Below are 57,671 nucleotides of genomic sequence, written 5' to 3' on the forward strand. Positions count from 1 at the left end.
TTTGCAAGCCTTATTTCCGCATACTGGCCCAAGATTCTCTCCATGACCATGTGGCCGGTTTATTCAAGCATAAATTCTCACAATTACCGGTTAATCTCATGAACTGCATAAGTCATGATATTCAATATTCAAGTATAAAATTATTCCTCTTTAGAGATATATCTACATAATTAGTTCTTAATGATGTGAGTGGCATGTTCCCGGTTCTCAATATGAGACACATTATTCCAAGAAGGATTTCCACCTATTAACCTTCATACCCTTGGCTTTATCGCAAAGAAAGTGTCCATAAGTTCCATTGAAAAACGTCGCCATCCCCAGGGAGAGTGGAATTCCCTCAGGATGGTGGCGTTGTTGTTGATGTTGCTAACTCAATTACTTATTTGCTATTAAGCAAATTCAAGATCGCTTGCGCTGCCTCAGCGCGTAGTGTATCGGACTTCGGATCAAATACGCGACCCGATTTCCCTTTCATTAAGCCCAATTGTATCGCTTTACCCACTCCATCTTTCGCCCAAGGAGACACACTCGAGCTGTCAGTAAAGTCTTGTACATTGCCGCTCGCGTTAACACTGCGTCCATGCATATGTTCGTAAGCTCTTAAGAGCAGTGTAGCCATCTGCTCGCGGGAGATTTCTTGGTCAGGCCCAAATTCATTTTGGTTAACGCCTTGAACCAAACCTGCCGCATACGCTGCCGCAATGTCCTTTGCAAACCAATCTTCAGAACTAACATCATTAAATAAGGTCGTTTGATCGCTTGTTTTCAAGCCTAACACTCTTACAAGAAGCGCAGTAAATTCTGCTCTAGTTGTTTTGCCCGATGGTGAGAACTCGTTATCTGACACCCCATTGATCAGATGTCTCGCGGAAAGCAGCTTAATCGTGCGATAAGCCCAATGTTCAGCCGGAACATCCGTAAATGACTTATTGAACTCCATTACTGCATAGCTTCCTGGTTGTGTCAGATTAAGGATTACCTGATCTGGCTTGTCATTAAACGTACCGCCTACGTATTCCCATTTGTTCGTCTTTTTGTTCAAGTGATATACACCTAGTAAATCCTTATCGGCATTCCCGACGTCTACTGGCAGAGTAACGCTAACCCCGCTAGCAGCTATGTCTCCGATATTTGTCTCAGTGCCATCCGCTGACTTGAGTTTTACGCTGATGTCATAAACTTGGCCTATAACGTTCTGCTGTACATTTTCTGATGTAACTTGAACAACAATTGTTGCTCCCTTGATATCACCTATCTTCGCAGCTAATATCGCTTGAACCTGCTTATCGATAGTAACCGTCACTGGGCCCGCTTGAACTTGGAGTTGGTTGTCCCCTATCCTCTCCACTGGAATAGCAACACCCGTCTGATCGTCCCTCATCTGAACACTTGCCGTTCCTTGATCGATAACAACCTCGACTTCGTTATCATTAGGGTTAGGGTTCGGACCAACACCAGTACCTGAACCATTACCACTTCCATTACCCGTATCCGGATTCTTTGTAATGACAGACGCATTAAACACTTGCAGTGCATTATTCAAATTGGATATCGCTTGATTAACTTGATCTTGTGTCGCCGCAACATCATTCGCTACCCATTGAGCTGCGTCAATGGCAACTTGCAGAACTGCTTTGGCACCAACCGGATATTGTCCAACAGCTGTTCCTTCGACAGCCAAGCCATACACCGACTGTGCTACAGAGATAGCAGAGAATAAATCCGTTTTCTCCGATAGAATAAAATTGATGTGTTGTGTTGCCGTAAGAGGTACACCGTTCAACGTTCCGGTCACAAGCGCCATTCCCGCAACAGAAGAAGCGGTCAACACGGCTTCGTACGTACCATCCCCCTTATCCGTTACCGGGCTAAGATTACCCAAAGTACTGTTTAAGGTAACGGTACCTCCGCTTGCATTCAGCGGATTTCCGCCTCCATCTGTAAGCTGCACAGTAATCTTAGCAGTATCGGAATCGGTAGCGGACAATGAGGATTTGTCCGAAGTCATCGAAGATGAATTCACCACTGGACCACTATTGTAATATTCAATGGCATCAACAGCGACAATGTTACCACTCGAAGCTACGTTCTGTTCGCCTCTAGCAACGATTTTAATTGTATGATTACCAGCAGATAGTCCTGCTCTCGAGTACAATACAGCTTGTGCCTTTCTTGTACTGGAGTAAAGATCAACTGTTGCATCCAGAACACCATCGAGATAGACGTCCGCTAGGCCATGATTGGCATCTTTAACACCGATCCAATTCACCGAATTACCTGCGAAAGTTAGCGACAATGCACTATCAGCAGTCGTTGTTCTAATCCCTGCCCCATTGTAATGATCAGCAGTTGTGTAATAATCCCATGCACCAACCGATGACAAGCTGGGATTAAACGTATTGATCGAGATAATTTCAACGTAAGTATCGCTTGCAGCCGAATTACGATCGCTTCTGACGACGATTTTGATCGTATGTGGGCCGTCCGACAATCCCGAATCAGAGTAGAGAATGACATTGGATTCTCTCTTCGCCGAGTACATATCCACTGTGGCATCCAAGACACCATCGATATAGACATCTGCCTTGCCATGATCAGATCCTGTAATACCGGTCCAAGAGACGGTCGATCCGTTAAAAGAATACTCCATACTAGCACCGGAGGTTCTTGCATAATGTGCCCCATTATAATTTGACCAATTACCTGTATAGGTTAGCTGCGTATGACTCGTTGACATCGATTCATCGGCTTTGGTCGCTCCATGTCGAATGGCATTTTTAATCGCCTTTAATTGATCCATCACAGCTTCTGGAATAAGCTCATCCTGATAGGGAGCTGCATTGTAGGTGAAAACCCCGCCTAGTGTATTTACTGCTCTGATGTGATCTATTACTGCGCTATCCGAATAGTTTGGCTTCTGCGAGTGACTGTCTTTATTACCAGCATGGTAGAGCCAGTCATTTCCCGTCATATTCGTAAACTCCTGCCACTGGACGCCATTTTGCCCCGAAAATCTTGAGGACGGCAATCGGTTAATATTCATGCTTTCACCCGGCGCGTAATCGTTCGCATTCACCGTATCCGCATCATATTGATTGTTCGTCCATGATTGTCCCAGCGTACTTAGCGCAACAATGCGATCAGGATTACCCGTTCTCAGATGCGCCGAGAAATCCGTGAAAGGCCTCAACCTTGGCCCAGCATCATACATCCCATCTATCCACCAGCCAGCAAGCTTCGAACCGTACCGGTTCCCGATTTCATCTACGAGGTCGTAGATGTTCTGGGTAACAACAGCAGGCGTATTGAAATTAACTGCGTTACGCCATGCGCCATCCGTTGGGTTATCCCAGTTATAGTAGAACATCATCTTGATCCCTTTGGGACCAATTAAGTCATACAGCTCAGCTGGCAAATCTCTGGTGCAAGTTCTTCCCGGGAGGATATTATCCGCAACTGTACTTGGGAAGGGCAACCAATTGTCTACATGGTTAATCGTAAACAAGATATAACCTGCACCTGCATCGTCGAGCTGTTGGGCGAATTTATTAACATCAAAATTATTAACCGCTTCGCAATAATTCGCCGCTTGAGTTTTATCTTTCTTAATTGTTTTGGAGGTCCAATGAACGCCTACACCGTACTTGGCATCGTGGAACCAATCCGTCGCATTGCCTGGCTGTTGGAACACTTGGAACTGCCCTAGAGCAATCACAGATTGATAAGTCACTTCGATTGACACGCTTTGGTGAAGAGCTGCAGGTTGAATTTGTACAAAATGTAGGGTTGCCGTTTTCGCAACAGGATCATAAACAAGATCAGCTAACGGAAGTGGTTGTTTGCTCCCGCCGTTGATTTGGATCGTCGCAGCGAATTGTTCAACTGCGGGGCTCACCAATGGTAGCTTATCAAAACTCGCCACGATCGTCCCATTCATCACTGTCATGTTGAACCCTTTATCTACGCTAGCATAATTAGCAGCCAGTGCTGCATCATCCAATGCGACATCATAGAACTTCAGTTCATCAATTTTCCCGTCGAAACTAGCCGCTGAGAATCCAGATATGCCACCTAATCTTAAATCATTGTTGTTTCCGGATTGATCCATCGAAGTAAGGGTTACCGACTTAACTACCACCCCATTTACATATAACTTAAATGTAGTCCCGCTTCTCGTGAGCGCAATGTGTGTCCACTTATTCGCTGGAACTGCTCCTCCGAAAAAATCATTATAATTGCCTCCATTTTTGTCGGCAATCTGCAATCGTAATTGTCCATTATTAATGAAGAGCCAAAATGTATTTGCCTGAACACCGCTAACACCATGGGAGAGGATTGATCTCGACGACGTAACCGCCGAATTTGGATTTACCCACGCTTCAATCGTGTATTGGTTAGATTGATCAATTCGATTCGTGTTTCCGAAGTTCACGTAAGAATCCGTACCGTTAAAATTCAAAGCATTACCAACTAAGCCAGGAACAAATGATGGTAAGTTAATCAACGTGCCAGTTGGCCCGACTCCCTTAGTATCAACTACCGATGAGCCGCTACTTTCATTCAATTCATAGTGTAAGATTGGTTCCGTTGTGGCTGCGCGAACGGAATCTGGAAGTGGTAATATCCCCACAATCATTATGCAGGTCATCCACATGACCAGCACTTTTCTCCAACTCTTACGACTTGTAAGATATCCTCTTGTCTGTTGCATCCCAAAACCCCCATGAAAATATTTGGATTTTTTCGTAACCGCTTGCATAAAGAAGCAGTCTTACTCCTCCCCTATGACAAACTTATCCTTAACTCTATTATCCATAGCCTAAAACTTATCGAAACTTGAAAAATTACGAATGCACTTGAATAATTAGCACTCCTGCTTAGGAATCCTAACGCCGAGCAATCCCGGAAACACATCAAAATCCCTCCTCCATGAAGACGAGAGCTTTAGCTTCTATTCCTTTTTCCGATACTCGGTAGGAGAGCAGCCCGTATACTTCTTAAATTGCCTGTAGAAGTAATTCGGATCGACAAAACCGACTTGCAGAGAAATTTCATTAGCCGGATCTCTTGTCGTCTTCAGCAGTTGCTGTGATTTATCAATTCGTATCCGGTTCAAGTAATCGTTAAACGACTCTTTCACTAGCATTCGAAATCTCTTGCCCAAGTAGGACGGCGTAATATCGAACCTTTGAGCTAAAAATTGCAAAGTGAGATTATCCCGATAGTTCGCGTCGATATAATCTTTAATTTCTTCCATGATGTTATCGGAGCGATTCATTTTGATGTTCTCCGTCAATTCGATGAACGATTTTACGATTCCCGCGAGGGCCTGCCATAGAATGTCCAAGGAGCCTGCCGTTAACAACCTTTGGAGCCATTCCGTATACTGACCGTGAATATCTGCAACGTTAATTTCCATCTTCTGAAGCTGTTCCTGACATACCCGAATGAAGTCGATGCATACCGATCTCCACAAATCGATCTGAGAAGCATTCAAGCTTAAGGTGGACTTATGCACCTCTAGTAGTAAGGTTTCCAGCAAATAGAACTGATTCCTCTCAATCGCTTCGTACAACGGTGCCAGCCCCATCTGATCGGCCATTACCTCTCTCTGCGATTGGATCTCGTCTTGAGTATTTTCCAGAATGACGGTCTTGTCTAGGAAAAAGCGATAATTTAACCGTTCCTTGGCAGACTCGTAGGATTGATGAATCGTTCTCCATGATAGGCTAGGCTTGCCAATTAATATTAATAAGTCGATGTGAAGACTTTCTTTGACCCCCATAATGATCTTATTAATCATTTCTCGGATGTGAAACGGTGTCCATCGGTTCGAGGTTTCACTCAGAAGAAGAACGACTTCTCCTGAAGAGCTACCAAATGATAAGAGATGCCTGTCCTCCCGCGTCAATTCCTCCACAATGTTCAAGATCGCGAACTGGCACAATTGCCTTTCCTCGAAAAGGGACCGCGGGGCTTGCCTTGTTACCGTGTCGATTACAATCGTTTGAAACGGAGGTTTATTATTCGGAATATTCAGCAATAAGCATTTGTCAGTAATGTCTCGAATCGAGTAATTGTTCATAATCAGTTGATTAAGAACATGGGTACGGATCATGTCCTCACCTTCGATTAGCGTTAGTCTTGGCGTTGTCTCTTGCTCGAAACTTTGCATAATTTGTTCAAGTGTTGATTCCAGTTCATCCTTCTTCAAGGGCTTGAGCAAATAATTGTCTATGCCAAGCTTCATCGCTTCACGTAAATATTGAAAATCATCATAAGCGCTCAGTACAATAATACGTGATTTTCGGTTTGTTGAACGCAGCCATCCCATCAATTCTAAGCCGTTCATGTTCGGCATTTGAATGTCCGTAATTAATATATCTATATCGCTCATAGCCTCAATTGCACTTTGAGCTTCTACACCATCATTCACAATACCCGCAATCTCCAGCCCGAACTGTCTCCAGTCCGTCACCCCAACGATCATCTCACCTATCATCTGCTCATCATCGACAATTAGAACTTTGCGGGTCATCACTCACCCTCCCTGCTTAGCTTCGGAATCGAGATAAAAACATTCGTTCCCTTGTCCAAATCGCTCGATAATTCCATGCGGTAATTATCTTTAAATAGCAATTTCAGCCTGCGGTTAACATTCGTGAGGCCAATTGACGTATTTGCCCCTGGCGAGTGATGACCCGCAAGTAGAAGTCGCACTTCATCCAGCCGTTCCTTACTGATTTGTTTGCCATTATTCTTGATGGTGATTCCAATTTCTTCCCCCATATCCTTCACCGCAATCCGAATAACAGCCTTAGGAATGGAGGGTAGACTTGCATGCTTGAAAATATTTTCCACAATGGGCTGAATACATAACTTGGTGATCATGTAATCAGTGACGGACTCGTCTACATCAATTACATAACTAAGGTTCCGCAGCTTCGATGCTTGCAAACGGATATAAAGCTCCACGTAATGGAACTCCTCGAATATCGGAATGAGTGTATCCCGATTTTTAATGCTCCACCGCAGAAACTCACTGAAATCGAATAGCATCTCCGACAGTTGAATATTGTTCTGCTTCATAGCCTGTAAGCGGAAAATCTCTAACGTATTGGACAAGAAATGCGGGTTGATCTGTGCTTGAAGCGCTTGAATTTCCACGTTCTTGGCTTCAATCTCGAATAAGTATTCCCGATCAATATATTCGGTTAGCTTATCAGTCATTTTGTTGAGCGTTCTCTCTATCTCCGTAAATTCATCTAGTTTCTTAATTGCAATCGGCTGGTTAAATACCCCATTCTGGATACGCTTCAATGCTTTACGAATGGTCTGTAATCTACCGTTTATTTGACCTGTTGCGTATCCGATTAAACAAAGGGTGAACAGGAACAACAGGGTCAGTAGCCCCCACATAATGTAGCGAATCTGCTCGCTATCATGGAACAGCCGAGCTTCGGATGCCCAGCTTGAAAAGCGTAAATCATCCGCAGACTTATCCAATTTGATCTGAAAATAGCTCCCGGATTCCAATTGACTCTCAAAGCTTGGTGGATACACAGCTTTACCATAACGATTATCAATTTGGAACGCATACACGGCATCCTCATTCTCGGGATGAACCATAATACCTGAATTCAGATTTACGACGAGCGTACCGACATGCTTGGATTGCTTCAGATCGTGAATATCATCCAGTCTCAGGAACACGCTAACAATGCCATCTTCGTTACTTTTATTTGGTGCTTGCGAATTATGACTATAGGGTACAACCTTCACATACTGATCTCTACCAAACGTGTTATACCGGGAGACGAAATCCAGGTAAGCGGGGTTAACCCTCCCTGAATTTCTCTCGTAACGGAAATTGGCTTGATCCGATTCCCGAATGAACCATAGGGAAGCAACATCGTTCTTGGAATAAGCTAGCGTTTCAAGAAAATGATCTATAGCCTTACTAATTACTATATTTTCCGAATCATAAGTTTCCTTATATTGTTCAATTCGATCCAACATCGATAAGCCTGAATAATCTTCTGCATAAAAGGTTCGCGTCCATTTTCTCAGTTCTGCTAGCTTCAACTGAAAGTCGCTCTGCCATTTGGTCAGGATCTGATTCTGATAGCGGTATTCGTTGCTCAAGATTTTACTTTCCACTTTTGAAATAATAACTTGTCCTAGGATGAGTACCAATACGGTGAATAAAAGTAAAAACAGAAATAACACACGTACCAGAAGTGTTTGTCTGATGACGGTTACAAAGCGTTGCAGTTTGTCAGATATCTTACTCATCTATGCCCTCCTATCTCTCGTTGTAGGTTTATACAATTCGACATAGTTCGACATATTCCTCTATCCTTTTACGGAACCTGCGGTTAAGCCGTCGATAAATTGCTTCTGCAACATAAGGTAGAGCAAGAGCAATGGAAGCGACGCTAACATCATGAGCGCGAACATCTCACCCCAGTTCGTAGAAAATTGTCCCATCGCCTGGTAAATCCCCGTCGTTATCGTTGTTCCGTTTAACGGACCCATAATAATGAGTGGATTGAGAAAATCGTTCCATATAAATACACTTAGGAAAATGAGCGCACTGGCCGTACACGGTCCAAGTAAGGGAAACACGACCTTCCAGAAAAGATACATCGGCTTCGCGCCATCCATTTCTGCGGATTCATCCAGCTCCCGTGGAACAGTCTTGATAAACCCGGTATACAAAAATGTGGCAAAAGGAATGTAATAGGCAATGAAGAATGCGATCAACCCCGTCATACTATGCATGATTCCAAAAAATTGCAACACTTTGACGATCGGAATCAGGATGATTTGCGGAGGAATCATCAACCCGAGAAGCATGAACACAAGTAATCCTTTCGTTAACTTCGTATCTTCCCTAGCGATATAATACGATAGCATGGATGCGCTCAGCACGGTCACTGTAACGGAAACAACCGTAATAACCAAGCTGTTCCACAAGCTGTCGTACAACATATTCCCCGGCTTCGTGAGTACATTAGTCAGGTTTTCCAGCGTAAATGGAGCAGGAAGACTAAGCGGGTTGGCAGTGATTTGACCTAACGACTTAAATATATTGACCAATGTGAGATAAAACGGCATGAAGAATAGGACTGATACAGTTATCGTAAGTGAAACCCGTAAGATTCTCGAAGCCATTAGTGCTGAACCTCCCTATTGCGCAATATCGTCGTTGTTATGACCGATAACAGACCGATGATCAGGAACAGAACAACGGACATGCTGGAGCCGTACCCCATTTCATTTTTCGTGAAACCTGTATGCACGATCTTGAATGCAAGCGTCTCAGTAGCATTGCCGGGACCGCCTGCTGTAAGCACCGCAATTTGGTCATAAATTTTGAACATCGTAATCATGAGCATCGTAATATTGATCGTCATTCCGGGAGCAAGCAGCGGGAATGTAATGTTGATGAATCTCTGGAATTTGTTGCAGCCGTCCAAATCCGCCGCTTCATAGAGCTCTTTGGAAATGCTCTGTAAAGTTGCCAAGTAGATAACGACACAGAAACCAAGCATCTGCCAAATAACAACCGCGCTGATTGAATATAGTGCAAGCTGGGGATCAGCCAGCCAGCTTTCCTTCAGCCCATCAAGGTGTAAAATATCGAGTACTTTATTCAGAATCCCGTTGTCTGTGAGAATAATCGACCAGATAAAACCGACCACGACAGCACTCATGACTTGCGGTGCGAAGAACATCGAGCGCAGGAAGTAGTAAAACCTTCCTTTGTGGTTCAACATCATCGCAATGGCAATACCCAGTACATTGCTCACGATTGTTACGATAAATGCGAAGAATACCGTGTTTTTCACTGAGTTCCAGAAGTCACTATCACGCGTCAACGAGACATAATTATCGAATCCGATGAATTTCCAATTTGGATAGAGCGGGTTCATATTCGTAAAGCTGTATACCACACAAAGCAATATCGGAATAATGACGAACAATACATACATTAACACTCCATGCGAAGCAAAAATCATGAATTTCCCCGTACGTTTGCCGAACATACTCTCACCCCATAAGATGAATAAAGAGGTCTATCCTAAGGTAGCCCTCTTTATCCTTGTTTTTATCTCTTTAACTATAGTTACAGTTTATTTCTGTCTTGCTGCTGTCTCATCCCATAGCTTATCGAGCTTAGCCAGCTCCGCATCCAGGTCAGCACCCAGAATTAGATTTTGCGCCATTTTATCGAATGCATCTTTAATGCCTGGAAGTAATGCATCATCTCCGGCTTCTACACCGAATGAGTTAACGCCCTTCACTTCCCCTAGCATTTTTAGCATGTCGTTGAACAGTGGCGTGCCTTCGAAAGGAACTTCGACGTTAAGTGCAGGAATTGAGCCATCTGTCTTCATGAATTCCGCCATAATTTCCGGATTAGAAGCGAACTCCGTTGCGAAAATTTGTGCTTCCTTCGGATGCTTCGTTTTGGCACTTACTGAAGTTCCTCCACCAGTGAACATTGGCATGAACTTATCGCCTTCAGCTGATGGTAATGGGAACAATCCAACTTCCCAATCTTTCTGCTTCGCTGCATCTGCGGACAAATACCAGCTTCCCATCGGGTACATAGCTGCTTGTCCTTTGAACCATTCTTCTTCTAGCTGACCGTAATTCAAGCTCAAGCCGTTTTCGTTGTAATACTTCTTGTCGATCAAGTCTTTCCACTTCGCAACAGCACCCTTAAAGTCGCCATCAGCGAATTTCACTTCGCCCTTTTTGCGCTTGGATACCCAATCAGGGGTTTTTCCATAGACGTCTAGACCGACGATATTCACAAGCAACAGCGTCGTAGCCCATGGATCTTTTCCTCCGCCTAATAGGAATGGCGTGTAGCCCGCTTTTTTGATTTTGTCGGAAATATCCAGAAACTCAGCCCAAGTTGTAGGTGGCTGTACGCCCACTTCGGCAAAAATTTTCTTGTTGTAATACATGTTCGGATACGTTTGCGTATTCCACGGAAGCTGATATTGCTTGCCGTCAATTGCATTTGCCATTGGATATTTGAACGCCTTGAGATATTCATCCTCGAAAGGAAGCATCGCGCCAGAGCTAGCAAATTCAGCTGGATTAACAGCAATCATGACATCCGGGAGTTCTCCGGTAGCGAGCAGTTGCTTCGCGTATTTCACGCGATCAATGTCAGGAGATACAATTTTCTTGATTTTAATATTCGGATGTTTGTCCGTAACTTTCTTGATTGCATTGTCCCAGAATGCTGCCGTAAGGTTTGGTGTCTCGAACACCATAAACGTCAATTCAACGGGTTCTGCAGGTGTTTCTGAAGCTGCCTGACTTGGCGTTGCCGAAGCGGAAGGTGAGCTTGATGCTTGCGGCGAATTGTTGCTACCGCATCCTGCGACGGTTATTGCGATCACCAAGGATAATAAAATTGCTGAAATACGTTTCATTGTAATCCTCCCTTATTCTCTGTTTACTTGTACAATGCTGATTGTAAATGTCTGATCAATAAGCAGAAACTAGATTTTTTTCAATTGGACTGGATTTTTTCGCAATTCCGCATTATTTTTATACTCAAGAATGAATTCCTCCAACTTGATGGTACGACCCTCAAGCCGTGACCTTTCAGCCGCAAACGCCATCATATGACTTTGCACCGACTTGGCTGCGGATGTTAGACTTTCCAGCCGTTCGTTTCTGGACCTGTTTAATGAAATCCTTGACGATACCGTGGTCCCCACCTCCGTGCCCTTTCTCCGGCTGGTTCAAACTTATAACTTCCTTCTCCTTGGAACCGAAGAGGATAATCTCCAACTCACTTTTCTCCATATGGCCCCGAATCTCGCCCTTCGTTCCCATCAGCTTAAGTGTCCGTCTTGATTCGTTCGTAAAGGCACTCATCGTGAAGCTTGCGGTTATTCCGCCCTCGAATTCCAGATTAAATAATCTGATGATCGACAACGTCGTTATCACAATGATAAACACATCGACCATAAGGACCTTCACGAAGCGCCGAGTAAACCTCTTCATCATCGGCTTCTGGATTTCGCGTCACAACCGTTCGTAGCACATTTCCTTGCCAGCTGTCTTTCCAATCGATATATATTTTGGGAGCAAAATAAGGACACTCCACTGCCAACGGACAGCCATCCAAACAACGGTGCAACGCTCCGGCTGGCGCACTCTCAGGCTTAAAATGGAGGAGTGAACCGAAAGAAGAGACGCTTACACAATTTGCATCTGCATCCGCAAGCCATAACAGGATGTCGAGGTCATGACAGCTTTTTGCGAGAATCATCGGACTAGATTCGCACGAGTTACGCCAGTTACCTCTGACATAGCTATGTGCTTGGTGCCAGTAGCCTACGTTCTCGTTATGCTGAATGGAAACTAGACTACCAATCACTCCCTCCCGGAGTACGCGTTTGAGTTCCTGAAAGAAGGGTGTATATCTGAGTACATGACAGATTGAAAAAACTTTATTGCGCTTCTCGGCTTCTTCCCCAAGCACAACACATTCCGCAGGCCGATTCGACATCGGCTTCTCCAGTAGAACATGATACCCAGCTTCTAATGCCTTCATCGCCGGCTCAAAATGTTGGTCGTCTTGCGTGCAGATCAATACCGCGTCTGCCGCTAGAGGAAGGATCAACAGCTTATCCCAATTATCAAACGCCATATCCGCATTGATTCCGTGAATTTCACAGAACTCCGCCCTTCGCTGTCCATCCGGTTCACATACTCCGACAAATCTAATTTCATCAGGATGCTCCAAAGCATATGTTGCGTAAGTATTCATCCCTCGCTGGCCTGCACCAATCAATATCGCTGTTACAACTTCCATGGAATAACCCCCCCGTCGCTGCTACTCTATAACTCATTGATATAACGTTTTCGTTGTCATTATAATTTTCCCCACCCTTCCCCCTCAACTTGAAAAATAGCAAAAAGTCTTTATTTTTTTCTTACACATTTGTGATCAAATACTTGAATATTCGAAAACAAAAACCGCATTTACGCCTCGGTTTATTAGACCTTGCGTAAATGCGGCTTTATGATTCCCTGCCTGTTTTCTTAAAGTGAACATTTGAAAAATTCTCAATTTCAGTTATCTACTGCTCATTACGCTTCAATTTGATCTTTATAAAATCGCTTATTTCCTCTTTTGCATCATCCTTAAGTTTACGAAAGTCACTTATGAGATCTTGCTCTATTTGTGATAAGTACAAAGGTAAACAATTAGTTTTTCTTCAACGATCAACGAATTTAAATCGGTCAAATCCTTTATCTTTAATTACAATAATTTTTGACTCTCTAAAGATACCTCTCATCGAAGACGCTCTTAGCAGTGGAATTGAATTGCGTGCTCAGTCCGCTGCTCTCCCTGTGCGCGGAACGAATCCAACTTGTCCTCCCTCGGACTGAGGCGGCTCCCCTATTTGCTCCCCAATCGAATCCCGACTTTTTCATGTCGGGTTCTTGTGTCGCAATTCTATATTTCGGCTCAGGGGTATCCCATTCTTGATTTAAGTTGCTTACGAAGATGATTCGCGGATGATGGTCTTAGCGGTTGAATGAGATGCCGTGCTCGTACGCTGCGCTCCCTGCTCGCGGAACGAACCCCATTGCCTTCCTTAGGACTGAGGCGACTCCCCTCTTCTCCACGCAAAAAAGCCAGCCTCTTGCGGCTGGCTTTGATGATGGTGGAGGCGAGGGGATTTGAACCCCTGTCCGAAGACCACGCCACGCGGCTTTCTACGGGTGTAGCTGCAGTTTTGATGTCACCTACGGAGTCCCCCTGCAACACGGTACTCTATAGGTCAGCCTGATTGTCTTCTTCAGCACACCCCAGGCGGAGATGTGACAGCGTATCCCACTAAAGTTGGGCCCTCATCCCGGTACATGGGCGATACAGAGCGAGAGCACGCGAGCAGGTTATTAAGCTGCTACAGCGTAAGTTGGTTGTTGTTTGCCATTTAATTGGCTTTAGCGTTGATGAAGCAGACGACTCCCTGCTACCCGCTGGCACGCGCTCGTCCAATCCCCGTCGAATCCATAAACGCCCCCGATTCGGCATAAACGTCACCATGTCGACTGCCTGCAACTTGCAAGCTTACGAACATCCAACGATTAGCGCATCCTCAGGAACTCCAGGATTAACGATGAGCGACTACGCGAGTCAATTCATCTGGTCTAACGTTCCTTGCGTTGTTGCTTCCTTGGTACAAACTTAGTATAACACGGCGTCTGGCAAAATGCTCGGGATTGTTGCTGGCAGCAATGGACTAACCACCCATGGAAGGAGTGGATTAACGAGCCACCTTCTGCTTCTCCCGAAGCGCCCGCTGGATATCGCGCTGCGCGTCGCGTTTGGCCGCGGTATCGCGTTTGTCGTACTGTTTCTTACCTTTGCCGAGTCCAATTAGGAGTTTGGCGTATCCGTTGCGCACGTAAATCTTCAGCGGCACGATGGCGTAGCCTTCACGCTTCGATAAGCCCAGCAGCTTGCTGATCTGTTCCTTGTGAAGCAGCAGCTTTCGTGTCCGGGTCGGATCGGTCGGATTGTGGATGTTGCCCTGCTCGAACGGACTGATATGCATGTTGTGAATGAACATCTCACCGTTCCGGATCGTCGCGAACGCGTCGCCGATGTTTGCCCTGCCGCTTCGCAGTGACTTGATCTCGGTGCCCATCAGCACCATGCCCGCTTCGAACGTTTCCTCAATGAAATAGTCATGGGAAGCTTTCTTATTCTGGGCTAATTGCTTGCCGTCGTTTTTCTTAGCGCCCATGCCATTCACCTCGTCTCCGTTAGCGCTTAAGTCCAGCTTGCTTGCCGGTGTTTCTCATTGTAACAACTTTGTATAGGGAAATCAAGGATGCGCGGCCGTACCGTTTCGCTTTAATCATCCTCTACCATAATACGCTCCGAACGAGAAAAACCGCCCTCAACCAAAGGTCAAGGACGGTTTCTTCGGAATTAAGCTATTACAGCTTAACTACGTTTTCAGCTTGAGGACCGCGGTTGCCTTCAACTACGTTGAACTCAACGCGTTGGCCTTCTTCAAGAGTTTTGAAGCCTTCGCCAACGATTGCGGAGAAGTGTACGAATACGTCGTTGCCGCCTTCAACTTCGATGAAGCCGAAACCTTTCTCAGCGTTGAACCATTTAACTGTACCTTGTTGCATGTGGAATTACCTCCAAAAATTGTATTAATATGCGCCTGTTTCGTTTTTAAACAAAAAATTCACACATTGGAAAGGGTTTCATGACTCTAATGACACCCTTTTCAATATGTGAATTCAGGTTCATATCATCGATTCGATTGCCTTTAGTGTATAATACCCGCCGCCAAAAAGCAAGCGACAAGCCTAAATATATTTTCCCATATCGTCCAGTTGACGGAATCCTCCGGCTGGACGGGCGTTTTGCCCTCCAATAGCCGTATTCCATGCCCAAGCCGGAGCATTACCGTCTAAGTATAACCTTGATTCCTTTTATTTATACAGCTTTATTTGCGATTTTTGCGAACGAAGGCCGCCGCGGCGCTGCCGCCGCTTTTTTTCTTCCGTTTTTTCTTGCCTTCGCCCCCGGCTGCGGTTGTGATGTCGACGACATTCTCCTTGGGCTTGCCCCCGTTAAAAATGCCGCTCGTCGTCGTATTCTTCCGCCGACCGCCACCACCGCCTTGGCCTCCGCCGCCGCTAGGGCCGCGTCCACCTCCGCCGCCAGGACCACGGCCGTTGCCGCCTTTGCCCCGACCGCCGCCAGGCTTGCCGCGTCCGCCGCCGCCGCGACGATCTCCGTGCCTGTTGCTATAATAGAAGCCGTCGTCGTCGCTGCCATGCCCGCCTTCGCCGCCGTCGTCTTTGCCGCTTCGCTTCGTAGGCGCGCCGCCCGCAGGAACTGGCAAGCCCCACATATCCGTGCGATGCTTCTGCCTGCCGCCCTGATCGCCGAAGCTGATGCCTTCGCTCTCACCTCTGCCTTCGCGACCGTCTTCCGTTTCGCGACCCATACCTCCGGGAACTTCGTCGCCGAATGCGGCGCCGTGATCTCCCTCTCGGTACTCGACCCACCGGTTCTCCGCATCGAACGTACCTCCACGGGCCACCCAAGGGTTGCCGCCTTCACCGCCAGAACCAGCTCCAGCTCCTCCGGCACCCTCTGCGCCGCCGCGTCCGCGCTTCCGACGTCCCGCTGGCGCGTTCTGCCACTCGCCGCCACCGGCACCGGCGCCCGCATCGCGGCCTCTGCCGCCCTGCGCCGCTCCGCCGCGACCGCCGCCGCCTTGACCAGCGCCCGCTGCAGGCCCGCGCCCGCCACGGCCCGCGTCGCCTCTTCCGCCACGGCCGCCAGCGGCACCGCCGCGACCTCCTTCGCCTCGGCTGCCGGCGCTACGCCCGCCGCCGCGGCCATCATCACCGCGCTTGCCGAAGCCGCCGCGTTTGCCGCGGCTTCCGCCTACACCGAAGCCGGCGTCCGCGACGCCTTTGTAGCTGCCGCGCGGCTTCATGTCGACCATCTCGAAGTCGATGTTGTACTCCTCCATGTCGACGCGCGACACGCGGATCTTCACTTCGTCGCCGATCCGGTATACCTTGGAAGTACGTTCGCCGATGAGCACCATATGAAGCTCGTGGAAGTGGTAATAATCGTCCGACAGGTCACTCAGACGGATAAGACCCTCTACTGTGTTCTCGAGCTCGATGAACATGCCGAAGCTCGTCACGCTGCTGATGATGCCGTCGAACTCTTCGCCGACTTTATCCAGCATGAATTCGCATTTCTTCAGCTTATCCGTGTCCCGCTCTGCGTCGACGGCAAGGCGCTCCCGCTCGGAGGAATGCTGTGCGATGTCCGGCATGCGCGCCGTGAGCGCCTCGTGCCGCGCCTCGGTCAACGCGCCTCCTCCCTCGAGCACCTCGCGGATGACGCGATGGATGACGAGATCGGGATAACGTCGGATCGGCGACGTGAAGTGCGAATAAAACTCCGCGGCCAGACCGAAGTGCCCGAGGCTCTCCGCGTCGTACTTGGCCTGCTTCATGGAACGAAGCATCATCGTCGAGATGACCGTCGCTTCCTTCGTACCCTGAATCTCCTCCAGCAGCGTCTGCAGCGCGCGCGGATGCACGGAATTGCCTTTTCCTTTCACGACGTAACCGAAGTTCGCCGCGAACTGCATGAACGTCATCAGCTTATCTTGATCCGGATCCTCATGAATCCGGTACAGGAACGGCACCCGCAGCCAATGGAAATGCTCCGACACCGTCTCGTTCGCGACGAGCATGAACTCCTCGATGATCTGTTCCGCCACGGAACGTTCGCGCTTCACGATGTCGACCGCCTTGCCATTCTCGTCGACGATAACCTTCGACTCCACGAAGTCGAAGTCGATCGCTCCGCGTTTCATCCGTTTGGACCGCAGCCGCATCGCCAGCTTCTCCATCAGCCCGAACATCTCCAGCAAGCCTGCGTAACGTTCCTTCAGTTCCGTCTCCGGCTCCTCTTCGGTTGCCGTGAGCAAGCGGCGCACGTTCGTGTACGTCATCCGCTCCGTCGTACGGATCACGCTCGTGAATACCTCATGGCTCACCCGCTTCAACGTTTTCGAGTCGAATTCCATATGGCACGACAATGTCAGGCGGTCCACTTGCGGGTTGAGCGAGCAGATGCCGTTCGACAGCCGATGCGGCAGCATTGGAATAACGCGGTCCACCAAGTAGACGCTCGTACCTCTGCGGAACGCTTCCTGATCGAGGGCGGAATTCTCCCGCACGTAATAACCAACATCCGCGATATGCACGCCGAGCAGGTAATTGCCATTCTCCAAAATCTTCACGTGCACCGCATCGTCAAGATCCTTTGCGTCTTCGCCGTCAATCGTGACGATCACTTCGTCGCGCAAGTCTCTGCGGCCTTGCTCGCGAATTTCTTCGTCCGTGATCGTGTCCGGCGCCGCTTCAGCCTCCGCCATCACGTCATCCGGGAAGCCCTCCGGGAGCTGGTGTTTGCGGATGATGGACAGGATGTCGACGCCGGGGTCATTTTTGTGCCCCAGAATTTCCACGATCTCGCCTTCAGCCGCCGACCGCCCTTCCGGATACGAAACGATGCGCACTACAACCTTCTGACCCGTCACCGCCCCTTTGAATTCGCCCTTCGCGATAAAAATATCCCGATTAATCCGTTTGTCGTCCGGAATGACGAAGGCGTACATCTCGTGGTTCTCGAATGTGCCCACGACCTGCGTCACCGCGCGCTGCACGATGCGCACAACCTCGCCTTCCATCCGGCCGCCGCCTTCGCTCTTCGCCGTAATGCGGACAAGGACGATATCGCCGTTCATGGCGCTCTTCAAATCATTGGCATGGATATAGACGTCGGGATGATCCTTTTCGTCCGGCAGCAGGAAGGCAAAACCCTTCGCATGCGCCTGGAGCTTGCCGCGCAGCAGATTCATCCGCTCCGGCACGCCATATCGCTCGTTCCGCGTACGGATGACCTTGCCCTCGTCCTCCAGCTTGTTCAGCAGCTTCAGGAATTCTTTGAACTCCGCCGCTCCTTCGATGCCGAAGTGTCCCTCCAGCTCTTGATACGTCATCGGCTTGTAAGCCGTCTCTCTCATAAAATCAAGCAATTCCTGCTCGCGTTCCACCATGAATGGCCCTTCTCCTCGTAGAACCGCCGCCGTCCCAACCGGACAACTAATGCAAGCGGTTGATAGATTATCATATACCATGTAGTATACACGAAATGGAAGCCGCGCATCCGCGATTATGCAAAAAACAAAAAAGACGAGGACTCGTCCCCGTCTTCATCTTACAATTAAGCTTATTGATTTACGAAATAAGAAACGACCAGCGCCAAAATGAAAAACCCGGCTGCAAACGCAACAGTCAGACGTTGCAAGAACAAGTCCAAACCGCGTGCCTTCTGCTTGCCGAACAGGTGCTCCGCACCGCCCGTAATCGCTCCGGACAACCCGGCGCTCTTACCCTTCTGCAGCAATACGACGGCTATCAAGCCGATCGAGAAAATAACGAGCAGGATCTTCAATGCGATATCCATTCCATCCACCTCCAGCGTACCACTCCGTGAAAACACATAAACCGATTGTACCATAGCTGTACGATATTTACAATAGGACTTGCCTTCTGCCTTTCCCTCAATCGTACCCCATTTTTGCAAATAAAGCCTATTCCCCCGTGCGCTCTCCAGCGAGCTGGAGAGAAAATGCTCCTAATCCACGAACATGTACGCTTCAATCGCCTCAAGCAGCTTTTCGCAGTTCACGATAGCGGCCGGCGGATTCAAGAAGACAATATACGCTTTATACGGGCAACGTTATCCGGCAGCAGAGGCTCCATGAAGCTGCCGCCTTGTCTAACGCCGGAACCGATATGCACTTCGTGCACGCCACTCTCTTGAACGAAAGGTCCGATATTATCCGCATGGAGGCCGTAGCCGCCCAAGATACGGATGCCGCCGAGCCTATCGGCTTCTTCCCTCAGCTGCCGAAGATGCGGCGCCGACTGCGGCGCAGGCCGTGTCCCGCCGGCCGTCAGCACGCGGCTGATCTGCTGATATTGCGCAAGCACCCGCAGCGCGGCGAACTGGTCCGCCGCCTCGTCGAACGCGCGGTGGAAGGTAACATCGAGTCCTTCCGCTGCGCGCAGCACTCTCTCTAGCGCCGAACGGTCGATCTCGCCCGTTTCTGTAAGCATGCCAACAACGATGCCTGCAGCTCCCGCTTCACGAATCGCCCCTACATCCCACAGCATGATCGCAAGATCCGCTTCGCTGTAGCGGAAGGATTGGCTATGCGGACGCACCATTGCGTTCACGGGCAGAGCCGAAGCCTTCACCGCCGATTCTACCAGGCCGACGCTTGGTGTTAGTCCGCCTTCCGCAATGCCTGTGACAAGTTCGATCCGGTCCGCGCCTCCGGCAGCGGCCGCTTCTACATCCTCCGCTCGAATCGCTATCACTTCAATTAACATTTCTCTGTTCCTCCGCTCTCGCAGTTATATAATCGGCCAGCAGTCTCGCTCCGTAACCGGAAGCCCCTGCCGGATAATAACCTGCCGTCCCTTTCGCCTGCACCGTATTGGCCATGTCGATATGGTTCCACTTTACGCTCCGCTCCACGAACCGTGCCAGGAACAGCGCCGCCTGTATCGCTCCCCCGTAAGGGCTGGAGCCGATATTGTTCAGATCGGCATAGTCGCTGCGTAACAGCTCCTCGTCCTCCGTGATGAGCGGCATCGGCCAGTTGCGGTCGCCATTGCGTTCACCAAGCTCATGCAGCAGCTCAGCTCCCGCCTTGTCTCCCCATACACCTGCCATGCGCAAGCCGAGCGCCTGCCCGACGCTGCCTGTCAAGGTCGCCATGTCGACGATTTCGGCCGCACCCAGTCGCTGCGCATGAAGCAGCGCGTCGGCCAGCACTAGCCTGCCTTCCGCATCCGTATTGCCGACCTGCACGGTCAGCCCATTCGGATATTCGATGATCGTCGACGGGAGGAACGCTTTGGCATCCGGCACATTGTCCGAAGTCGGTATAAGCGCAACGATATTCGCCTTAGCTCCCAGCTCGCTCAATATATGCATCGCACCGATGACGCCGCACGCTCCGCCCATATCGAATCTGGCTTCGCTAAGATCCCGGCCGGTCTTCACATTCATACCGCCCATATCGAACGTGATACCTTTGCCGATCAAAGCGGTAAGCGGCTGTGACCCGTCCGACACGTATCGCATCTGGATCATAGCCGGTCCATATTGGCTTCCTTGACCGACCGTAAGCAGGCCATTCATGCCATGCTCGGCCAATGCATCGCCGCTATAAACCGTCACCTCTACTTGACTGCCGCGAAAATGCTCTTCCACGCGTGAGGCAAGTATCTCCGGATTCATTCGATTGACGGGCTCATTGCACCATTCCCGAGCCAGAGCCGTCCCCTGCGCACGTATGGATGCAATCCGAAGCGCCGCCTTCAAACCGGCAGCCTTCTCGTCTTCTACAACGAAATGCAGGCTCTCAACTGGAGAATCGGCTTTGGTCCGTTTATATTTATCAAAAGTATATTGCCCCAGCAGCCAGCCTTCCGCCCATGCAACAACAGCTTCTTCCAGCGTGCATCCGCATGCTTCAACAATAGCTTCTGTGCCTCGCAGGTCTAGAGACGCTTCCCGGTATTCCCGGTCCCGCAGTGCTCTGGCGGCTTCGCCAGCGGCTGCGCGCAGCCGATCCAGCCGCAGCTCGCCGAGGCTGCCGAGTCCAACAGTCCCTTCAGCTTTGAAGACGTTGACCGCTCCATGCTTCCTCATATGCGCCCGGATCAGCCGCTCGTCATCAATCGAACCCGCCGCATCCCCCTCGCCGGAGGTTACCCAACAAAGCTTAATCCCGCCTTCCGGGGCATCCATACCCGCCGTCAGCTTCATAACGTCTCTCCTTCAGCTCGTCGATCACGACATGCTCTGACTGTATTCCCATGCATAAATGTATGAGTATCCGCCATCAACCCAGCTTCTCCAGCGTGAATACGGCGCGGTTCTCCCCGATGACGAGGCCGTTGTCGTTGCGAATCTCCTTCGGCCCGATCTTGCGCATCCGTTCGATCGTCTCCCGATTGCGGTACCCAATCTGCTCCAGAATGGAAGCGACGATGATCGGCCATTCATCTTCGGAGCCATCCTTCACCTTCAAAGCAAACGCCAGCCGCTCTTCTCGTAGACCGAAGCAATAGACGCCTTTGGCTCCGCCCTTCGCCACGATATTGCTGTCCATCAAGAGGTTAGGACAAATCAAGTAGTCTGCGGATATCATTGCCGGATAACGGTTCATAAGTCCCGTCACCTTCACCGACGCCTCGCGGATCGCTTCGTCCTCGATCAAGTCTGTGCAAGCGAGCTTGAGGAACGCTTTCGCCATACCCTGAAGCGAAATGCCGAATACGGGGAATCCGCAGCCGTCCGTGCCGATGCGGATATCCTGAGCAGGAACTTCCGATAGCCGAGAAACAACCGACAGCACGTCGCGCTGTGCGGGATGATCCGCTTCGAAGTACCCTTCCACCGGATATCCCATGCCAATGCAGTACGACAGCAAGCCCAGATGTTTGCCCGAGCAGTTATGGTACACCCGCCGCTGCGGAGATCGCTTCGCCACCAAGGCGTCCCGTGCATCCATGTCGAGCGGATACGTCGGCTTGCACACCAACGTGTCCTCTGGCAGCCCAAGCTTCTTCAGCATGCCCTCAAGCGCTTCCACATGATAAGGCAGCGCGCGGTGGGAGGCCATCATGATTGCTTTCTCTTCATCCGTGAACCCAAATTTATCGTCAAAGCCGCCCATGAAAGCGGGGATCGCCTGCATCGGCTTCGCCGCCGAACGCATGAACGTCACCCATTGCGAGTCGCCTGATACATATCGCACCTCGCCCGTTTCATCAACACCGCAAATATGGCCTTCATGCACATTTTCCAAATACCCGCCCCGGTACTCCTCAACCAATCGATTGCTCATCTTGTAACCTGCCTCCTTGAGTCAATATGATGCGAATGAGACTATCCCAAAATAACTTGAAACTATCCCAAAAAATATAAATGTGCAAGTCCTTTTTTTGCGCACAAAGCTAGAATGGGAATAAGGTGTCCCCATAGACGTTTATTGTCGCCTACGGAGACACCTGCATCTTGCCTTATGCCTTTATTGCTGCGCGTCGTACGCCGCTTGATAGATTTCGAGCAGACGCTTCAGGTTCATGCTTTCGAGCGTCTTCACGTACGTCTCCCATTCCTTCTCTACGTCAACGTCGCCGATGATGAAGCGCGCCATCATTTCATCTACGTAGTCGTTCACAGTCTTGGACAGATCAGCCGCTTCCGTCGCTTGCTCGTTCGTCATGAATAAAGGCGGCACCGTTTTGTAATCCTTTGCTTTATATGGCTCGTAGTTGTTTTTCGTCTCGTTGTAGAGGATAACCTCCAGGTCGCCGTCGCCTTTGCTTGCGGCGCTTAGACGGAATTCGTTGGAGCGGAGGGAAGGACCGGTCTGCGCCCAGTTCACGTTCTGCACTTCACCGAACGACTTCAGCTCGGACCACTTGGCAGGTTCACCGTTAATGCCGACCTCGCCCGCTTCCGCATCGCGCCATTCTTCGCCTGGACGGCCGTAGTTGCTGCGAAGCGTATGCTCGTATTCGTATAGACCGTCAGCCCAGCGCAGCGCGACTTCCGGATTTTTGGCTTTGTTCGTGATGATGAATGCCCCCATCGTGAGGCTTGTTGCGTCATTCGCCGCGTATTGCGCGCCGGCAGGTCCTTTCAGCACAGGCACCGACTTGTATTCAGCCCATCTGCCGCTCTCGCCGAGCAGCTGCGTGAACACGCCTTGGTGACCGCCAGTGGATGCGCCAAGCAGTACCGTATCCGGATTTTCGCCGATTTGGATCAGCTGGTTGTCGTCTTGTGTGAACGATTCCGGAGCGACCAGACCTTCCGCATACAGCTTTTTCATAAATTTGATGCCTTCCAGCCATTCGGCTTTGTCGAATGCCACATCCAGATTGCCGTCCTTGACGAACATATGCTTCGTGCTTGTGCCGTAGACAGGGTTATAAATAAATGAGTTCATCAGAAAAGCGTCGATGGACGATCTCCACGATTTCGGCGAGATGGACAATGGAATTTCGTCCGCTTTGCCGTTGCCGTTCGGATCTTGCTCTTTGAACGCCTTCAGAACCGTATACAATTCGTCGGTCGTTGTCGGCATTTTCAGGCCGAGCTTCGCGAGCCATGGCTCGTAAATCCACATCTTCTGGCTCATGGAGCAGTGGTAGCAATCATTGATTTCAGGCAGCGCGTAGATGTTGCCGTCCGGTGCGGTGATCGCCTTCTGAACATCCGGCATATCCTGGAACAGCTTTTTCGTCTGTACGCCTTGATTCTCGATCAGTTCGTTCAGCGGAAGGAATGCGCCTTCGCTGCCGTAGATCATCTGTTGAGCAGGCGTAACGTTCAGGCCCAGGATGACGTCCGGATAGTCGCCGCCCGCAAGCACGAGGTTCAGCTTCTCTTGCATGCTTTGCTCGGGAACAACTTCCCATTCGATATGGACGTTTGTTTTCTCTTCGTACCATTTCGTAAATTCGTTTGTGTTGAAGTCTTCTACCAGCGGATTGCCGCGGACCATGACCTTCAGCGTAACCTTCTCGTTTACGATCGGGTACGTGCCCGGCTCCGTCAGCAGGCCGGCTTCCGTGCCGCCTTCATTTGTCACGTTGGAACCGTTCCCCGTTGTGCCTTTATTCTCATTATTCGAACCGGAACAGCCGGCCAAAATTAACGTGCTGATCATGACAACCGAAAGCATGGATGTAAAGAGTTTCTTCATACTATAGACCCTCCTGAAAAGTTTTTGGGAAACAAAAACTTACTTCGAACGCATTAGCCTTTCAAAGATCCAATCATAACGCCTTTCACAAAAAACTTCTGAACGAAAGGATACACGATCAGCAGCGGCACCGACGAGACGACGATGAGTGAATACTTGAGCAGCTCTCGCAGCCCTTGGCGGGCGGCGGCCGTCTTGGCGTCTCCCAGCATATCGATGTTCACTTCGTTCTGGATCAGAATATCGCGCAGGATAAGCTGCAGCGGATAGAGATCCGGATTTTTCAAGAAAATCATTGCGTTAAAATATTGATTCCAATGCCCCACCGCGTAGAACAGTGCGATGACCGCCAGAATCGGTCCGGAGAGAGGCAGCACGATGCGCCAAAGGAAGCGGAAGTCGTTGCAGCCGTCGATCTGGGATGCTTCCAGCAGTTCATGCGGAATCGTCGTCTGGAAGTACGTCCGCATAATGATGACATTCCATACGGACAATGCGGTAGGCACGATCATCGACCAGAACGAGTCGATCATGCCGAACTCTTTTACAATAAGATAGTTCGGAATAAGGCCGCCGCTAAACATCATCGTGAACACCAGCAGAAGCATGAAGCCGCTGCGGAAGCGGAAATCCCGTCTTGACAGCGGATACGCCGCGAGCACCGTCATGAAGACGTTCACTAGCGTACCGAAGCCCGTATACAGGAAGGTGTTCGTGAAGCCGGATAAGACGTTTTTGTTTTTGAATACCGCCTTGTAACCATCAAGAGAAGGCTCCACCGGCCAAAGCCATACCTTTCCCGACATCACGGCGTAAGTCGAACTGAATGAAGCGCTTACAACGTAGATGAGCGGATATAGAATGACAAGAAGAACAATGAATAGAACAATGTAATTGATAATCGTAAATGCCCGGTCCGAACCGGACTCCTTAATAACGGTTGGTTCCATTCGCAGCGCTCCTCCTTACCATAGGCTTTCCTGCTTCAGTTTCTTGGCCGCTCCGTTCACCACGATCAGCAATATGAATCCGATGACCGCTTTGAACAGACCGATGGCGGTGGCGTAAGAGAAGTTCATCGCCTGCGAGATCAAGCCGACCTTATACACGTACGTGTCAATCACTTCGGATGACCGCATAGTGAGGGCGTTTTGCATAAGCAAGATTTTCTCGAAGCCGGTCTCCATCATTTGGCCCGTGTTCAGAATAAGCAGGATAACCGCAATCGGCAGGATGCCCGGAATATCGATATGCCGAATCCGCTGCATCTTGGTAGCGCCGTCGATAACGGCCGCTTCGTGCAGGGAAGGATCGATGCCCGACAGCGTCGCCAAATAGATAATGCAGGCGAAGCCGACGTTCTGCCATACATGGGACCATACATAGATCGATTGGAACATGGACGCTTCGCCCATGAAATTGATTGGCCCTGCTCCGAACCAGCCCAGCACCAGATTGATAGCGCCGGTGCGCGGGTCAAGGAATTGGAACAGCAAACCTACGAGCACCACAATCGATATAAAATACGGAGCGTAGGTCACCATTTGGACCGTCTTCTTGAAACGTTGATTGCGTACGTAATTTAATCCGACTGCCAGCATAATGGGGAATGGAAAGCTGGCGATCAGCGTGTAGAAGCTGATGCTTAGCGTATTGCCCAGAAGCCGCCAAAATTCATACGATTCAAAAAACCGAATGAAATGCTTCAGCCCCACCCATTCGCTGGCGAGAATGCCCTTCGAAATGGAGAAGTCTTTGAACGCGATGACGGCTCCAAACATCGGAACGTACTTGAACAAAAGGATGTAAATAAGAGGTGGTAAGAATAGTACGTACAATTGCCAACTTCTAAGGATTCTCTGCTTTGCTATCAATGGTCGCCCCCCTTTTCGCCAGTTTGGTGTATCCGGCCGGTGATTCGAAGTATAGAGGGGAGAGCCGCGATTCGTAAATACGACAGATTTGGGCGTTATTCCGTATTCAAGAATGCCGTAATGACGGGCATTATTCCTTATTCACGGATTGTGCAATAGTTATGAAAGCGCTTTATCCGCTTGTCCATAGAGGCTGTAATAGCTTGTGTTACGCTTGCTTCCGATATTCCGTCGCGCTCATGCCGTTAGCCCGTTTAAATGCCCGGCTGAACGAGTTGAGCGAATAGTAGCCAACCTTAATCGCAATCTCGTTGACGGACGCTCCGCTTTCGACAAGCAGCTTTTTGGCATGATTCATGCGCAGGTTCTCCAAATAATCGGAGAAATTGATGCCCGTCTGTTCTTTGAAGAAGTATGAAATATACGTTTCAGAAGTTTGGAATAATTCCGCAAGCACGGTTAAACTGAGATCCGTACGGCTGTAACGGGACTCCATATAGGCGATCAGGTCTTCCTTCAGCTTCTCGTTATGGCTCTTTTTGCGCTCATGATGTTTCCTGCAGAGGCTAAGGAACGCATCGCCAAGCAGGCCAAGCCCTTCCTCCAGCGACCGCTTCGGCTCCGATGCCTTGAGTGCAAGCTCCGTCTCTTCCGTCAGCGCGTCCATGCTGATGCTGGATTGCTCGCAGCACTTCAGCACGGTGCCGGACAGCTCGCTTATAAGAATGCGACCTACCGATTGCGGCAGACGTTTGCCGCTTAGATTCTTTTCTTTGATCTGAGCAAGGAGCGATCCCGTCTCTTGGAGATTGCCCGACTTCACAAGGCTGATTAGCCGCTGTTCGATATCCGAAGGATAATAATAGGCTCTAGCCGTAACGGCGATATCGCCATGGCAAGCGACTGCTTCCTCAGCAGACCATTCCTTATGCTGCTGCAGCACACCAGCCTCCTCGAAAGACCGGCTGACGCTGGACCACTGCTTATAGCAGCCGCCCGCTGCGATATAGGTCGGCACTTGCAGCTTGCTTGCCGCGTTTTCCCTGAGTTCCTCCAGCATTTTTCGCGTTTCCTGCATGAACGAGCTCGGCGAAGCGGCGTCGCCATGAATGAACAGGACGATCTGATATTCGTCCCAGTCATGCGCGGTAATGGATTTCCCGTATTCCTTCGCGATCATCTCGCGGATACCGAGCCGCTGAATATCGAGCTCGCCCAGCATCTCTTCGTTGAATGCGCCTTCGTAGCTGGCAAGCTGCAAGATTGCAACTACAACGTACGGCCCTTCCCAAGCGACGCGGGAATGCTCCATCGCCAGAATAATATCTTTGCCCGACGCGAACTGCCCTCTCAGCAGCCGGTTATAGAAGGCGCTTCGAATAAGCGGGAGCTGTTCATCCAGCTTCTCGCTAAGCGATTCATGACTGAATATAAGACTGGTCACCGAATGTCCGATATAATCCATCGTGTTGCGGACGGAAGCCGTATCCGCTACGTTGCGCGGCGCCGGCAAGATGCGCAGAATCGTCCACAGCCATCGGCTGTTCCGGTAGGAGAAGTACATCGCCGCAAGCAAACCGCCGATTAAGGCGATAGCCAGAATGGTGAAAAACGTCTTTTTGATATATTCCACTCGTTCCATGACGATTTTCTCCGGCTGCACGGAGACGTAAGTCCAGCCGTTGTAGCTGGAGGTCGTCCGGGTTACGAACATATTCTGGCCGTCCACCATCTGGTGCGAATAGCCGTCTTTGACATCAGCCGGGAGAATGCCGAAGTCTGGATCCCCAACCCCGCTAATGACCTTCCCTTCCTCATCCGCGATAAAAGCGAAGCCGCCGCTGGCGGCAAGGTTCTGCAGCATGCCCTGGATCTGGGCGTTGTCGATCAGCATCATAACGAGGCCGTTATGGTTGCCGCTGCCGAACGGCTGCATATACGTAACGACAGAGGCCGCCTTTCCTTCATAGAGCGAAGGCCGTCCCGGAACGTATGCCTTCGCGCGCGTCTGCTCCGATAGCTCGTTCTTCCAGCTGGCGTAATCGGTATTTTGATACCTGAACTTCAGGTCGTACAACTGCTTGAGCGTATACATGTTATGCGGAGAAATCGCCATTTCGCTGCCGATATACACCAAATAATAGTCCATTAGAAAATGGTTCACGAGCGTATAATCGAACAATTCCTTGTTCAATTCCCGCATTCGAACCGGATTCGTTCCTTCGAACGGCTCCTTCACATATAGGAACGATAGGGCCTTCGTGCCGCTGGCCGCCTGCATCGCGATCGTCTCGATCTCGACGAATCGGCGGTCGAGCGTTTCCTTCGTGCCTTCCAGAACGGCCTGAGCCGACTCCTTCGCGTCCTCCTCTACCAGCCAAGAGGTCCGTTCGTAAACGAACCACCCGGCTCCCCCGAACAAGGACAGCAGCAGCGCATAGGGAATAAAAAAATGCAGCAACACTTTGAAGCTTCTCCGACTCGGCTTATTGTTCAACTTGTCAACACCCCTTGTTGTGCGACTCCCGGCCGGCTGTCGGCCTGATTTCCTGCAAACGGCTGCGGACATAGCAGCACAGCCTGTGTTATCGATAACATTCGTTTACTTACTATAGCAAAAATGGCGCTCTCGCCGCACATTAATTTACGTCATCACTCAGCTTTGCCATACAGTACTTGGCAACGCTTACATATCCATTCCGGGCAACCCGTTCATCCTACAGCAAGTATACATGAGCGCGCCCTATGAGCCAATATCATTCGACAATGTTCCCCTAACCAATAATATGTAAGGGGAGTTTCATAATTTCCCAAACAACAAAAAAGAGAGGACATATGCGTCCCCTCTTCCTTCAACCTTCTTCCTTCTTCCTTGTTTCCGCATATTCAGCTTTATGCTTTGCTAACCGAAGGAGCTGCTGCAGCTTTCGAGACATTCAAAGCTTTTGACGGCTTCAATACGGAAAGCAGCAGTACAACGAAGCTGACCGCCCCGATCCCGACAAGCGTCGCCGTCGGTCCGTTCCATTCGAAGCCGTTCCCGTAGAAGAACAGCTCCCTCAGCCCGTCGACCATGAACCGCATCGGCAGCCAAGAGTGGATCCAATCCCGATAGAAGCTGTTCATGAACTCCGACGGCAGCGCCAGCAGAGGCGCTCCGAAGAACAAGAGAAGAACGAACAGTATGATGCCCCGGATTCCCGTCCACGAAAGGACCGCGGAGATCATCAGGAAAAACGCGAGAATCGATAACGAGATAAATAAGCCCATATCGCCTATGCTCGGCACATCCAGTTCGAGGAAGCTGTCGGCTAGCCAGGTAACGAAGAAACCCGCTAATAGCGCAAGAACGACACCGACCGCAACTTGCATCAGCCTAGCTCCGAGCTTTCCGGATTTGCTAGCAACCGCGGCAGCCGCCTTGCCCACTACGATCGTACTAATCGCGGCGCCCGCGATGCTGGCCATCCAGATCGGTTGGAACAATGAGACCGGCGCGTTGCCCCTTGCCGTGTTCGGCCCCGTCTCGTTGACGTTCGTGATCTGAGCTTTGATCGGGGATGCGAGGATCGCCGCTTGGGACGGCTTCAACGTTACTCCGCCTGCTTCAAGCTCCTGCAGCATCTGAGCGCTAATGGCGGAGTTCATTCCGCTAATCATGCCGTTCACCATTTGGGTCACCATATTGGAGGCTGTTGCGTTCATGCCTTGGTTGATCAACACCTCAAGCTCGGGCTGCTGCGGCGCGGGCGATCGAAGCGATGCCTGCTTCGCGCTGAAGTCAGCCGGAATAATTAATGCCGCATAATATTCGCGGTTATCCAGGCCTTCCCCGGCCAACTCGGCCGACTCCAGCGAGACCCACTTCACGGGCGAAGCGTCAGCTCCTTCTGCCGTGCCGGAAGCTTCCTTGATTTGCTCGACGAGTTGGTCGCCCATCTTAACGGCCGAGCCGTCCGGCAGGGTCGCCCCTTCATCCGCGTTAACGATCGCAATCGGCAGCCCGGCGGGTTTTATCGTGGCGGACGGATATAACATGAGTACGAAAATAAACAAAACCGTCATCGCGATCAGCGGCGAAGCGAGCAACAGTTTATTTTTGAAAATCGGCATGGTTTACACGCTCCTTCGTTATTTTACATGGTTAACTATAACTCAACATAGTGTTGAATAATGATCACAATGTACATTATAATGATTTTACAGGGTAACTCAATAATCAATAATTACGCTAATGTCGCATACTAAACAGATCGGCGAATGGTGTTGAGGAGGGGTTGGCAATGGTCGAAGATACGGCACCCGATCGGCGCGTGCTGCGCACGAAACGGGTCATCCGGGATGCGTTTACGGAACTGATGGAGGAGAAAGGTTTCGACGGCATTACGGTGAAGGATTTGACGGAGAAGGCCGACATTAACCGGGGCACGTTCTATATTCATTACCGGGACAAATATGACCTGCTCGAGCAGAGTCAGTCGGAGATTATCATGGAGATCGAATCGCTTGCTGCCGCGGGATTCTTGAGCGCAACGCAAGGCGACTGGGAAAGGTTCAAGAAAGGCGAGGCGTTTCCGCTGCCGTTCGTTCAGAAGTTATTCCAGTACCTGCAGGAAAATGCCTCATTCATGCGCGTCGTGCTAGGGCCTAAAGGTGACCCCTCCTTCCAAAAACGTCTAAAAGAAGTCATTCGGAATCGAGCGGAACCAATCTTGACCACTTTCGGAGGGGACATGCTCGTTCCGGTTCATTATCTCACCGCTTACGTCAGCTCCGCCCATCTGGGCGTCATTCAGAGTTGGCTGGATAACGGTATGGATCTGCCGCCCGAGGAGATGGCCGATATATTGGCGAAGCTTACATTGCTAGGCCCCGGCCATGTGGCTGGAATTACGCGCAAGCGAGAAACGCAAGCGTAATCGCCTATCGCCGCACCCAACCAGTCTTCAAAACTAATGTTTTTGCAGTGGAACGTAAGGATTTTCCATACGTACTAACGGATCGTAGACCATTTTTCGAGGAGGAATACAAATGATCATTACAACAACATCAACCATTGAAGGTTATCCGGTCAGACAATATTTGGGCGTCATTACGGGCGAGGTTATTATGGGGGCAAACGTGGTCCGCGACTTCCTCGCATCGATCACCGACATCGTAGGCGGCCGCTCGGGCGTGTACGAAACCAAGCTCCAAGAGGCGCGCGACGCCGCGTTTGCCGAGATGACGCAAAAGGCTTCCCGCATGGGCGCGACCGCCATCATCGGCGTGGACATCGATTACGAGGTCATCCGCGAAGGCATGCTGATGGTCGCCGTCAGCGGCACGGCCGTGGTGGTATAAGGCGTAAGCCTAGTCTAAAAAACGGACTCATTGAAGACGGGATCATCGATCCACAAAAAAACGCCTGCCGGCCTCCTCTTACCAAAGGAGCCGACAGGCGTTTTTGTTTGAACGCGTTCACGTCCGTCTATTCAAAGGACGAAGCGGCGCGGAGCCGCGCTCGTCTTATTTGAAGTTTTTGAGGTTGTAGAACGCCGCTTTGCCGCCGTATTGAGCCGTGGAGCCCAGTTGGTCCTCGATGCGAAGCAATTGGTTGTACTTCGCTACGCGGTCCGTACGGGAAGGAGCGCCTGTTTTGATTTGGCCTGCGTTTGTCGCAACCGCGATGTCCGCGATCGTGCTGTCTTCGCTCTCGCCGGAACGGTGCGAGATAACTGCCGTGTAACCAGCGCGTTTCGCCATCTCGATCGCGTCGAACGTCTCCGTCAAAGTACCGATTTGGTTCACTTTAACCAGGATGGAGTTGCCCACGCCTTGCTCGATGCCGGAGGACAGACGCTCGGTGTTCGTTACGAACAGATCGTCGCCAACGAGCTGAACTTTGCCGCCAAGCTTCTCGGTAAGAAGCTTCCAGCCATCCCAGTCGTCTTCCGAGCAGCCGTCTTCGATCGATACGATCGGGTATTTCTCGACCCACGAAGCAAGCAGGTCAACGAACTCTGCAGGCGTGAAGGATTTGCCTTCGCCAGCCAGTACGTATTTGCCGTCTTTGAAGAACTCGGTGGAAGCAACGTCCATGCCCAGGAATACGTCCACGCCAGGCTTGTAGCCAGCGCGCTCGATCGCGGAGATGATCGTCGTGATCGCTTCTTCGTTGGAGCCCAGGTTCGGAGCGAAGCCGCCTTCGTCGCCAACAGCCGTGTTCAGGCCTTTGTCATGCAATACGGCTTTCAGGTTGTGGAAGATCTCGGCACCGATGCGAAGAGCTTCTTTGAAGTCGGAAGCGCCAACCGGCAGAACCATGAACTCTTGCACGTCGATATTGTTGTCAGCATGCTCGCCGCCGTTGATGATGTTCATCATCGGTACAGGCAATGTTTTGGCGTTGAATCCGCCCAGGTATGTGTACAAAGGAACGTCCAGAGCGTCGGCAGCCGCGCGAGCGACAGCCATGGATACAGCCAGAATTGCGTTAGCGCCCAGCTTCGCTTTGTTCGGCGTTCCGTCGAGTTGGATCATTTTGCGGTCGATCGCGACTTGGTCAAGCGCGTCCAAACCGATGATTTCCGGTGCGATGATCGTGTTTACGTTGTCAACGGCTTTCGTTACGCCTTTGCCGAGGTAACGGGATTTGTCGCCGTCACGAAGCTCAACCGCTTCATAAGCGCCAGTGGATGCGCCGGATGGCACGATCGCGCGGCCTTTGCCGCCGGATTCCAGGGCTACTTCTACTTCTACTGTCGGATTCCCGCGGGAATCCAGCACTTCGCGTGCGTATACGTCAACGATAATAGACATATTCAATACACTCCTTCTCGATTCGAAAATAATTTCCTTGCGCATTCCCTTATTCTACTATTACTTGTTCAGCAAAGTCGAGCCGGTCATCTCCGCAGGTTTGTTAAGACTCAGCAAATCCAGCATCGTCGGCGCGATGTCGGCCAGAATGCCACCTTCGCGCAAAGTTGCTCCTTCGCTCGTCACGATCAGCGGAACCGGGTTCGTCGTATGCGCCGTATGCGGACGGCCGTTCTCGTCGAACACCATGTCCGCGTTGCCGTGATCCGCCGTGATGATGCAGACGCCGCCTTTGGCCAGCACCGCTTCCACCACTTGGCCCAGACATTCGTCCGTCGCTTCGACCGCCTTGATCGTCGGCTCCAGCATGCCGGAGTGGCCGACCATATCGGGGTTCGCGAAGTTGAGGATGATCGCGTCGTGTTTGTCCGCTTCGATCTCGCGTACCGTCGAAGCCGCAAGCTCGTAAGCGCTCATCTCCGGCTGAAGATCGTACGTCGCTACCTTCGGCGAATTGATCAGCACGCGCGTCTCGCCCGGCAACTCCTTGTCGCGGCCGCCGCTGAAGAAGAACGTGACATGCGGGTACTTCTCCGTCTCCGCCGTGCGAAGCTGCGCCTTGCCGTTCTGCGCCAGAACTTCGCCGAGCGTGTTGTCGAGATTCTTCGGCGAGTATGCGACGTATCCGCCGACCGTCTCGCTGAACAACGTCAAGCAGACGAAGTGCAGGCCGACCGGATGGTTCGCACCGCGGTCGAAGCCGCGGAAGTCTTCGTTGGTGAACACTTGGGACAGCTGGATCGCGCGGTCCGGACGGAAGTTGAAGAACACGATCGCGTCTTCGGATTCCACCAGGCCTACCGGCTTTTCGTCTCCGCCTACGATGACCGTCGGCATAACGAATTCATCATAAACCGATTTTTCGTACGATTCAACTACCGCTTTGATCGGATCCGTGTACTGCGGCCCTTCGCCGTAAACCATGGCGCGGTAGGATTTCTCCGTACGCTCCCAGCGTTTGTCGCGGTCCATCGCGTAGTAACGGCCTTGCACCGTCGCGATGCGTCCGACGCCGATCTCGTCGATCTTGGCTACTAATTGTTCCACGTACCCCTTCGCGCTGTCAGGCGCGACGTCGCGGCCGTCGAGGAAGGCGTGGATGTACACATCCTCCAGCCCTTCCTTCTTCGCCAGCTCCAGCAGCGCGAACAAATGCGCGATGTGGCTGTGGACGCCGCCGTCGGACAGCAGGCCGTACAGGTGAAGCTTCTTACCGCGGGACTTGGCATGGCGAACGGCGCCAAGCAATGTCTCGTTGTCGAAAAACTCGCCTTCGCGAATCGACTTGCTAATCCGGGTTAAGTCCTGATACACGATCCGGCCGGCGCCGATGTTCAGATGGCCGACTTCGGAGTTGCCCATCTGACCTTCCGGCAGACCTACCGCTTCGCCGCTGGCGGTAAGCGTCGTATGCGGATATTGAGACCAGTAACGGTCGTAGTTCGGTTTGTTCGCTTGCGCGACCGCGTTGCCCGTTACGTCGTCGCGGAGGCCGAAGCCGTCCAGGATGATTAATGCTACAGGTTTGCGGGAGGCCATCTTACTTGGCCCCCTCGATCAATGCGATGTAGGAAGCAGGCTCGAGGCTTGCTCCGCCTACCAGCGCGCCGTCGATATCCGCTTGGCCCAAGTATTCCGATACGTTGTTCGGCTTCACGCTGCCGCCGTATTGGATGCGAACCTTCGCCGCAACCGCTTCGTCGTACAGACCCGCGATAACGCTGCGGATGTAGCCGATAACGTCCTGCGCGTCTTCGGAAGTGGAGGATTTGCCCGTGCCGATCGCCCAGATCGGTTCGTAAGCGACGACGACTTCCGCCGCTTGCTCCGCGGACAGGCCTTGGAACGCGCCTTCCGTTTGTACTTTGCATACTTCCTTCGTCACGCCGGATTCGCGCTCTTCCAGCTTCTCGCCTACACAGACGATCGGAGTGAGGCCGTGTTTGAACGCGGCAACCGTCTTCTTGTTGACGATTTCGTCCGTCTCGCCGAAGTAAGCGCGGCGCTCGGAGTGGCCGATAATAACGTATTTCACGCCGAGATCCTTCAGCATAAGACCGCTGATCTCGCCCGTGAAGGCGCCGTTGTCCTCGAAGTGGACGTTCTGCGCGCCGATCGCGATGCTTGTGCCTTTGGCAGCTTCGATTAGCGCCGGAAGCGCCGTGAACGGAGCGCAGATCACGCTCTCCACGCCAGCTACTTCCGCTTTGCCCTTCACTTCGGCGAAGAAAGCCGTCGCTTCGGACACGGTTTTGAACATTTTCCAGTTGCCTGCAATAATCGGTGTTCTGCTCATCTCAAGACCTCCTGCAATGGTTGGTTGGTGTTAATGCTGTTTATCTTTAATGCTATTTATCGTTAAGAGCCACTACGCCTGGAAGCACTTTGCCTTCCATGAATTCCAGGGAAGCGCCGCCGCCCGTGGAGATGAAGTCCATGCGGTCAGCCAGACCGAACTTCTCAGCTGCCGCAGCGGAGTCGCCGCCGCCGATAACCGTGTAAGCGGATGTCTCTGCCGTTGCTTGCGCTACCGCGCGAGTGCCGTGGGAGAACGGTTCGATTTCAAATACGCCCATCGGTCCGTTCCAGACGACCAGCTTGGAGTTTTTGATGACGTCCGCGTACAGCTCGCGCGTCTTCGGTCCGATGTCGATGCCTTCCCACTCCGCCGGAATACCATCCACGTCAACGATTTGCGTGTTCGCGTTCGCGCTGAAGTCGTCGGTTACGACGATGTCGACGGGGATCAGGAAGTTTTTGCCCAGCTTCTTCGCTTTCTCCATGAACTCGAGAGCCAGATCCAGCTTGCTGTTGTCCACGAGGGACTTGCCGATCTCATGGCCTTGCGCCTTGAAGAACGTGTAGGACAAGCCGCCGCCAATGATGATGTTGTCGGCGATTTCGAGCATTTTGTCGATGACCGCGATTTTGTCTTTAACCTTGGAGCCGCCTACGATCGCCGTGAACGGACGCTCTGGGTTGTTCAGCGCTTTGCCGAGCACTTCAAGCTCGCGCTCCATGAGCAGGCCGGATACGGCCGGAAGGATATGAGCGATGCCCTCAGTGGACGCATGTGCGCGGTGAGCGGCGCCGAACGCGTCGTTGACGAACAGATCGGCCAGCTTGGCAAAAGCTTGCGCCAGCTCCGGATCGTTTTTCTCCTCGCCAGGGTAGAAACGAACGTTCTCAAGCAGCAATACGTCGCCGTCGTTCAGGGCAGCGACTTGCGCTTCTACCGCTTCGCCGATCGCTTCGTTCGCTTTCGTTACAGGTTTGCCGAGCAGCTCGGACAGACGAACAGCCGATGCCGTGTGGCGCAGCTCTTCGACCACTTGTCCGTTCGGACGGCCAAGGTGGCTCGCCAGAATGACTTTCGCGCCCTTCTCGATCAAGTAGTTGATCGTCGGAAGCGTCTCGCGGATCCGCTTGTCGTCGGTGATTTTGCCGTCTTCGATCGGCACGTTGAAGTCCACGCGCACGAATACGCGTTTCCCTGCCAGTTCTGCTACGTCACGTACACTCTTCTTGTTCATGGTTTATACCCTCCCGGAATGGTTTAGAGGAAGTTCAATAAGTCCGCTTTGATCACGAAGTACCTTGGTGCTGAAAACTTATTGAACACTCTTTAAAAGGTGGTTCATAAAAGCAAAAAAGAAGGACGTCCCCTCTTTATAGTAGGAAGGAACGCCCTTCTGGCAAGGCCCGCCCGAGGGACCGGTGGGGCGCATGCCAAGGGCCGAAGCTCTCTTTGGAGGAAGCCGCGGCCCTTAGCTTTCTTTCCTTACAGACCTTTGCTAGCGATGTAAGCAGCAAGATCAACTACGCGGTTGGAGTAGCCCCACTCGTTGTCGTACCAGGAAACGACTTTAACCATGTTGCCTTCAACAACCATCGTCGACAGAGCGTCGATCGTGGAGGAAGCAGGGTCGCCGTTGTAGTCGCTGGATACCAGCGGCAATTCATTGTAGTTCAAGATGCCTTTCAGGGAAGTCTCGGAAGCTTCTTTGAACGCTGCGTTCACTTCTTCAACCGTTACATTCACTTTCAGCTCGGCAACCAGGTCCGTTACGGATACGTTAGGCGTAGGAACGCGCATAGCCATACCATTCAGCTTGCCTTTCAGCTCAGGCAGTACCAGCGAAACGGCTTTCGCAGCGCCTGTGGAGGAAGGAATGATGTTCTCAGCAGCTGCGCGAGCGCGGCGCAGGTCTTTGTGAGGAACGTCAAGCACGGATTGGTCGTTCGTGTACGAGTGAACAGTCGTCATCATGCCTTTAACGATGCCGAATTTATCGTTCAATACTTTCGCGAAAGGAGCAAGGCAGTTGGTTGTGCAAGAAGCGTTGGAGATGATCGTGTGAGCAGACGGATCGTATTTGTCTTCGTTAACGCCGATAACGACCGTGATGTCTTCGTTTGTAGCCGGAGCGGAGATGATAACTTTTTTAGCGCCGCCTTGCAGGTGAAGCTCGGCTTTCTCCTTCGTCGTGAAGATACCTGTCGATTCAACAACGATCTCAGCGCCTACGGAGCCCCAAGGCAGGTCTGCAGGGTTGCGCTCGGCGAATACTTTGATTTCTTTGCCGTTTACAACCAAAGCGCCTTCTTTTGCTTCAACGGTAGCGTCAAGAACGCCATGAGTCGTGTCGTATTTCAGAAGGTGAGCCAGCGTGTTTACATCCGTCAGATCGTTTACCGCTACGATTTCAACCTCGGAGTTGCTCAGTGCCGCGCGGAATACGTTACGGCCGATACGTCCAAAACCATTAATACCAACTTTAACCATTGTTAGTTCCTCCTAAGCGTTTTTGAAAAATGTCTAAAAATATATTTCAAGACGTTTCCCGGCCCGCCGCCGCTTCCGCGCAAGCGTTCCGTTCTCCGTCATGATGCCTATTCTTCTATGCCGCCTCCATGAGGCTGCCCGTCGCCGCGGCGATTATGCCGCGTCATTGCTGGGCATTGCTGCCGTTCTGCTCGATTAAAGCAACGATCTCGAGCGCGGCCGCTTCGTCCGTGACGAGCACGTCGTCGTACCCGGACCGCATGACCGCCGCGATGGCTTCTCCCTTGCTCTTGCCGCCCGCAACGCCGATAACAACTTCAGTTTTCACAATATCGTCGAGCCGTAACCCTATCGTCTGCATTTTGTGCACCACAGCCCCGCTCCGGTCAAAATAAAACCCGAACGCCTCCGCCAGCGCGCCCTCGGCCGCAATCTCGTCGACCGTCGTCTGCTCCAGCTTCCTTCGCCTCGCCATGACCATCGCGTCGCCGATGCCGTGAACGACGATTCTCGCGCTCCGAATCACTTCGACGAGCTCTTGGATGTTCGGCTCTTGCATTAAGGAAGCGAAAGCTTCCTCGCCCAGATGGTCCGGCACATGCAGCAGCCGATAATGACCGCCGGTACGCTTCGCCATCGTCGACGCGAGCGTGTTCGCCTGGTAGTCGTGGCTTTCGCCAAGCCCGCCCCTTGCGGGCACGAACCGGATCGACTTCAGCGCCGTCGAGATGGTCAGCTGGTTCGCCACTTGCGCGATCGTCGTTCCGCCGGTTACGGCGATAACGTCGTCAGGCTTCATGCTTGCGCGAAGCACTTGGCCCGCCGCCTTGCCGAGCTCCCTCTTCGCTTGCATCGAGCTTTCGGAATCGCCTGGGACCACGATCACTTGGGTGAGACCGAAGTAAGTCTTGATCTTCTCTTCGAGCTCCGATAGGCCGAACAACGAATTGTACATCGGCTCAAGCCGCTCCAGCAGCGTTCTGCCTTCGTCGCTGATGAGCATGCCCGCCGTCTGGATCTCCAGCAGTCCTTGCTCCTTCAGGAAGTCCGTCTCCGCTCTAAGCACCCGCTCCGTCATCCCCAGCTCGCTGGCAAGCGTCCGCCTGCCGATCGTGCCCGCGAGCATGACTTGATTCAGGATCAAGTAACGCTTCCTCATCGTATCCAGAAGTTCCGGTACAAGCTGCTGCTGCAGTTCAATGAGCTGACGCATCTCTACACCTTCACTCCATCTGACTCGATTCTAACCGGCGACTTGCCATTCGTATTGGGTTCTTGAATCCTCTGATTATCACTGGACTCATTATGTCCCACGTACTCATTTTAAGTCCCACCTTTATTTTAACCAAAATGCCATTCCGCCGCAAGTATGCAAATGCAATTGAAAGCGATTACTGTCACCATTCTCACAAATTTAATTTTCGAAATCCTCTTGCTTTCGATGCACCGATATCATATAATCATTTTTGCTACTGTTTTTTATGTACGCGCCCGTGGTCCAATGGATATGACGTAGGCCTCCGGAGCCTGAGATCTAGGTTCGATTCCTAGCGGGCGCGCCATTACAACATAAACGACAAGCCGTTCAGCTCATGCTGAACGGCTTTTTTGCGTTTATGCTCTCCCACTTCAAATCTATGCTCAGCGAGGGTATCGCAGCTCGTACCGGGCGCCGTCGATCCATTCCGCTTTGCCAAAGTCTCGTCCCTTGACGACGACGCGATCCTTGTACACATCCACGAAGAATCCTTGGCTGCCGTCCTTATGCTCGTCTGCATCATTCCAAAGGTAGGCAACGGACGCGCCGCCGAACATCGCGGGCAACTCCCCTCCCCCGTCGAAGAACGCGTCCCTAGACTCCAGCTCCCAATGGGTATGCCCTGTGAACAGGATGACCTCCGGATGACGGGCCAGTACCGCCCGAAGCTCATCATCCTCGACGACGCCATGCCAGCCCTGCGCTTCCGATGATCCCGCTACCGTATTCTTAAGCGGCTGATGCAGGAAGACGAAAACCGGGCGATCCGGCGCCCCTTCCTTCAGCTTCTCGTCCAGCCAACGCAGCTGCTCCTCCGACAACGAGCAATAGAGCACCAAGCTCCGCTCCGTTCCGAGGAATATAAAATGGTAGCCCCCGATCCATAGATCGTGATAGGGAGCCGATGTCCCCGTCTCGGACAAGAATCGTCCAATAGGGTCCAGGCCGGCGTTTCCTTCTTCCGACGCCATCTCCAGCTCCGGCAGAACGCTTCGGTGCTCCTCCCACAGGCGACGGAGATCATCGTAATCCAGCGCAGCCGCATCATACGTCTCCGACAATCCGGTCACTTCCAGGAACCGTTTGATCTCATCCTCCCAATCGCCTTGTCTGACATCATGGTTGCCCGTCGTCATGGTTATCTCCGGCAGTCCGGTTCCGTGCTCACTCCATATGCGGCGGAACTCCGCGTATTCGCCCGGCAAGCCATGATCGGTCACGTCTCCCGCATGCATAATGCCCGAAGTTGTCCCCGCCAGCTCCCTAATCTGACGCAGCGCTTCGCCGAAATTGCGGTTGTAGACATGTTCCGCATCCTCCGTCACATGCGTGTCCGTCAGAACCTGGAAAGAAAACTGCGGCTGTTCGGCTGCCTGTTGTGCCATCCTTCCGCCCGCACGCCCGTCAACCAGCGGTTCGTTAAGGTTATCCATCATGATCCCTCCTGCGCTAATGTAGTCCGTTTACCCGCCATGCGCTTTGCTGCTTATGTTGAGCCCGATCACTCCCGCGACGATGACGCCGATCCAGAGCGCCGAGGATAAAGTCAATTTCTCCTGGAAGACGAAATAGCCGAATATGGCGATCAACACGATGCCCACGCCCGACCACACGGCGTAGACGACGCTTACTTGCAGGTAATCAAGCGCAAAGTTCAAGAACGTGAAGCTTGCTCCATAGAAAACGAACATCAAGATCGAAGGCAGCAGCCTCGTGAAGCTTTCCGAATATTTCATGCTGATCGTGCCCGATACCTCAAGCACGATCGCGCATGCAAGTAATAACCAGCCCATGCGCGCATCCTTTCCCACCTCTGTCATGACTCCACCGCGAGCTCCGCGAAGCTCCAAACGGTAGCGTCCGCGGAAGGCAGCTGGGCAGAAATCTCGCGGCCCGACGGCACAATGCCGATCGCCGTTGCCGCGCCTGCCGCCCTCGCCATAAGCATGTCGCCATTCGTGTCGCCGATGACCGCGGTTCGCGAAGGCATCACGCCCAACAAGCCGCAAGCGAACTGCGCCATGTCGGGGAACGGCTTGCCGTTCTCCACGGCATCCGTGCCCACGCATGCATCGAAGAAGGAGGCAATGCCCAGCCACTCCAAATGCCGCTTGGCCGCCGCCGTTTCGTCCGCCGTCACGACGGCCAGCTTCAGGCCGGCTTCACGGCAACTCTCCAGGAACGGCCATACATGAGGCAGCAGCCTTGCGGCCTTCTCCGCTTCAATCGCAGCGTCGGCCTCCGCCTTCGCGTTCCAGGCAATCGTCTTCGCGTCTGCCCATGTCCCGCCGCCGCGATAGCCTTCCAGCGCCACAATCGCAAGCAGATCGTCTACGGTGCCCATCGCGAGCGGACCGTTCCGGTCGTAATCCTCGATATGCCCATCCACTTTGCTGCGACGCAATCCAATCAGCTTTTCCATCTCATCCACTCTCTCCTGCGTCCATCCGAGCGCCGAGGAACAGGAAGCGAGCAGCCGCTCGCTCCATATCCCCCACGTATAGATGAAATCCAGCAACGTCCCGTCTTTGTCGAACAGAATCGCGTCTACCTCGCAGGAACTGCCTTCATTTCCAACCTTGATACGCGGCATCATCCGCTCCTCCTACCCGTTGCTTCTGTCGAGCTCGCGCTGTGCCGTCTCCTTTGCTTCTTTCAGCGCTTCTGCGGCCGGCACGTTGCCGATCTGAACCTTGTCCGCGGCGATCTTCAGCGCATCGTAGATTTTGCCGCCTGTCGGATCTTGGAACGGCATGGATGCATGAGCCGCTTGTTTAAGCGGAACTGTGATTTGCGGATTTTCTTTGCTGAATTCGATAAATGCCGGATCCTCCAGAGCAGATTGGCGCACGGCGATGTAACCCGTGTTCATGGACCAGAATGCCGTGTTCTCCGGGCTCATGAAGAAGCTGTACCACTTGAACGCCGCTTGCTGCTGCTCAGGGCTCGCCTTGGCAGGAATGCCTGCCATGATCGCGCTCGCCACCGGCTTGCCTGGGCCCATGCCCTCCCAGCCCGGCTGCTCCATCGCGGCCACGATACCGAAGTCGAGGTCGCCTTGGTCGCCGCTGGAGCCCGTGTAACCCGCGGCGTTGCCCTTCATGACGTCGTCGATCGTCTTGTACCAATACTCCCAGCCTTGGCCGCCGGAATGGATGCGCATGATGCCATCCTCGTGAATCCACTTGCGGAACAGATCCCAGGTCTCGACCCACTCCGGCGAATCCACGAGCACTTGCTTGCCGTCCTCGCTAACGACGCGGCCGCCCTTGCCATAGACGGCATCCATCATATTGTCCGCGCCCCACATCGGCTCCCAGCCGTAGAACGTCGTCTTGCCGCCTTCCTTCACCGTCATCTGGGCCGCCGCGTCCGCCAACGCTTCCCACGTCGTCAAATTCTCCGCCTGGATGCCGTGCTTCTCCAGCGTATCCTTGCGGTAATACATCACTTGCGTCGTGCCGTACATCGGCAGGAAGTACATCTTCCCGTCCACTTCGCCCTGCTGCAGGAATGTCGGAACAATATCCTCCTTATTGAAGTCCGCTTGCCCCGCGATCAGCTCGTCGATGGATGCGTAATAGCCCTTGCGCGCCCAATCGACATTGGAGGACAGCACCGCCGCCGGAACCGTGCCGGAGGCGATGGCCGCCTGCAGCTTCTTCTCCGTCTCGGAGTAGTCCGCTTGCACGACCGGCTTTACGATCACTTCATCCTGCGACGAGTTGAACTTGTCGATGAGAATCTGCATATTCTCGCCAAGCTTGCCGCCGAGACCGTACCAGAATTCAATCGTGACGGGCTCGGACACCGCCGGAGCGTTAGTGGATTCTCCATTCGACGGAGAGGCCAATTGCCCGGCTCCCGTATTGGAGCTTGCATCTCCATTCGTGCCGCAAGCGGACACGACAAGCAAGGACAACAGCGTCATACCGGACATCCATTTTTTATGATTCAACATCTTCATTCATTCTCCCTTCGATTATGAGAAAAACTTTTATCGGAGTAATTCGAGGTGTGCGACCGCGTTTTAGTGGAAGTTTTTATCGCCAATCAGAAAGATCTCCTTTACGCTTTATTACTTTAAAGGAATAATGATTTCTGATGTGGAAAAAAAATGATGGCTTTATCTCGATTGCGTTTCTATCCAATTACCCCTTGCTGGATCCTGCGGTCAGATTGACGCTCTGGATGATGAGCTTCTGCGTTAGCGCGAATAACACGAGCAGCGGCGCGATGGTGAATGCGCTGGCGGCCATGATTAGCGGCCACTTCAGCCCGTAGGCACCTCCTTCCACGAAGAAGCTGCGAAGTCCCGCGGACACCAGTTGCAGATGCGGGCTTTGGGTGATCAGCATCGGCCAGAAGTAATTGTTGTACTGGTCGATGAACGTAATGAGCGCGAGAACGGCGAAGGAAGAGCGCGTGAGCGGAACAAGAATCGTCCACAGAATTCGCATGTGCGACGCACCGTCCATTTGGCCGGCCTCGATCAGCTCATGGTTCACTTGCAGGAAGGCTTGTCTGATCAGGAAGATCGAGAACACGCTCACGCAGTTGGTCAGAATCAGGCCTGCGTAGGAGTCGATGAGCCCCATCTTGCCCAGAATCATATAGCTTGGCAGGTACACCGCCGTGGCGGGAATCATGTAGCAAACCAGCACCATGGCGGTCATCGCTCCCTTGAGCCTGAACTTCATATGCGTCAAGGCGTACCCCATCATGGCGGAATTGATGAATTGAAGCACGACGATCATGCCGGCGACGAATACGCTGTTGAACAAATATTGCGCGAACGGCGCCGCCTGCCACGCTTCCGCGAAGTTGCCCCATAAGGGATTCTCCGGCCAAAGCGACGGAGGGAACTGCCAGATCTCGTCGTTCGTCTTCAAGGCGCTCATAACGAGCCAGTAGAACGGGAAAGCCATCAGGATGGCGCTTGCCGTCAGCACTACGTGCCGAACGGGCGTTCGCCAAGCTCCGGTCATTCGCATGTTGCTGCTCCTCTCACTGAATTCGGATTAATAGTGGACCGTCTTCCTGCCGGCTACGAACGACACCAGCGACAAAGCGGCGCAGCCGAGGATGATCGTAATCGCGACGGCCGACGCTTCGCCGATCTGGAAGGACGAGAAGGCCGATTGATAGTACAGATAGAGCAGCGTACGGGTAGAGCCCGAAGGACCGCCCTGCGTCAAAATGTTGATCTGATCGTAGGTCTGGATCGCCGCGACCAGCTGCACGATGACGAGGAAAAACGTCGTCGGGGAGATAAGCGGCAGCGTCACTCTCGTGAATCGCTGCCAGCGGTTCGCGCCGTCCAGCTCCGCGGCTTCCAGCTGATCCTTCGGCACGCTGCCGATCGCCGCCAGATAGAAGATCATGCACCAGCCCGCGGACTTCCACACGGTCATGATCAGTACGGCAACCAACGCCCATGCAGGATCAAGCAGCCACTTGACGCCCTCCAGCCCCAGCAAGCTTAGCGCACTGTTGGCGAGCCCGACCTCCGGCTCGTAAATCCATGACCAGACGATGGATACCGCGACCGTAGGCGTCACCCATGGAGCGAACATCATCGTCCTATAGATGGAGCCGCCCTTCAGCTTGCCGCTCAGCATAATCGCCAGCAGCAGGCCGATCGCCATGCTGGGAACGACGCTCCCGAGGCAGAACCAGATCGTCACGCGCAGCGACTGATAGAACGCCGGATTCTCGAACAAGTACCGGTAGTTGTCCAGACCGACGAACAGCTGGACCGGACTCATGAAGTCCCACTCCGTGAAGCTTAGATACACGACATAACCCAGCGGAATGAACCAGAACACCATCAGCGGAATCATCGCGGGCAGCGTGAACAGGAACGCCTTTAAGTCTCCAAGCATTAGCCTCTTGTTCATTGCAACCTCCCATTTCCAATACAATTAATCGTGGATGCAAACTTTTTAACCACAAAAGAATTTATAAGTTTCCGGACTTGTCGGAAATCTGAAATTCTTATTGGCGATAAAACCTACCTTTGAACGTGGTCGCTCATCTCTGAAAGGCCTCGATAGAGGTTTTCTCATGTGGTCAAAAAAAATTGAAAATGTGCTAAAATATAAATGAATTATTGTGATATCGTTCATCTGTACAAAAATAATTGTACGTTCGTTTTGTCATCGCATGGTTATATCTGCGTTAAATCGCAATGAAGAATATGTAAACCGGAGCATGCCCGAAGACGGGCTTCTATCCGGTGGATCGGCGGAGGAGAAATCGTGAAAAAAGCTACGTTCGGGGAAATGAAGGAGCCGTTATCGCCCCGCGAAGAGCTGCGGGCGGGGGTTATCGACGCTATTGCGGAGACGATGGACCTGTACGGGGTCAACTATACGTTCGGGCAGCTGTACGGCATTATGTTTTTCGAGGATCGGCCCATGACGCTGGAAGAGATGCGCCAGAGCATGAACATGAGCAAGAGCAACATGAGCTACGCCGTCCGGGCGCTGACGGAATCCAAGATGGTGGAGAAGCTGAAGGAGAAGGATGACCGCAAGGATCAATACGTAGCGGAGACCGACTTCTTCAAAGCGTTCCAGTCCTTCTTCACCGCGAAGCTTCAAAGGGAAGTCGACGTGATGCTGGGCGCGGTGCAGGCTGCCATCCCCGTTCTCTCCGACTTGATCCTGAACCTGGATACGACGGAGGAGGAGCGCAACCTTTGCCTGGAGGATCTGCGGAAGCTGAAGCATGCCGTGAGCTATTACGAATGGCTGCAGAAGTTCGTGAACGATTTGCGGGGCGGCGTTTATTTTGGCGAGGCAAACGGGGAGTAGGTCTTCGGGATATTAGTTTCAAAATTGCAGCTGCATCAACAGCCAGAATAGCCGCATGTCGGCGATAGGATTTCTTCTTCGCGAGAAGCGTTTCCTTATCGCCGAGATGCGGCTTCTTTTCCTATCGCGTGCAGTGCCAGCTTTTGGTTGTTTCCTGCTGTTTGCCGCTCTACAACGTCTTCAGCCTATGAATCGAAACCGCGCAGGATGACGGGACTCGAAGTTCAAGCTCGATTCCCTCCGGCGCCGTAATATCCAGCGTCGCAAGTTGACCCGCTTCGACCTTCCACGCTACCTCCACCTTGCCGCCGTCTGGCAGCGGCACGGCTCCCTTCGCCCACTGCAAATCGCCGGGAAGCGGCTCGATGACGACCTTTGCCCAGCCCGGAGCGGCGGCGCGTACGCCGAGTACGTAAGCTCCCAGGAAGTAGCCCGGGGCAGCCGACCACGCATGGCAATGGCTGCGCGTTAAGTCGTTCGCGTTCGCCCGGTTCATCGTCGTATGGCCATACATCTCCCAGCAGGTGGTCGCCCCGTTGTCGATCATGAAGCCGTAGTTTTGCCGGATATCGTCCAGCATCCTCGCGACGTCGCCGCCTTGCATTAACGCTTCATAATAGAAGAAAGACATGAACGGGCTGCCGATCGGAACGAAACCTTCAGGCGTCGCGCTCAAATAGGACGTCAGCGTCGCCTTGCGTTCCCCTTGGGCCAGGCCCGAGAGAAGCGCCATCACCTGCGTTTGCATGCTGAATATTTCGGAGCGTCTTCCGTCCTTATGGATGCAGTCCAGATAAGCGCCGCGCTCCTCGCTCCATAAACGAAGGTTGATCGCCTCGCCGAGCTTAGCGGCCAGCTCCTCGCACCACTTGGCTTCCGCCGGCGCTTCGCCGCCCGCCAGCTCGGCCAATGCCGCCGTCCGGCGCAGCGCGTGGGTGAAAATCATGTTCTGGTGCGTGACGACGCCGTCCCCCGGCTGATCCATCGGCGCCCAGTCCAGCAGATTCCACCCCTTCATCTCCAGCAATCCGTCGCCGTTCAGCCTCTGCGCATAATGCAGCAGCGTATACATCACCTTCGGCAGCATCTCCGCCGCGAACTCGCGGTCGCCCGTATGCTCCGCGTATTCCGCGCAGGCCGCCGCCCAGAAGAACGTCCAGTTCGGAATGACGCTTCTCCAGCCGCTCGGCACCTGGTCGACGTACAGCGGCGTCTGGAACGCGGAGCCCGGCACCAGTCGCAGGCATCGCTTCACGATATCCGTCCCGCCGAACAAATAATAATTCACCAGCGCTTCATTGCGGCTGTCGCCCACCCAGAACGTCTGCTCGTAGGCGGGACAGTCGACGAACGTATCCTCCATGCACAGTCTGGTCGTATGTCTGGCCATCTCCCAAATTGCGTTCAGGCTGGCGTCCGAGCACTGGAACGCGCCGATCTCCGGAGACGGATAGTTGCTTTGTAGCACCCGGACGCCATGAATACACACGGGTCTCGTCGCCCCCCTGACGGTGACGATCTGATAGCGGAAGCCTCTGCGGACCGGCGACGTATACCTCTGATACCCTTCCTTCGTTACGTACCGCAGCGTGTTGTCGAGCCCGTACGTATGCTGTACGTAATCGCCCTTCCTGTATTCCACCCCGTACCAATCGATCGTCACTCCGGCCTCCGCCTCGAGCTCGAATTGCAGGTAACCGCTCCACTCCTTCCCGAAGTCGAGCGTGAATTCGGTATCGCCGTCCGCGAATACGGGCACCGCCCCGGGATCGCATGAGGCCACCGCGACTTGCTGCAGCGACGCGGGTATGGCGTATTGCTCCGAGAGCCGTTTGGCGAATTGCGGCATAAACGCGTCTTCGGCATTGCACAGGAGCGCAGGAATGGGAATCAGCCGGGAACCGATTGCATGCAGCTCGCTCGCGCTTCCGATCTTCGATACCTCCGCCGCTAGGCGCGCCGCCGCTTGCTTCCATGCGGCGAATTGCTCCGTCTGTACCTCGAAGTCGACGACGGTAAACGCGTACAGCGGGCCGATCGCCGCGAACGGCGAGCCCGCCTCCGCCGTGCCAGCCGTCCGGCCGGCATCGGAGGCGATCGGATTGGCCCATTCGATCGGCTTGTCGGAGTCGATTCCGATGCGCTGCATTCCGCCGTGATCCGCCCCGTATGCCGCATATAGCAGCAAGTGCTCGCCAGCCGGAAGCGTCACGCGACATCGAAGCAGCGGCGGTTCATGCTTAGGCTCTATCGTTCGGTCGCCGATGCGGAGAACTCCCGGCACCTCATCTCCAATGCCGAAGCCGCTGACATGCAGGACGATGTTAAGCTCGGAGGTTTCCTTGAGCCGCAGTACGGTGGCGAACGCCCCCGCGTAGCATAGCGGATTGGCGTTCTCCTCGCCATGAGGCTTCATAAGTGCATAATTGTCGAGGAAGGCCGTGAGCCGGTAAGGCACGACACGGTTCAAGGACAGCACGCCGACGGGTCCGACGGCCTCCTCCGTCAAGTAAGGGATATCGCGCGGCTGCGGATTCGTCCAAGGCTCCATCCCTACCTCGCCGATGACCGTGGAGGTTTTCCATGCCCGGTCGTCGTACGGGACGTCCATCCAGTCCTCGTCCATCAGGCGCGCGTCGATCCGCTCCGCGAACGCGTGCTGGCAAGACATGCGCGCCGTCTCCCTGGCATGTCCGGCCTGCAGCGAGGTGCGCCAGTCGGAGCCCGTGGCGGCAAGCGTTAGCTCCCCTGCGCCGTCCGTGACGGCGAGTTCCGCCAGCAGTCCCCCTCTGCCGCGCAGGTAGTAGAAATTAGTGACGCCGAAGTGCATGACCAGCACGGCGATCGTATTCTTCTGGCCGCGTCTGAGCAAATGGCCGACCGGGTAACAATCATAAAAAATTTGCGTTGGAAAATAGCGGGCGGGTCCTCGGCCGATCCGCGTTCCGTTGACGTAAATCTCGTATCTCGAATCCGCCGTCACCCAGAGCTTCGCTTCCGCTCCGGCCGGAAGATCTGCGGGACAGTCGAAGCTGCGCCGGAACTGCCTCCATTCATTACGCGGGCTTTCTTCCTCGCCCCCCCATATCCAGCGGGCTTGCCAGGACGTTTCTTTAGCTTCCATCATGTTTCTTCCTCCTTCTCGACATCGGCGAATGACATCGCTTACGTTTCATTGTAGAATGAGCGCAAAGACGCTTTTATGCCCAAAGGCGACATCGATAACCCTGATTCAGACATCCTCTACAGGAAGGACGGCCCTGGATGACCGTGCAGCGTACCATCGAGCATTATGAGGACGACCTTTACTTCCGCCGCCATCCGGACATCTATGTGCTCGAGGCCGAAGAAAACTTGTGGCTCGCCGAGCATGATCACGATTTCGTCGAAATCGTGCTCGTCACCGAAGGCAAAGGGACGCATTACGTGAACGGCGAGCCGCTTCAGACGGAGCGCGGCGATCTGTTCGCCATCCCCGTGGGCACCCGGCATATCTTCCGCCCGCCGGCTCGCACTGCCCGGAGCGAGCGGCTGAAAGTGCTGAACTGCCTGATCCGCACCGCTTCCCTCTCCAGGCTGGCCGCTTTCCTCGGGGATGAGCGGGCGACCGGCTTCCTGTCCTGGCTTGCCGGCCAATCAAGCGCGGAGCGTCCTTATCTCCATCTGAAAGATGAGACTGGCGAGTTGCGCGGCCTGTTCGAACGGCTCCATCGGGTATACGCGGCGAATGCGGCTCGCGCCGGCGAAGCCGATTCGTTGTCGCTGTGGAGCGGAGCGCTTGGGCTGCTCGCCTCCGTTTTCCGGCAAGCTGCCGGGACCGAGGAGGAGACCTGCGGGGGCGGACGGCTTCCGCAGCCGGGCGCCGGCGGCGAATCCGATTTCCGCGCGCGGCGTGCGCTTGCCTATATACGTCAGCACTTCGCGGATCCGATAAGGGCTTTCGACGCCGCCGCGGCGGTCGGAATCGGCGAACGGCAGCTCGGGAGGCTGCTCGCTTCCACCACGGGCCGGTCGTTCCGCCGGCATCTGGAGGACATCCGCGTCGAAGCCTGCTGCCGCCTGCTCCGTGACAGCCGGATTCCGATTATGGCTTTACCGCCTATGGTCGGCTACGAGAAATGGAAATCTCTGGATCGCATCTTCCGCGATCGGATGGGCATGTCGCTTCGCGAATACCGCAAGTTCGGCAGAAACGACTCTCCAAAGTAGCCGCAAGCTCGGCGGAGCCAACTCTTCTGACCTTCTTTGACTTTTTAAATTGAATCCGTTATGATAGGAATACAAAATTTCAACAAACCGTTTCACGATGAGCTTATGCTTACGAAGATGCGTTTGCTACGCAAACACTGAAGGAGGATTGGTTAAGAATGAATTTTGTACCTATGGTAATTGAGCAAAGCAACCGCGGGGAACGCTCGTACGACATCTACTCCCGCCTGCTGAAGGACCGCATCATCTTCCTTGGTTCGGGTGTGAATGACGTGGTGGCCAACTCCATCATCGCGCAAATGCTGTTCCTTGCCGCCGAAGATCCGGAGAAGGACATTTCCTTGTACATTAACAGCCCTGGCGGTTCCATCACATCCGGCATGGCCATCTACGATACGATGCAATACATCAAACCGGACGTGTCCACGATCTGCGTCGGCATGGCCGCTTCGATGGGCGCATTCTTGCTGACTGCAGGCGCGAAAGGCAAACGTTACGCGCTGCCGAACAGCGAAGTTATGATTCACCAGCCGCTGGGCGGAGCCGAAGGCCAAGCCAGCGATATCGAGATCCGCGCCCGCCGCATCTTGAAGATGCGCGATAAGCTGAACAATATTTTGGCAGACCGTTCCGGCCAACCGCTCAGCCGCATCGAACAGGACACGGACCGCGACTACTTCATGAGCGCTGCGGAAGCGCAAGAATACGGCCTTGTCGATAAAGTCATCGAGCGCATCTAATTTCATCATCCTAGTCGATCGGATTCGCTCGACAAACCAAACAAGCAGACCGGCCATCGCCGATCTGCTTGTTTTTTTGTATTGGATGTGTCTGGAAACGCAAAAAAGAGCGCCCTCCGCGCGACTCGCTGCGTCGCACAAAAGCGTCTCCCTTGCTTTGCTTATTAACGGACGGCAAACCGTCCGCGCATCGATTACTGGTTCTCGAGCTCTTCCTTGCTGACGAGCGCGACTAAAGCGTTTACAGCCTGTTCCGCGTCCGAACCTTCCGCACTTATCGAAATTTCAGTGCCGGAGCTGATCGCAAGGCTCATAATACCCATAATGGACTTGGCGTTTACTTTCTTATCGTCCTTCTCTACAAATACCTCGGAGGAGAATTTGTTCGCTTCTTGAACGAATAGCGCTGCAGGCCTAGCATGAAGCCCCGTCTTCAAACGAACGACAACCGGAAGCCTTGTCATGGAAACATACCCCCTATATTATTCTAAATCATGAACATACACAGTTTAAGAAAAGCCATTTACAGCTTATTATATCATTTTACAAGCTGTTGCACTAGGCATAAGTTGATCCGGACCGTATTTTTTCGGCCATTTCGTCGATTTTGCGAAGTCGATGATTCACGCCGGACTTACTTACTTGCCCCTTCAACATCTCGCCTACTTCCGTCAAGTTCAGGTCGGGATGCTGCAGCCGTATGACTGCGACTTCACGAAGCTTATCCGGCAGGCTGTCGAGGCCGATCTCCTTCTCGAGCAGCTTTATGTTATCGATCTGCCTTACGGCAGCTCCGATCGTTTTGTTCAAATTGGCGGTTTCGCAATTGACGATCCGATTCACCGAATTGCGCATGTCGCGCATGATCCGGACATCCTCGAACTTGAACAACGCTTGGTGCGCGCCGATAATGTTCAACAGTTCGATGATCTTCTCGCCTTCCTTGATATAGAAAATAAATCCTTTCTTCCGCTCGATGCATCTCGCGTTCAGGTCGAATTTGTTTGCCAGGTCGACCAGCGATCCGCAATGCTCCTCGTACATCGAGGAGATCTCCAAGTGGTACGACGATCCCTCCGGATTGTTCACGGAACCCCCGGCCAAGAACGCCCCCCTCAGATAGGAACGCTTGCAGCACGGCTTACGGATGATCTCCTTGTCGATGCCGTTGTTGAACATGAAACCTTCGGAGACGATCTTTAGCTCCGCGAGCACTTCTTGCACCTTGGCGGGCAGCCGCACGATATACACGTTGTTTTTCTTCAGGCGCATCTTCTTGCGCACGAGCAACTCCACATGCAAGTCGAAATGTTTTTTGATCAGCGAATAAATTCTTCGCGCGATCGCGGCATTCTCCGTCGAGATGTCGAGAACGACCTTGCGGCTGGACAAGCTAACCGAACCGTTCATCCGTATAAGGGCCGATAATTCGGCGCGCTCACAGCAGCTGTCCGCTTCCACCATCGTCAGCTCTTTTTTCGTTTGGGCCGCAAAAGACATTCTTCCTCACCTCTTTCGTAACATCCAATTCTCCACTAGCTTATAAATATGATGGCTTAACCGTTCCGCGTCATGCCGCAGGAACGTCCGGAACAATACCAGACGGTCGGCGATGACCTTGTAGCCTCTCCGGGTTACTTCATCGATATCGAGCTGGACCGCCTTAGCGCCTAGCTCTGCGTACTTGCTCTCCACTTGAGGCGGAATTTCGCCGTCGTTCACGATGACATAATCGAACAAATGATGGCCGATATGGGTATGGATCGCGTCCAAATGATTGCTTACCGTATAATTGTCCGTCTCGCCCGGCTGCGTCATCACGTTGCAGACGAATAGCTTGACGGCTTCCGATTCGACGATCGCCTGCGCCAGCTTCGGCACGATCAGATTCGGCATAATGCTCGTATAAAGACTGCCCGGCCCGATCAGAATGGCGTCCGCCTGCTCGATCGCCTCTACCGCTTCGGCGAGCGGCTCGACGTCCGCGGGCTCCAGGAACACGCGTTTGATCGCCTTCCCGGCCTTTGGAATTTGGGATTCTCCGACAACGATCGACCCGTCTTCCAGTTCCGCCTTCAGCACGATCGCCCGATTGGCCGCGGGCAGCACGCGCCCGCGAACCGCAAGCACGCGGCTTAGCTGGCGGATGCCTGTTACGAAATCACCGGAGATATCCGTCATGGCGGCCAGCATCAGATTGCCGAGGCTATGCCCGGCAAGCCCGTTGCCGCTTTTGAAACGGTACTTCAGCATATCGGCAAGCAACGGCTCGACATCCGCCAGCGCCATCAGCACGTTGCGGATATCGCCCGGCGGCGGAATCTGAAGCTCGCTCCGCAGAATGCCGGAGCTGCCGCCGTCATCGGCGACCGTAACGATCGCCGTAATGTCGAGCGGCTTCTCCTTCAGCCCTCTCAGCATAACGGAGAGACCCGTGCCGCCGCCGATGACGACGATCTTGGGACGACGGACAACCTTCTGTATCGTCTGCATGTTCTCCCCCCGCGTCAATGCTTATCCCGCTCCGAATCGCGATGGCTGACGCGCACCCGCTCCGTGTCGCTGCTTCCGAGCATTCTGCCCAAGTATTCCGCGATCGCCACCGAACGATGTTTGCCGCCTGTACAGCCAATGCCGATGACGACTTGGCTCTTGCCTTCCTTGCGGTAGAGCGGAATCAGGAACTGGAGCATATCCAGCAGTTTCGTCAGGAACTGCTGCGTCTCCGGCCACTTCATGACGTAGTCGTAGACGTCGGGATGCTGGCCCGTATTGGGACGCAGCTGCTCGACATAATGCGGATTTGGAAGGAAACGAACATCATAGATCAAGTCGGCGTCGATCGGAATGCCATACTTGAAACCGAACGAGGTAACGTTGACGGAGAGATTGCTTTGCTCCAAATTCGTGAAATGCGAAATGATTCGTTCCTTCAATTGCAGCGGCTTCAGGCTGCTCGTATCGATGACTTGGGAGGCCGAGCCCTTCAAATCTTCCAGCAGCCGCCGCTCGCTATGAATGCCGTCCAGCGGCAAGCCTTGCGGCGCCAGCGGATGCCGGCGCCTGCTTTCCTTATAACGCTGGACGAGCACCTCGTCCGTCGCGTCCAGGAACAGAATCTCACAGCTAATGGTATGATTATCTTTGATATACGTTAACGATTCCGACAGCGCCGTAAAAAATTCGCGTCCCCTGAGGTCGATCACGAGCGCGACCTTGCCGATCTTGCCGTTCGACTGCTCGATGAGCTCCGCGAACTTCGGGATAAGTACCGGCGGCAAGTTATCGACGCAGAAGAATCCCAAATCCTCCAGGCTCTGGACGGCGATCGTCTTGCCCGCGCCCGACATGCCGGTAATGATCACAAGCTTAGCCAGCGTTGCTGCCGTTTCCATACGTACACCTACTATCCTCTAAGAATAAGTCCCGCCGCGCCTACCACGCCCGCGTCGTTGCCCAGCGTAGCCGGTACGATCTTGACGCCTTCCTTCGCTTGTTCTTGCGTGTATTTCTCGAATACTTCACGAATTTGGTCGAACAGGAAGTCGCCTGCCTTCGACACGCCGCCGCCGATAATAAAATATTGCGGATTCAGCACGATCGCGATCATCGCCATCGACTTGCCGAGGTAATATGCCGCGCGGCTTACGATGCGCGCAGCCACTTCGTCGCCGGCTTTGGCGGCGTCGACGACGTCCTTTGCCATGATGTTCTCTACTTGGGCAAGGGACGTGCGGTCGCCGCGGGCAACCGCGTCCTTCGCCATACGAATGATGCCCGTCGCGGACGATACCGTCTCGAGGCAGCCCATCTTGCCGCAGCCGCACTGAATCGCTTCCAGATCAGGCACGATCGCGATATGGCCGAGCTCGCCCGCCATGCTGTTGTAGCCTTCTACGATTTTGCCATCTATAATGATGCCGCCGCCTACGCCCGTGCCGAGCGTGTAACACACGCAGTGGGCCACGCCTCTGCCCGCGCCGGCCCATGCTTCGCCCAGCGCCGCAACGTTCGCGTCATTGTTCACTTTGATCGTCTTGCCGAGCTCCTTCTCCAGGAAACCTTTGAGATCCGTGTTCTCGATGTACAGATTTGCGGAATATTTCACATAGCCAGTCGGAATGTCCAAGAAGCCCGCGATGCCGACGCCCACGCCGTCTACTTGCTCCCAAGCGTAATTGGATTGTTCTACGATCGCCCGCGAATACTTCGCAATATTATGAAGAATAACGTCCGTGCCTTTATCCGTTTCCGTCGCCCCTTCATAGGTATGGAGCAGCTGCCCCTCCGCGTCGCAAAGGCCTACCTTAATGGTTGTGCCGCCAACATCGACGCCCACGTAAATCTTCTCAGACATGACTATAGCCACCTCGTTCACATTGTTAACATTCTCTGTTCCAACTATAAGCGTTGTTCCCACTTCGGTCAAGCGCATACGGACGTCCAAGCATTCCCTTCAACGAGCGTTCTTGCGCCCTTCCGCATAAGTAAAAAAGGAACCGCAGCCTGATTCGTGCCGCCTCTCAGGTGCAGTCCCTTCTATGCGGCTTGCCGGAAGCCGGTTGCTAGCCCGTCAGCGTTAGAGTGACTGGCTCCAGTCATGCGTAATCGAGCCTTCGAGGAACCGCTCGCAGTCGAGCGCGGCCATGCAGCCGCTGCCGGCCGCCGTGATCGCTTGGCGATATTTGCTGTCCTGCACGTCGCCGCAGGCGAATACGCCCGGAATGTTCGTTTCGGAGGTTCCCGGTTTCACTTGGATGTAGCCATGTTCGTCCGTATCGATCTGGCCGCCGAGGAATTTCGTGTTCGGAGTATGGCCGATCGCGATGAAGATGCCGTTCGTCTCTATGACCTCTTCGTCGCCCGTCTCGTTGTTACGCACCTTGAGGCCCGTCACGCCCATGCCGTTCGCCACAACTTCGACCGGCGTCCGGTTCAGGCTCCAGCTGATCTTCCCGTTCTCGCGGGCGCGGTCCTGCATGATCTTCGAAGCGCGAAGCTCATCGCGGCGGTTCACCAGCTCGACGTTCGTCGCGAAGCGCGTCAGGAAATTCGCTTCTTCCATGGCGGAATCCCCGCCGCCGACGACGATGATCTTCTTCCCGCGGAAGAAGAAGCCGTCGCAGGTCGCGCAAGTGCTGACTCCCTTGCCGACGTTGTCCTTCTCGCCCGGAATCCCTAAGTACTTCGCCGATGCGCCCGTCGAAATAATGACGCTCTCGCCGACGATCTCGCCTTGGCTTTCCACTTGCAGCTTGAACGGACGCTCGGACAGGTCGATCGAATTCACCCAGCCCGTCAGAAACTTCGCCCCGAACCGCTCCGCTTGCTTGCGCATATTTTCCATCAGCTCGGGTCCCATGATCCCTTCAGGAAAACCAGGGAAATTTTCGACTTCCGTCGTCGTCGTCAACTGTCCGCCCGGCTCCGGTCCTTCGATGATGAGCGGATTCATGTTGGCGCGCGCAAGATAGATCGCAGCCGTCAGTCCCGCGGGGCCGGTGCCGATAATAATGGATTTGTACATGTTTTTCACCTCATGCAGAATTAGTTTTCCTCTTGCTCATGCGCGGAGAAGAACGTGCTGATCGACTTCATCTTCTCCTTGATCCCGCATGCGCCGTCAATCAGCTTGACGTGCTTGCTCACCGTGGCGATCGACGTTCCGTAGCGAACCGCTACTTCGTGATACGAGATGGCCCGGCGATGCATCTTGGCCGTCAAATATTCCAGCGCGGCCGCCCAGCCTTCCGGCTTCGCCAGCTTCGGCACATCGGGGTACACGCGCGATAGAAACTCCACCCATAACGTCATCATATCATGCTGCTGGACGAGATCATAATGTTTGCTCATCCGGCTGAGGGCAGCTTGCGCCACCTCTTCCCACTTGTCATGCCACTCCGGCAGCCTCGAAGGCACGCGGTTCGGCTCGATCACCGTGCGTTTGCCCTCCAGCACGACCGGAAGCGGATCTTGGACGCCGATCGTCCGCAGGACGAATATCGCAATTTTTTTCAAATAATCGTCTTCGTCCTGCTCCAGCAGGAAAGCGCGCAGCACATCCTTCACTTCGTTGTCCGCGATCATGCCGAACGCCTGGATCACTTGCAGCTTCGTGTGCTGATCTCCGTGGCGGAGCGCCCAGAAGAACGAAGAACGAACAAGCGGGTCGCTCTTCAGATGGTCCGGAATGCCGGAAGAAGACTTCTCCCACAGCTTGAACTGCTCTTCGAAGGGCAGATGGTAATGATAGCTGATCGGCGCGGCGGCAAGGCCCTCGCGAAGCTGCGCCAGCTGCTGCATGTAGTATGGCGGAATATCCGATGTCGGGTCGAGCTTCATCGTCGTCTTCCACAGCCGCTCCGCATCGTTCAGCCTGCCGATATTGCATGCCGCGACCGCTGCGTAATGATACAGGCACGGGTCCTGTTGCACTTCGGAATCCTTCACCAGCCTGATAAAGTGCCGGTACGCAATCTCATGTTGTCCCAAAATGCCCATGGTCGTCGCCAGCTTGAACACATGCTCCTGATGGAACGGCACGGTTTTGGTCAACAGCTCCACGAGCTCATCGAGGTTCTCACGGTCGCCTTCGTGCTGATAGAAGATCGCCAGGTTGCATAACGCGTGAAGGTTGCCCGATTCCTGCGCCAGTACGCTGCGAATGGCTTCCTTCGCCTTGTCGAAGAGACCCATATAGTAATAAGCG

General features: G+C 53.2%; 43 protein-coding genes, 1 tRNA gene, 1 other RNA gene and 1 pseudogene (1 of these 46 running past the window's edge). 6 read left to right on the forward strand and 40 right to left on the reverse strand.

Features of this window, described 5'->3' with window-relative positions; translation table 11 throughout:
- Positions 1-379: 379 nt before the first annotated feature.
- From RB620_RS25110 to RB620_RS25205, 20 genes and pseudogenes are all read right to left on the reverse strand, one after another.
- Positions 380-4,711 carry an S-layer homology domain-containing protein gene (locus RB620_RS25110; RefSeq protein ID WP_308099206.1) on the reverse strand — a complete coding sequence of 1,444 codons (4,332 nt, stop codon included), beginning with the start codon at positions 4,709-4,711 and terminating at the stop codon, positions 380-382.
- A 240-nt stretch (positions 4,712-4,951) separates the two neighbouring features.
- Positions 4,952-6,538: a response regulator transcription factor gene (locus RB620_RS25115; RefSeq protein WP_308099208.1), complete on the reverse strand. Its 1,587-nt coding sequence runs from the start codon at positions 6,536-6,538 to the stop codon at positions 4,952-4,954.
- On the reverse strand, positions 6,538-8,295 hold the full coding sequence (locus tag RB620_RS25120) for a sensor histidine kinase (RefSeq protein ID WP_308099210.1): 1,758 nt from the start codon (positions 8,293-8,295) through the stop codon (positions 6,538-6,540). Before RB620_RS25120 ends, RB620_RS25115 begins: the two co-directional genes overlap by 1 nt.
- A 60-nt stretch (positions 8,296-8,355) precedes the next feature.
- On the reverse strand, positions 8,356-9,177 hold the full coding sequence (locus tag RB620_RS25125) for a carbohydrate ABC transporter permease (protein ID WP_308099212.1): 822 nt from the start codon (positions 9,175-9,177) through the stop codon (positions 8,356-8,358).
- Positions 9,177-10,052 (reverse strand): carbohydrate ABC transporter permease, encoded by an 876-nt coding sequence (locus RB620_RS25130; RefSeq protein ID WP_308099215.1) that lies wholly within the window; start codon positions 10,050-10,052, stop codon positions 9,177-9,179. The genes RB620_RS25125 and RB620_RS25130 overlap by 1 nt, the downstream gene beginning before the upstream one ends.
- An 87-nt stretch (positions 10,053-10,139) precedes the next feature.
- Positions 10,140-11,459 (reverse strand): ABC transporter substrate-binding protein, encoded by a 1,320-nt coding sequence (locus RB620_RS25135; protein ID WP_308099217.1) that lies wholly within the window; start codon positions 11,457-11,459, stop codon positions 10,140-10,142.
- Between the two features lie 69 nt (positions 11,460-11,528).
- Positions 11,529-12,853: pseudogene (locus RB620_RS25140) on the reverse strand (Gfo/Idh/MocA family protein).
- An 857-nt stretch (positions 12,854-13,710) separates the two neighbouring features.
- Positions 13,711-14,076, reverse strand: a transfer-messenger RNA (tmRNA) gene (gene ssrA, locus RB620_RS25145).
- A gap of 242 nt (positions 14,077-14,318) precedes the next feature.
- Entirely contained in the window at positions 14,319-14,801 is a 483-nt protein-coding gene (gene smpB / locus RB620_RS25150) for an SsrA-binding protein SmpB (RefSeq protein ID WP_308099219.1), read from the reverse strand.
- A 196-nt stretch (positions 14,802-14,997) separates the two neighbouring features.
- A complete protein-coding gene (locus RB620_RS25155) occupies positions 14,998-15,198 on the reverse strand; it encodes a cold-shock protein (RefSeq protein WP_068678946.1) in 201 nt (66 codons plus the stop codon).
- Between the two features lie 323 nt (positions 15,199-15,521).
- Positions 15,522-18,674, reverse strand: a complete 3,153-nt coding sequence (rnr, locus tag RB620_RS25160; RefSeq protein ID WP_483874756.1) for a ribonuclease R — start codon at positions 18,672-18,674, stop codon at positions 15,522-15,524.
- A gap of 173 nt (positions 18,675-18,847) precedes the next feature.
- A complete protein-coding gene (gene secG / locus RB620_RS25165) occupies positions 18,848-19,084 on the reverse strand; it encodes a preprotein translocase subunit SecG (RefSeq protein ID WP_308099223.1) in 237 nt (78 codons plus the stop codon).
- 242 nt (positions 19,085-19,326) lie between these two features.
- Entirely contained in the window at positions 19,327-20,016 is a 690-nt protein-coding gene (locus RB620_RS25170; RefSeq protein WP_308099225.1) for a copper homeostasis protein CutC, read from the reverse strand.
- Positions 20,006-21,463 (reverse strand): leucyl aminopeptidase family protein, encoded by a 1,458-nt coding sequence (locus RB620_RS25175; protein ID WP_308099227.1) that lies wholly within the window; start codon positions 21,461-21,463, stop codon positions 20,006-20,008. Before RB620_RS25175 ends, RB620_RS25170 begins: the two co-directional genes overlap by 11 nt.
- Before the next feature lie 76 nt (positions 21,464-21,539).
- The gene (locus RB620_RS25180) at positions 21,540-22,547 is read right to left on the reverse strand and encodes an asparaginase (protein WP_308099229.1); all 1,008 of its coding nucleotides are present in this window, start codon (positions 22,545-22,547) and stop codon (positions 21,540-21,542) included.
- 183 nt (positions 22,548-22,730) lie between these two features.
- Positions 22,731-24,416, reverse strand: a complete 1,686-nt coding sequence (locus tag RB620_RS25185; RefSeq protein ID WP_308099231.1) for an ABC transporter substrate-binding protein — start codon at positions 24,414-24,416, stop codon at positions 22,731-22,733.
- A gap of 53 nt (positions 24,417-24,469) precedes the next feature.
- A complete protein-coding gene (locus RB620_RS25190; RefSeq protein ID WP_308099233.1) occupies positions 24,470-25,366 on the reverse strand; it encodes a carbohydrate ABC transporter permease in 897 nt (298 codons plus the stop codon).
- Between the two features lie 15 nt (positions 25,367-25,381).
- Complete coding sequence (locus RB620_RS25195) at positions 25,382-26,254, reverse strand: ABC transporter permease (protein ID WP_308099235.1); 873 nt, start codon at positions 26,252-26,254, stop codon at positions 25,382-25,384.
- Between the two features lie 244 nt (positions 26,255-26,498).
- Positions 26,499-28,787 (reverse strand): AraC family transcriptional regulator, encoded by a 2,289-nt coding sequence (locus RB620_RS25200; protein WP_308099237.1) that lies wholly within the window; start codon positions 28,785-28,787, stop codon positions 26,499-26,501.
- 395 nt (positions 28,788-29,182) lie between these two features.
- Complete coding sequence (locus RB620_RS25205; RefSeq protein WP_374121457.1) at positions 29,183-30,403, reverse strand: YhgE/Pip domain-containing protein; 1,221 nt, start codon at positions 30,401-30,403, stop codon at positions 29,183-29,185.
- 170 nt (positions 30,404-30,573) lie between these two features.
- On the opposite strand from RB620_RS25205, the gene RB620_RS25210 reads away from it, so the two are divergent.
- Both RB620_RS25210 and RB620_RS25215 read left to right on the forward strand, forming a co-directional pair.
- Positions 30,574-31,209, forward strand: a complete 636-nt coding sequence (locus RB620_RS25210) for a TetR/AcrR family transcriptional regulator (protein ID WP_308099239.1) — start codon at positions 30,574-30,576, stop codon at positions 31,207-31,209.
- Positions 31,210-31,321: 112 nt separating this feature from the next.
- Positions 31,322-31,633, forward strand: a complete 312-nt coding sequence (locus RB620_RS25215; protein ID WP_308099241.1) for a YbjQ family protein — start codon at positions 31,322-31,324, stop codon at positions 31,631-31,633.
- Positions 31,634-31,798: 165 nt separating this feature from the next.
- On the opposite strand, the gene eno is transcribed toward RB620_RS25215, so the two are convergent.
- The 6 genes from eno to RB620_RS25245 all read right to left on the reverse strand — a co-directional run bounded on the left by eno (position 31,799) and on the right by RB620_RS25245 (position 39,150).
- On the reverse strand, positions 31,799-33,091 hold the full coding sequence (gene eno, locus RB620_RS25220; RefSeq protein ID WP_308099243.1) for a phosphopyruvate hydratase: 1,293 nt from the start codon (positions 33,089-33,091) through the stop codon (positions 31,799-31,801).
- Positions 33,092-33,151: 60 nt separating this feature from the next.
- Positions 33,152-34,690 (reverse strand): 2,3-bisphosphoglycerate-independent phosphoglycerate mutase, encoded by a 1,539-nt coding sequence (gene gpmI / locus RB620_RS25225; RefSeq protein WP_308099244.1) that lies wholly within the window; start codon positions 34,688-34,690, stop codon positions 33,152-33,154.
- Between the two features lies 1 nt (position 34,691).
- Entirely contained in the window at positions 34,692-35,447 is a 756-nt protein-coding gene (tpiA, locus tag RB620_RS25230) for a triose-phosphate isomerase (protein ID WP_308099246.1), read from the reverse strand.
- Between the two features lie 52 nt (positions 35,448-35,499).
- A complete protein-coding gene (locus RB620_RS25235; RefSeq protein ID WP_308099248.1) occupies positions 35,500-36,684 on the reverse strand; it encodes a phosphoglycerate kinase in 1,185 nt (394 codons plus the stop codon).
- Between the two features lie 248 nt (positions 36,685-36,932).
- Complete coding sequence (gene gap / locus RB620_RS25240) at positions 36,933-37,937, reverse strand: type I glyceraldehyde-3-phosphate dehydrogenase (protein ID WP_308099250.1); 1,005 nt, start codon at positions 37,935-37,937, stop codon at positions 36,933-36,935.
- Between the two features lie 163 nt (positions 37,938-38,100).
- Positions 38,101-39,150, reverse strand: coding sequence for a sugar-binding transcriptional regulator (locus RB620_RS25245; RefSeq protein WP_308099251.1), 1,050 nt, complete (start codon positions 39,148-39,150; stop codon positions 38,101-38,103).
- 274 nt (positions 39,151-39,424) lie between these two features.
- On the opposite strand from RB620_RS25245, the gene RB620_RS25250 reads away from it, so the two are divergent.
- Positions 39,425-39,499: transfer RNA gene (locus RB620_RS25250), tRNA-Arg, on the forward strand.
- Between the two features lie 79 nt (positions 39,500-39,578).
- Here RB620_RS25250 and RB620_RS25255 read toward each other — a convergent pair.
- From RB620_RS25255 to RB620_RS25280, 6 genes are all read right to left on the reverse strand, one after another.
- Positions 39,579-40,628, reverse strand: a complete 1,050-nt coding sequence (locus tag RB620_RS25255) for a metallophosphoesterase family protein (protein WP_308099252.1) — start codon at positions 40,626-40,628, stop codon at positions 39,579-39,581.
- Positions 40,629-40,658: 30 nt separating this feature from the next.
- On the reverse strand, positions 40,659-40,988 hold the full coding sequence (locus RB620_RS25260; RefSeq protein WP_308099253.1) for a DMT family transporter: 330 nt from the start codon (positions 40,986-40,988) through the stop codon (positions 40,659-40,661).
- Between the two features lie 23 nt (positions 40,989-41,011).
- On the reverse strand, positions 41,012-41,788 hold the full coding sequence (locus tag RB620_RS25265) for an HAD family hydrolase (protein WP_308099255.1): 777 nt from the start codon (positions 41,786-41,788) through the stop codon (positions 41,012-41,014).
- Between the two features lie 12 nt (positions 41,789-41,800).
- Entirely contained in the window at positions 41,801-43,156 is a 1,356-nt protein-coding gene (locus RB620_RS25270) for an ABC transporter substrate-binding protein (protein ID WP_308099257.1), read from the reverse strand.
- 190 nt (positions 43,157-43,346) lie between these two features.
- Positions 43,347-44,189, reverse strand: a complete 843-nt coding sequence (locus RB620_RS25275; RefSeq protein WP_308099259.1) for a carbohydrate ABC transporter permease — start codon at positions 44,187-44,189, stop codon at positions 43,347-43,349.
- Positions 44,190-44,216: 27 nt separating this feature from the next.
- Complete coding sequence (locus RB620_RS25280) at positions 44,217-45,095, reverse strand: carbohydrate ABC transporter permease (RefSeq protein WP_308099260.1); 879 nt, start codon at positions 45,093-45,095, stop codon at positions 44,217-44,219.
- 360 nt (positions 45,096-45,455) lie between these two features.
- On the opposite strand from RB620_RS25280, the gene RB620_RS25285 reads away from it, so the two are divergent.
- Positions 45,456-46,013 carry a GbsR/MarR family transcriptional regulator gene (locus RB620_RS25285; protein WP_374121458.1) on the forward strand — a complete coding sequence of 186 codons (558 nt, stop codon included), beginning with the start codon at positions 45,456-45,458 and terminating at the stop codon, positions 46,011-46,013.
- A gap of 169 nt (positions 46,014-46,182) precedes the next feature.
- On the opposite strand, the gene RB620_RS25290 is transcribed toward RB620_RS25285, so the two are convergent.
- Positions 46,183-49,140, reverse strand: a complete 2,958-nt coding sequence (locus RB620_RS25290) for a family 78 glycoside hydrolase catalytic domain (RefSeq protein ID WP_308099262.1) — start codon at positions 49,138-49,140, stop codon at positions 46,183-46,185.
- A gap of 137 nt (positions 49,141-49,277) precedes the next feature.
- Between RB620_RS25290 and RB620_RS25295 the strand changes: the two genes are divergently transcribed.
- Both RB620_RS25295 and clpP read left to right on the forward strand, forming a co-directional pair.
- Entirely contained in the window at positions 49,278-50,222 is a 945-nt protein-coding gene (locus RB620_RS25295; protein WP_308099264.1) for a helix-turn-helix domain-containing protein, read from the forward strand.
- Between the two features lie 158 nt (positions 50,223-50,380).
- Complete coding sequence (gene clpP, locus RB620_RS25300) at positions 50,381-50,962, forward strand: ATP-dependent Clp endopeptidase proteolytic subunit ClpP (protein WP_308099266.1); 582 nt, start codon at positions 50,381-50,383, stop codon at positions 50,960-50,962.
- Between the two features lie 194 nt (positions 50,963-51,156).
- Here clpP and RB620_RS25305 read toward each other — a convergent pair whose 3' ends face one another.
- The 7 genes from RB620_RS25305 to RB620_RS25335 all read right to left on the reverse strand — a co-directional run.
- Positions 51,157-51,426, reverse strand: coding sequence for an HPr family phosphocarrier protein (locus RB620_RS25305; RefSeq protein ID WP_068678916.1), 270 nt, complete (start codon positions 51,424-51,426; stop codon positions 51,157-51,159).
- A gap of 94 nt (positions 51,427-51,520) precedes the next feature.
- Positions 51,521-52,462 (reverse strand): DNA-binding protein WhiA, encoded by a 942-nt coding sequence (gene whiA, locus RB620_RS25310; RefSeq protein WP_308099267.1) that lies wholly within the window; start codon positions 52,460-52,462, stop codon positions 51,521-51,523.
- A 6-nt stretch (positions 52,463-52,468) separates the two neighbouring features.
- The gene (locus RB620_RS25315; protein WP_308099268.1) at positions 52,469-53,455 is read right to left on the reverse strand and encodes a gluconeogenesis factor YvcK family protein; all 987 of its coding nucleotides are present in this window, start codon (positions 53,453-53,455) and stop codon (positions 52,469-52,471) included.
- 14 nt (positions 53,456-53,469) lie between these two features.
- A complete protein-coding gene (gene rapZ, locus RB620_RS25320) occupies positions 53,470-54,357 on the reverse strand; it encodes an RNase adapter RapZ (protein ID WP_308099270.1) in 888 nt (295 codons plus the stop codon).
- An 11-nt stretch (positions 54,358-54,368) separates the two neighbouring features.
- Positions 54,369-55,319 carry an ROK family glucokinase gene (locus tag RB620_RS25325; RefSeq protein WP_308099272.1) on the reverse strand — a complete coding sequence of 317 codons (951 nt, stop codon included), beginning with the start codon at positions 55,317-55,319 and terminating at the stop codon, positions 54,369-54,371.
- A gap of 222 nt (positions 55,320-55,541) precedes the next feature.
- A complete protein-coding gene (gene trxB, locus RB620_RS25330) occupies positions 55,542-56,489 on the reverse strand; it encodes a thioredoxin-disulfide reductase (protein ID WP_308099274.1) in 948 nt (315 codons plus the stop codon).
- A 20-nt stretch (positions 56,490-56,509) separates the two neighbouring features.
- On the reverse strand, positions 56,510-57,671 hold the 3' portion of the coding sequence (locus tag RB620_RS25335) for a tetratricopeptide repeat protein (protein ID WP_308099276.1). Its footprint extends 596 nt past the window's final position; 1,162 of the gene's 1,758 nt are visible here — the last part of the coding sequence; its start codon lies off the right edge, out of view; it ends in the stop codon at positions 56,510-56,512.

The organism is Paenibacillus sp. LHD-117 (assembly GCF_030929555.1).
Taxonomy (GTDB): domain Bacteria; phylum Bacillota; class Bacilli; order Paenibacillales; family Paenibacillaceae; genus Pristimantibacillus.

Coding starts and splice junctions, on each gene's coding strand:
- RB620_RS25110 (WP_308099206.1), bottom strand. CDS start 4,711: ATGCAACAGACAAGAGGATATCTTACAAGTCGTAAGAGTTGGAGAAAA.
- RB620_RS25115 (WP_308099208.1), bottom strand. CDS start 6,538: ATGACCCGCAAAGTTCTAATTGTCGATGATGAGCAGATGATAGGTGAG.
- RB620_RS25120 (WP_308099210.1), bottom strand. CDS start 8,295: ATGAGTAAGATATCTGACAAACTGCAACGCTTTGTAACCGTCATCAGA.
- RB620_RS25125 (WP_308099212.1), bottom strand. CDS start 9,177: ATGGCTTCGAGAATCTTACGGGTTTCACTTACGATAACTGTATCAGTC.
- RB620_RS25130 (WP_308099215.1), bottom strand. CDS start 10,052: ATGTTCGGCAAACGTACGGGGAAATTCATGATTTTTGCTTCGCATGGA.
- RB620_RS25135 (WP_308099217.1), bottom strand. CDS start 11,459: ATGAAACGTATTTCAGCAATTTTATTATCCTTGGTGATCGCAATAACC.
- smpB (WP_308099219.1), bottom strand. CDS start 14,801: ATGGGCGCTAAGAAAAACGACGGCAAGCAATTAGCCCAGAATAAGAAA.
- RB620_RS25155 (WP_068678946.1), bottom strand. CDS start 15,198: ATGCAACAAGGTACAGTTAAATGGTTCAACGCTGAGAAAGGTTTCGGC.
- rnr (WP_483874756.1), bottom strand. CDS start 18,674: ATGGTGGAACGCGAGCAGGAATTGCTTGATTTTATGAGAGAGACGGCT.
- secG (WP_308099223.1), bottom strand. CDS start 19,084: ATGGATATCGCATTGAAGATCCTGCTCGTTATTTTCTCGATCGGCTTG.
- RB620_RS25170 (WP_308099225.1), bottom strand. CDS start 20,016: ATGTTAATTGAAGTGATAGCGATTCGAGCGGAGGATGTAGAAGCGGCC.
- RB620_RS25175 (WP_308099227.1), bottom strand. CDS start 21,463: ATGAAGCTGACGGCGGGTATGGATGCCCCGGAAGGCGGGATTAAGCTT.
- RB620_RS25180 (WP_308099229.1), bottom strand. CDS start 22,547: ATGAGCAATCGATTGGTTGAGGAGTACCGGGGCGGGTATTTGGAAAAT.
- RB620_RS25185 (WP_308099231.1), bottom strand. CDS start 24,416: ATGAAGAAACTCTTTACATCCATGCTTTCGGTTGTCATGATCAGCACG.
- RB620_RS25190 (WP_308099233.1), bottom strand. CDS start 25,366: ATGGAACCAACCGTTATTAAGGAGTCCGGTTCGGACCGGGCATTTACG.
- RB620_RS25205 (WP_374121457.1), bottom strand. CDS start 30,403: ATGCCGATTTTCAAAAATAAACTGTTGCTCGCTTCGCCGCTGATCGCG.
- RB620_RS25210 (WP_308099239.1), top strand. CDS start 30,574: ATGGTCGAAGATACGGCACCCGATCGGCGCGTGCTGCGCACGAAACGG.
- RB620_RS25215 (WP_308099241.1), top strand. CDS start 31,322: ATGATCATTACAACAACATCAACCATTGAAGGTTATCCGGTCAGACAA.
- eno (WP_308099243.1), bottom strand. CDS start 33,091: ATGTCTATTATCGTTGACGTATACGCACGCGAAGTGCTGGATTCCCGC.
- gpmI (WP_308099244.1), bottom strand. CDS start 34,690: ATGGCCTCCCGCAAACCTGTAGCATTAATCATCCTGGACGGCTTCGGC.
- tpiA (WP_308099246.1), bottom strand. CDS start 35,447: ATGAGCAGAACACCGATTATTGCAGGCAACTGGAAAATGTTCAAAACC.
- RB620_RS25235 (WP_308099248.1), bottom strand. CDS start 36,684: ATGAACAAGAAGAGTGTACGTGACGTAGCAGAACTGGCAGGGAAACGC.
- gap (WP_308099250.1), bottom strand. CDS start 37,937: ATGGTTAAAGTTGGTATTAATGGTTTTGGACGTATCGGCCGTAACGTA.
- RB620_RS25245 (WP_308099251.1), bottom strand. CDS start 39,150: ATGCGTCAGCTCATTGAACTGCAGCAGCAGCTTGTACCGGAACTTCTG.
- RB620_RS25255 (WP_308099252.1), bottom strand. CDS start 40,628: ATGGATAACCTTAACGAACCGCTGGTTGACGGGCGTGCGGGCGGAAGG.
- RB620_RS25260 (WP_308099253.1), bottom strand. CDS start 40,988: ATGGGCTGGTTATTACTTGCATGCGCGATCGTGCTTGAGGTATCGGGC.
- RB620_RS25265 (WP_308099255.1), bottom strand. CDS start 41,788: ATGCCGCGTATCAAGGTTGGAAATGAAGGCAGTTCCTGCGAGGTAGAC.
- RB620_RS25270 (WP_308099257.1), bottom strand. CDS start 43,156: ATGTTGAATCATAAAAAATGGATGTCCGGTATGACGCTGTTGTCCTTG.
- RB620_RS25275 (WP_308099259.1), bottom strand. CDS start 44,189: ATGCGAATGACCGGAGCTTGGCGAACGCCCGTTCGGCACGTAGTGCTG.
- RB620_RS25280 (WP_308099260.1), bottom strand. CDS start 45,095: ATGAACAAGAGGCTAATGCTTGGAGACTTAAAGGCGTTCCTGTTCACG.
- RB620_RS25290 (WP_308099262.1), bottom strand. CDS start 49,140: ATGATGGAAGCTAAAGAAACGTCCTGGCAAGCCCGCTGGATATGGGGG.
- RB620_RS25295 (WP_308099264.1), top strand. CDS start 49,278: ATGACCGTGCAGCGTACCATCGAGCATTATGAGGACGACCTTTACTTC.
- clpP (WP_308099266.1), top strand. CDS start 50,381: ATGAATTTTGTACCTATGGTAATTGAGCAAAGCAACCGCGGGGAACGC.
- RB620_RS25305 (WP_068678916.1), bottom strand. CDS start 51,426: ATGACAAGGCTTCCGGTTGTCGTTCGTTTGAAGACGGGGCTTCATGCT.
- whiA (WP_308099267.1), bottom strand. CDS start 52,462: ATGTCTTTTGCGGCCCAAACGAAAAAAGAGCTGACGATGGTGGAAGCG.
- RB620_RS25315 (WP_308099268.1), bottom strand. CDS start 53,455: ATGCAGACGATACAGAAGGTTGTCCGTCGTCCCAAGATCGTCGTCATC.
- rapZ (WP_308099270.1), bottom strand. CDS start 54,357: ATGGAAACGGCAGCAACGCTGGCTAAGCTTGTGATCATTACCGGCATG.
- RB620_RS25325 (WP_308099272.1), bottom strand. CDS start 55,319: ATGTCTGAGAAGATTTACGTGGGCGTCGATGTTGGCGGCACAACCATT.
- trxB (WP_308099274.1), bottom strand. CDS start 56,489: ATGTACAAATCCATTATTATCGGCACCGGCCCCGCGGGACTGACGGCT.